This window comes from Pseudomonas sp. LBUM1661 (assembly GCF_059695925.1).
In genome coordinates this window covers 1,591,197-1,648,220 of record NZ_CP166794.1, presented here as the reverse complement: position 1 = coordinate 1,648,220, position 57,024 = coordinate 1,591,197, and the positions used below count along the sequence as shown (strand labels likewise).

The 57,024-nt window shown below is 60.3% G+C and carries 50 protein-coding genes (1 of these 50 cut by a window edge); 19 read left to right on the top strand and 31 right to left on the bottom strand.

Going from position 1 to position 57,024, the window contains the following annotated elements; all coding sequences use genetic code 11:
- Both ACA057_RS07465 and aqpZ read left to right on the top strand, forming a co-directional pair.
- Nucleotides 1-1,786, top strand: the 3' portion of a protein-coding gene (locus tag ACA057_RS07465; RefSeq protein WP_497347137.1) for an ABC transporter ATP-binding protein. 47 nt of this gene lie to the left of the window's left edge; 1,786 of the gene's 1,833 nt are visible here — the last part of the coding sequence; its start codon lies beyond the left edge, outside the window; its stop codon occupies nucleotides 1,784-1,786.
- A gap of 948 nt (nucleotides 1,787-2,734) precedes the next feature.
- On the top strand, nucleotides 2,735-3,430 hold the full coding sequence (gene aqpZ / locus ACA057_RS07460) for an aquaporin Z (RefSeq protein WP_497347135.1): 696 nt from the start codon (nucleotides 2,735-2,737) through the stop codon (nucleotides 3,428-3,430).
- 15 nt (nucleotides 3,431-3,445) lie between these two features.
- Here aqpZ and ACA057_RS07455 read toward each other — a convergent pair whose 3' ends face one another.
- On the bottom strand, nucleotides 3,446-4,570 hold the full coding sequence (locus ACA057_RS07455; protein ID WP_497347133.1) for a GNAT family N-acetyltransferase: 1,125 nt from the start codon (nucleotides 4,568-4,570) through the stop codon (nucleotides 3,446-3,448).
- 284 nt (nucleotides 4,571-4,854) lie between these two features.
- Here ACA057_RS07455 and ACA057_RS07450 point away from each other — a divergent pair, with 284 nt between their 5' ends.
- Complete coding sequence (locus ACA057_RS07450) at nucleotides 4,855-6,171, top strand: putative porin (protein WP_497347131.1); 1,317 nt, start codon at nucleotides 4,855-4,857, stop codon at nucleotides 6,169-6,171.
- Nucleotides 6,172-6,485: 314 nt separating this feature from the next.
- Here ACA057_RS07450 and ACA057_RS07445 read toward each other — a convergent pair whose 3' ends face one another.
- From ACA057_RS07445 to aceK, 3 genes are all read right to left on the bottom strand, one after another.
- A complete protein-coding gene (locus ACA057_RS07445) occupies nucleotides 6,486-7,607 on the bottom strand; it encodes a beta-ketoacyl-ACP synthase III (protein WP_497347129.1) in 1,122 nt (373 codons plus the stop codon).
- Nucleotides 7,608-7,950: 343 nt separating this feature from the next.
- Complete coding sequence (gene hrpA / locus ACA057_RS07440; RefSeq protein WP_497347127.1) at nucleotides 7,951-11,862, bottom strand: ATP-dependent RNA helicase HrpA; 3,912 nt, start codon at nucleotides 11,860-11,862, stop codon at nucleotides 7,951-7,953.
- 127 nt (nucleotides 11,863-11,989) lie between these two features.
- On the bottom strand, nucleotides 11,990-13,708 hold the full coding sequence (gene aceK, locus ACA057_RS07435) for a bifunctional isocitrate dehydrogenase kinase/phosphatase (protein ID WP_497347125.1): 1,719 nt from the start codon (nucleotides 13,706-13,708) through the stop codon (nucleotides 11,990-11,992).
- Nucleotides 13,709-13,885: 177 nt separating this feature from the next.
- On the opposite strand from aceK, the gene ACA057_RS07430 reads away from it, so the two are divergent.
- Nucleotides 13,886-14,794, top strand: a complete 909-nt coding sequence (locus ACA057_RS07430) for a DMT family transporter (RefSeq protein WP_497347123.1) — start codon at nucleotides 13,886-13,888, stop codon at nucleotides 14,792-14,794.
- Nucleotides 14,795-14,931: 137 nt separating this feature from the next.
- Here the strand turns inward: ACA057_RS07430 and ACA057_RS07425 are convergent, their stop codons facing one another.
- The 6 genes from ACA057_RS07425 to ACA057_RS07400 form a co-directional block, all read right to left on the bottom strand.
- Nucleotides 14,932-16,512 carry an aldehyde dehydrogenase (NADP(+)) gene (locus tag ACA057_RS07425; protein WP_497347121.1) on the bottom strand — a complete coding sequence of 527 codons (1,581 nt, stop codon included), beginning with the start codon at nucleotides 16,510-16,512 and terminating at the stop codon, nucleotides 14,932-14,934.
- Nucleotides 16,513-16,553: 41 nt separating this feature from the next.
- Nucleotides 16,554-17,549, bottom strand: a complete 996-nt coding sequence (gene araD1 / locus ACA057_RS07420) for an AraD1 family protein (protein WP_497347119.1) — start codon at nucleotides 17,547-17,549, stop codon at nucleotides 16,554-16,556.
- 52 nt (nucleotides 17,550-17,601) lie between these two features.
- On the bottom strand, nucleotides 17,602-18,777 hold the full coding sequence (locus ACA057_RS07415) for an L-rhamnonate dehydratase (RefSeq protein WP_007943924.1): 1,176 nt from the start codon (nucleotides 18,775-18,777) through the stop codon (nucleotides 17,602-17,604).
- Between the two features lie 331 nt (nucleotides 18,778-19,108).
- Nucleotides 19,109-20,113 carry a 4-hydroxythreonine-4-phosphate dehydrogenase PdxA gene (locus ACA057_RS07410; protein ID WP_497347116.1) on the bottom strand — a complete coding sequence of 335 codons (1,005 nt, stop codon included), beginning with the start codon at nucleotides 20,111-20,113 and terminating at the stop codon, nucleotides 19,109-19,111.
- Nucleotides 20,110-21,081: an amidohydrolase family protein gene (locus ACA057_RS07405; protein WP_497347114.1), complete on the bottom strand. Its 972-nt coding sequence runs from the start codon at nucleotides 21,079-21,081 to the stop codon at nucleotides 20,110-20,112. The genes ACA057_RS07410 and ACA057_RS07405 overlap by 4 nt, the downstream gene beginning before the upstream one ends.
- Nucleotides 21,074-22,417, bottom strand: a complete 1,344-nt coding sequence (locus tag ACA057_RS07400; protein ID WP_497347112.1) for an MFS transporter — start codon at nucleotides 22,415-22,417, stop codon at nucleotides 21,074-21,076. Before ACA057_RS07400 ends, ACA057_RS07405 begins: the two co-directional genes overlap by 8 nt.
- A gap of 335 nt (nucleotides 22,418-22,752) precedes the next feature.
- On the opposite strand from ACA057_RS07400, the gene ACA057_RS07395 reads away from it, so the two are divergent.
- The 4 genes from ACA057_RS07395 (at nucleotide 22,753) to ACA057_RS07380 (ending at nucleotide 26,890) form a co-directional block, all read left to right on the top strand.
- On the top strand, nucleotides 22,753-23,766 hold the full coding sequence (locus ACA057_RS07395) for a Bug family tripartite tricarboxylate transporter substrate binding protein (RefSeq protein WP_497347110.1): 1,014 nt from the start codon (nucleotides 22,753-22,755) through the stop codon (nucleotides 23,764-23,766).
- Nucleotides 23,767-23,819: 53 nt separating this feature from the next.
- Complete coding sequence (locus ACA057_RS07390) at nucleotides 23,820-24,353, top strand: tripartite tricarboxylate transporter TctB family protein (RefSeq protein WP_497347108.1); 534 nt, start codon at nucleotides 23,820-23,822, stop codon at nucleotides 24,351-24,353.
- A complete protein-coding gene (locus ACA057_RS07385; protein ID WP_497347106.1) occupies nucleotides 24,350-25,879 on the top strand; it encodes a tripartite tricarboxylate transporter permease in 1,530 nt (509 codons plus the stop codon). Before ACA057_RS07390 ends, ACA057_RS07385 begins: the two co-directional genes overlap by 4 nt.
- A gap of 69 nt (nucleotides 25,880-25,948) precedes the next feature.
- Nucleotides 25,949-26,890, top strand: coding sequence for a LysR family transcriptional regulator (locus ACA057_RS07380; RefSeq protein WP_401359983.1), 942 nt, complete (start codon nucleotides 25,949-25,951; stop codon nucleotides 26,888-26,890).
- A gap of 37 nt (nucleotides 26,891-26,927) precedes the next feature.
- Here ACA057_RS07380 and ACA057_RS07375 read toward each other — a convergent pair whose 3' ends face one another.
- The 3 genes from ACA057_RS07375 to cysK form a co-directional block, all read right to left on the bottom strand.
- Entirely contained in the window at nucleotides 26,928-27,791 is an 864-nt protein-coding gene (locus ACA057_RS07375; protein ID WP_497347104.1) for a DMT family transporter, read from the bottom strand.
- Nucleotides 27,792-28,439: 648 nt separating this feature from the next.
- Complete coding sequence (locus tag ACA057_RS07370) at nucleotides 28,440-29,378, bottom strand: aspartyl/asparaginyl beta-hydroxylase domain-containing protein (RefSeq protein ID WP_497347102.1); 939 nt, start codon at nucleotides 29,376-29,378, stop codon at nucleotides 28,440-28,442.
- A 255-nt stretch (nucleotides 29,379-29,633) separates the two neighbouring features.
- The gene (gene cysK / locus ACA057_RS07365; RefSeq protein ID WP_497347100.1) at nucleotides 29,634-30,608 is read right to left on the bottom strand and encodes a cysteine synthase A; all 975 of its coding nucleotides are present in this window, start codon (nucleotides 30,606-30,608) and stop codon (nucleotides 29,634-29,636) included.
- A 97-nt stretch (nucleotides 30,609-30,705) separates the two neighbouring features.
- On the opposite strand from cysK, the gene ACA057_RS07360 reads away from it, so the two are divergent.
- Nucleotides 30,706-31,812, top strand: coding sequence for a DUF748 domain-containing protein (locus ACA057_RS07360; RefSeq protein ID WP_497347098.1), 1,107 nt, complete (start codon nucleotides 30,706-30,708; stop codon nucleotides 31,810-31,812).
- Here the strand turns inward: ACA057_RS07360 and ACA057_RS07355 are convergent.
- Together ACA057_RS07355 and ACA057_RS07350 are read right to left on the bottom strand one after the other, a co-directional pair.
- Nucleotides 31,809-32,312 carry a DUF2442 domain-containing protein gene (locus tag ACA057_RS07355; RefSeq protein WP_497347096.1) on the bottom strand — a complete coding sequence of 168 codons (504 nt, stop codon included), beginning with the start codon at nucleotides 32,310-32,312 and terminating at the stop codon, nucleotides 31,809-31,811. The two genes, ACA057_RS07360 and ACA057_RS07355, sit on opposite strands and share 4 nt — an antisense overlap.
- Nucleotides 32,300-32,530 carry a DUF4160 domain-containing protein gene (locus ACA057_RS07350; RefSeq protein WP_497347094.1) on the bottom strand — a complete coding sequence of 77 codons (231 nt, stop codon included), beginning with the start codon at nucleotides 32,528-32,530 and terminating at the stop codon, nucleotides 32,300-32,302. Before ACA057_RS07350 ends, ACA057_RS07355 begins: the two co-directional genes overlap by 13 nt.
- A 203-nt stretch (nucleotides 32,531-32,733) precedes the next feature.
- On the opposite strand from ACA057_RS07350, the gene ACA057_RS07345 reads away from it, so the two are divergent.
- Nucleotides 32,734-33,579, top strand: a complete 846-nt coding sequence (locus tag ACA057_RS07345; RefSeq protein ID WP_497347092.1) for an AAA family ATPase — start codon at nucleotides 32,734-32,736, stop codon at nucleotides 33,577-33,579.
- Nucleotides 33,580-33,608: 29 nt separating this feature from the next.
- Nucleotides 33,609-34,787 carry a vWA domain-containing protein gene (locus ACA057_RS07340; RefSeq protein ID WP_497347090.1) on the top strand — a complete coding sequence of 393 codons (1,179 nt, stop codon included), beginning with the start codon at nucleotides 33,609-33,611 and terminating at the stop codon, nucleotides 34,785-34,787.
- 120 nt (nucleotides 34,788-34,907) lie between these two features.
- On the opposite strand, the gene ACA057_RS07335 is transcribed toward ACA057_RS07340, so the two are convergent.
- From ACA057_RS07335 to ACA057_RS07320, 4 genes are all read right to left on the bottom strand, one after another.
- Complete coding sequence (locus ACA057_RS07335) at nucleotides 34,908-35,834, bottom strand: 5-oxoprolinase subunit C family protein (protein ID WP_497347088.1); 927 nt, start codon at nucleotides 35,832-35,834, stop codon at nucleotides 34,908-34,910.
- Nucleotides 35,831-36,535 carry a 5-oxoprolinase subunit PxpB gene (pxpB, locus tag ACA057_RS07330; protein ID WP_497347086.1) on the bottom strand — a complete coding sequence of 235 codons (705 nt, stop codon included), beginning with the start codon at nucleotides 36,533-36,535 and terminating at the stop codon, nucleotides 35,831-35,833. The genes ACA057_RS07335 and pxpB overlap by 4 nt, the downstream gene beginning before the upstream one ends.
- The gene (locus ACA057_RS07325) at nucleotides 36,532-37,284 is read right to left on the bottom strand and encodes a 5-oxoprolinase subunit PxpA (RefSeq protein ID WP_497347084.1); all 753 of its coding nucleotides are present in this window, start codon (nucleotides 37,282-37,284) and stop codon (nucleotides 36,532-36,534) included. Before ACA057_RS07325 ends, pxpB begins: the two co-directional genes overlap by 4 nt.
- A 61-nt stretch (nucleotides 37,285-37,345) precedes the next feature.
- Nucleotides 37,346-38,632, bottom strand: a complete 1,287-nt coding sequence (locus ACA057_RS07320) for an MFS transporter (protein ID WP_401360011.1) — start codon at nucleotides 38,630-38,632, stop codon at nucleotides 37,346-37,348.
- Between the two features lie 147 nt (nucleotides 38,633-38,779).
- Between ACA057_RS07320 and ACA057_RS07315 the strand changes: the two genes are divergently transcribed.
- A complete protein-coding gene (locus ACA057_RS07315) occupies nucleotides 38,780-39,694 on the top strand; it encodes a LysR family transcriptional regulator (protein WP_497347081.1) in 915 nt (304 codons plus the stop codon).
- A 143-nt stretch (nucleotides 39,695-39,837) separates the two neighbouring features.
- Here ACA057_RS07315 and ACA057_RS07310 read toward each other — a convergent pair whose 3' ends face one another.
- The 3 genes from ACA057_RS07310 to ACA057_RS07300 are packed head-to-tail and all read right to left on the bottom strand — an operon-like array spanning nucleotide 39,838 to nucleotide 41,700.
- Nucleotides 39,838-40,380 carry a DUF2937 family protein gene (locus ACA057_RS07310; RefSeq protein ID WP_497347079.1) on the bottom strand — a complete coding sequence of 181 codons (543 nt, stop codon included), beginning with the start codon at nucleotides 40,378-40,380 and terminating at the stop codon, nucleotides 39,838-39,840.
- Between the two features lie 12 nt (nucleotides 40,381-40,392).
- Nucleotides 40,393-41,169 (bottom strand): class II glutamine amidotransferase, encoded by a 777-nt coding sequence (locus tag ACA057_RS07305; protein WP_497347078.1) that lies wholly within the window; start codon nucleotides 41,167-41,169, stop codon nucleotides 40,393-40,395.
- Between the two features lie 33 nt (nucleotides 41,170-41,202).
- Nucleotides 41,203-41,700, bottom strand: a complete 498-nt coding sequence (locus tag ACA057_RS07300) for an MFS transporter (RefSeq protein WP_497347076.1) — start codon at nucleotides 41,698-41,700, stop codon at nucleotides 41,203-41,205.
- A gap of 100 nt (nucleotides 41,701-41,800) precedes the next feature.
- Between ACA057_RS07300 and ACA057_RS07295 the strand changes: the two genes are divergently transcribed.
- Both ACA057_RS07295 and ACA057_RS07290 read left to right on the top strand, forming a co-directional pair.
- Nucleotides 41,801-43,855, top strand: a complete 2,055-nt coding sequence (locus ACA057_RS07295) for a S9 family peptidase (protein ID WP_497347074.1) — start codon at nucleotides 41,801-41,803, stop codon at nucleotides 43,853-43,855.
- Between the two features lie 149 nt (nucleotides 43,856-44,004).
- The gene (locus ACA057_RS07290) at nucleotides 44,005-44,478 is read left to right on the top strand and encodes a cyclic nucleotide-binding domain-containing protein (protein WP_497347072.1); all 474 of its coding nucleotides are present in this window, start codon (nucleotides 44,005-44,007) and stop codon (nucleotides 44,476-44,478) included.
- On the opposite strand, the gene ACA057_RS07285 is transcribed toward ACA057_RS07290, so the two are convergent.
- Complete coding sequence (locus tag ACA057_RS07285) at nucleotides 44,475-44,765, bottom strand: hypothetical protein (RefSeq protein ID WP_497347070.1); 291 nt, start codon at nucleotides 44,763-44,765, stop codon at nucleotides 44,475-44,477. The genes ACA057_RS07290 and ACA057_RS07285 overlap by 4 nt on opposite strands.
- Before the next feature lie 93 nt (nucleotides 44,766-44,858).
- On the opposite strand from ACA057_RS07285, the gene ACA057_RS07280 reads away from it, so the two are divergent.
- From ACA057_RS07280 to ACA057_RS07265, 4 genes are all read left to right on the top strand, one after another.
- A complete protein-coding gene (locus ACA057_RS07280; RefSeq protein ID WP_497347068.1) occupies nucleotides 44,859-45,545 on the top strand; it encodes a spermidine synthase in 687 nt (228 codons plus the stop codon).
- A 49-nt stretch (nucleotides 45,546-45,594) separates the two neighbouring features.
- On the top strand, nucleotides 45,595-45,969 hold the full coding sequence (locus ACA057_RS07275; protein ID WP_059406653.1) for a YajD family HNH nuclease: 375 nt from the start codon (nucleotides 45,595-45,597) through the stop codon (nucleotides 45,967-45,969).
- 197 nt (nucleotides 45,970-46,166) lie between these two features.
- Nucleotides 46,167-46,637 (top strand): RNA methyltransferase, encoded by a 471-nt coding sequence (locus ACA057_RS07270; protein ID WP_007944014.1) that lies wholly within the window; start codon nucleotides 46,167-46,169, stop codon nucleotides 46,635-46,637.
- A gap of 92 nt (nucleotides 46,638-46,729) precedes the next feature.
- Complete coding sequence (locus ACA057_RS07265) at nucleotides 46,730-47,107, top strand: YgaP family membrane protein (RefSeq protein ID WP_497347065.1); 378 nt, start codon at nucleotides 46,730-46,732, stop codon at nucleotides 47,105-47,107.
- Nucleotides 47,108-47,234: 127 nt separating this feature from the next.
- On the opposite strand, the gene ACA057_RS07260 is transcribed toward ACA057_RS07265, so the two are convergent.
- A complete protein-coding gene (locus tag ACA057_RS07260; protein WP_497347063.1) occupies nucleotides 47,235-48,461 on the bottom strand; it encodes a hypothetical protein in 1,227 nt (408 codons plus the stop codon).
- 36 nt (nucleotides 48,462-48,497) lie between these two features.
- Complete coding sequence (locus ACA057_RS07255; protein WP_497347061.1) at nucleotides 48,498-48,947, bottom strand: YcgN family cysteine cluster protein; 450 nt, start codon at nucleotides 48,945-48,947, stop codon at nucleotides 48,498-48,500.
- A 279-nt stretch (nucleotides 48,948-49,226) separates the two neighbouring features.
- On the opposite strand from ACA057_RS07255, the gene ACA057_RS07250 reads away from it, so the two are divergent.
- Complete coding sequence (locus ACA057_RS07250; protein ID WP_497347059.1) at nucleotides 49,227-49,820, top strand: nitroreductase family protein; 594 nt, start codon at nucleotides 49,227-49,229, stop codon at nucleotides 49,818-49,820.
- 169 nt (nucleotides 49,821-49,989) lie between these two features.
- Here the strand turns inward: ACA057_RS07250 and ACA057_RS07245 are convergent, their stop codons facing one another.
- The 6 genes from ACA057_RS07245 to ACA057_RS07220 all read right to left on the bottom strand — a co-directional run bounded on the left by ACA057_RS07245 (nucleotide 49,990) and on the right by ACA057_RS07220 (nucleotide 56,527).
- A complete protein-coding gene (locus tag ACA057_RS07245) occupies nucleotides 49,990-50,922 on the bottom strand; it encodes a D-2-hydroxyacid dehydrogenase (RefSeq protein WP_497347057.1) in 933 nt (310 codons plus the stop codon).
- Between the two features lie 121 nt (nucleotides 50,923-51,043).
- Nucleotides 51,044-51,337 carry a YcgL domain-containing protein gene (locus tag ACA057_RS07240; protein ID WP_401360047.1) on the bottom strand — a complete coding sequence of 98 codons (294 nt, stop codon included), beginning with the start codon at nucleotides 51,335-51,337 and terminating at the stop codon, nucleotides 51,044-51,046.
- On the bottom strand, nucleotides 51,334-52,467 hold the full coding sequence (rnd, locus tag ACA057_RS07235) for a ribonuclease D (protein ID WP_497347055.1): 1,134 nt from the start codon (nucleotides 52,465-52,467) through the stop codon (nucleotides 51,334-51,336). The genes ACA057_RS07240 and rnd overlap by 4 nt, the downstream gene beginning before the upstream one ends.
- 123 nt (nucleotides 52,468-52,590) lie before the next feature.
- Nucleotides 52,591-53,253: a class I SAM-dependent methyltransferase gene (locus ACA057_RS07230; RefSeq protein WP_497347053.1), complete on the bottom strand. Its 663-nt coding sequence runs from the start codon at nucleotides 53,251-53,253 to the stop codon at nucleotides 52,591-52,593.
- Between the two features lie 73 nt (nucleotides 53,254-53,326).
- On the bottom strand, nucleotides 53,327-54,976 hold the full coding sequence (locus ACA057_RS07225) for a phosphoethanolamine transferase (RefSeq protein WP_497347051.1): 1,650 nt from the start codon (nucleotides 54,974-54,976) through the stop codon (nucleotides 53,327-53,329).
- Nucleotides 54,977-55,144: 168 nt separating this feature from the next.
- Entirely contained in the window at nucleotides 55,145-56,527 is a 1,383-nt protein-coding gene (locus ACA057_RS07220; RefSeq protein ID WP_497347049.1) for a glutamine synthetase family protein, read from the bottom strand.
- Nucleotides 56,528-57,024: the final 497 nt, after the last annotated feature.

Here is a 57,024-nt window from a genome sequence, read left to right as displayed (position 1 = left end):
CCCGACGGCGGCTCCGCCGGATCGGGTTCTCCCCTTCTATACCTATTACTTGAAGCAGGTCTGGCCGAGTTTCGCTGTCCTGCTGATCGTCGGCCTGTTTGGCGCATTGATCGAAGTGGCACTGTTCAGCTACCTGAGCCGCATCATCGACCTGGCCCAAGGCACGCCGAACGTCAATTTCTTCAAGGAACACGGCATCGAACTGGCCTGGATGGCCGTGGTGGCGCTGATTCTGCGCCCGGTGTTCGTGGGCCTGCATGACCTGCTGGTGCACCAGACCCTGAGCCCCAGCATGACCAGCATGATCCGCTGGCAGAACCACAGTTACGTGCTCAAGCAGAGCCTGAATTTCTTCCAGAACGACTTCGCCGGGCGCATCGCCCAACGCATCATGCAGACCGGCAACTCGTTGCGCGATTCCGCCGTGCAAGCGGTTGATGCGTTGTGGCACGTGCTGATCTACGCGATCAGTTCGCTGGTGCTGTTCGCCGAGGCCGACTGGCGCCTGATGATCCCGCTGCTGACCTGGATCGTTGCGTTCATCAGCGCCCTCTACTACTTCGTGCCACGGGTCAAGGAGCGCTCGGTGGTGTCTTCCGATGCGCGCTCCAAACTGATGGGGCGGATCGTCGACGGCTACACCAACATCACCACGCTGAAGCTGTTCGCCCACACCAATTTCGAGCAGCAATACGCGCGCGAAGCGATCAAGGAACAAACCGAAAAAGCCCAACTGGCCGGCCGGGTGGTCACCAGCATGGACGTGGTGATTACCAGCATGAACGGCTTGCTGATCGTCGGCACCACCGGCCTGGCCCTGTGGTTGTGGACGCAGTCACTGATCACTGTGGGCGCCATTGCCCTGGCCACGGGGCTGGTGATTCGTATCGTCAACATGTCCGGCTGGATCATGTGGGTGGTCACGGGCATTTTCGAAAACATCGGTATGGTTCAGGACGGTTTGCAGACCATTTCGCAACCGGTCAGCGTGACTGATCGCGAGCAGGCCAAACCGCTGGCGGTCAGCCGTGGCGAAGTGCGTTTCGAGCACGTGGATTTCCACTACGGCAAGAAGAGCGGGATCATTGGCGACCTCAACCTGACGATCAAGCCTGGCGAGAAAATTGGCTTGATCGGGCCGTCCGGTGCCGGCAAATCGACCTTGGTGAATTTGCTGTTGCGGCTGTATGACGTGCAGGGCGGGCGCATTCTTATCGACGGCCAGAACATTGCCGAAGTCGGTCAGGAAAGCCTGCGTGAGCGCATTGGCATGATTACCCAGGACACTTCGCTGTTGCACCGTTCGATCCGCGACAATTTGTTGTACGGCAAACCTGACGCCACCGACATCGAACTCTGGGAAGCGGTGCACAAGGCTCGGGCCGACGAATTTATTCCGTTGTTGTCGGACGCTGAAGGCCGGACCGGTTTTGATGCTCACGTGGGTGAACGCGGGGTGAAACTTTCCGGGGGCCAGCGGCAGCGGATTGCCATCGCTCGTGTACTGCTCAAGGACGCGCCGATTCTGATTATGGACGAGGCGACATCGGCGCTGGATTCGGAGGTTGAAGCGGCTATTCAGGAGAGCCTTGAAACGTTGATGCAGGGTAAGACGGTGATCGCCATCGCGCACCGGCTTTCGACCATTGCCCGGATGGATCGGTTGGTGGTGTTGGAGAAAGGCAGGATTGCCGAGACGGGCAGCCATGCTGAATTGCTGGCGCATGGCGGGTTGTATGCGCGGTTGTGGCAGCACCAGACGGGGGGGTTTGTCGGGATTGATTGATTGTTGATTGTTGATTGTTGATTGTTGATTGGGGGTATATCCGTTTCTTCGGTAATGGCGACTATTGGTTTCGCCCTTACGGCGAGTCACTTGGAAAAGCCCCAAGTAACCAAGGGCTCTTGCCCCTTTCGTTCGGTGCCTCGCCTAGGCTCGGCATGCCCTCGCTCCGGTCCTGCTCCGTGGGCCCGCCGCCATCGGCCATCCATGGCCGGGGGCGGCTAACCCGGCATCCCTGCCGGGTTACCCACTGCGCAGAACCTCCACTCGGCCTCTCGAGGCGGCGGTGCATCAAGATCAAAAGCACGGCGGCCTACAGGCCGGCCTGATTGGGGAGTACGCATTCCCCTGTAGGAGCGAGCTTGCTCGCGAAGAACGTCAACGATGACGCGTTTTAACAGGATAAACGCGGTGCCTGTGTGTCCATCGCGAGCTCGCTCCTACAGGGAGGGGCGGTGATTTCGGACATTGCGTTCGCTTTTGATCTTGCCGTTGCTTCGGCTTTTGATCTTGATCTGTTGCCCCTTTCCCAGAGGCCGAACGCAGGCGTTGCGCAGGGGGTACCGCGGCAAGGATGCCGCGGTAGCCGCCCCCGGCCATGGATGGCCGATGGCGGCGGGCCCCCGGAGCAATGCCTTCGTTAAGGCATGCCGAGCCACAGCGAGGCACCGAATGGAGGGGCAAAGCCTTTTGCTTACTTTTCGGCGTCTGGAAAAGTGAGTCGCTGTAAGAGCGAAACCGCCAGCCGCCGTTACCACACAAACGGATATGCCCCCAATCCAAACCCCGCCAAACCCCACCAACCACAGCCCTCGCACCTCCCACTCCCACTGGAAATCCACAAAAACCCTGCTGTAATCACCCAAGGTTCTGGGAGATGAGCCTGTCGTAAATCTGCAGGATGCAAAACTCGATACAGTCTCGATAGGGAAGCCTATCAAGGACGCTCTCATGTCTCTGTTCAAACGTTCAGTCACTGAGTTGTTAGGCACGTTCTGGCTGGTATTGGGGGGTTGCGGCAGTGCGGTCCTGGCCGCGTCTTCTCCGCTGGGGATCGGGGTGCTTGGCGTGGCCCTCGCGTTCGGTCTGACGGTGTTGACCATGGCCTTTGCCATTGGCCATATCTCCGGCTGCCACCTCAACCCCGCCGTGTCCGTCGGTTTGTTTGTCGGCGGTCGATTCCCGGCCAGGGAACTGCCCGCCTACATCATCGCCCAGGTGATTGGCGGGGTTATCGCTGCCGCCTTGCTCTACTACATCGCCAGCGGCAAGGAAGGCTTCGATCTTTCCGCTGGCCTCGCCTCCAACGGCTACGGTGAACACTCCCCAGGGAAATACTCGATGGCCGCAGGCTTTGTCTGTGAGCTGGTGATGACCGCCATGTTCGTGCTGATCATCCTCGGCGCCACCGACAAGCGAGCGCCCGCCGGGCTGGCACCGATCGCCATCGGCCTGGCCTTGACGCTGATCCACCTGATCTCGATTCCCGTCACCAACACCTCGGTCAACCCGGCACGCAGTACCGGCCCGGCGCTGATCGTCGGCGGCTGGGCCATCGCGCAATTGTGGATGTTCTGGGTGGCGCCGCTGCTCGGTGCAGTGGTCGGCGGCGTGACGTATCGATGGCTGGGCAAGGAAGGCAATTGAAGCCTTGGCAGAGGATCAGTCTTGCCGATAAGGCAAGGCGGTCCTCGCTTCCTCGGCATACGCCAGTACCCCGACGCGCTCCTGCTGCAGAAAGTCCTTCACCGCCGACTTCAATCCCGGATGCCTCAGGTAATGCCAGGAATGCGTGATCACCGGTTCAAACCCGCGAATCAACTTGTGCTCACCCTGGGCGCCGGCGTCGAAACGCTGGAAGCCGTTGGCAATCGCGTAATCCATGCCCTGGTAGAAACAGGTCTCGAAGTGCAGCCGGTCGAACTCCGCCAGACAGCCCCAGTAGCGGCCGTAAAAACTGTCGCCACCCACCAGACTGAAGGCCATCGCCACCGGCCGTGAGCCTTGCTTGGCCAGCACCACACGAATCGATTCGGGCATGCGCTCGGCCAACAGGCTGAAAAATGCCCGCGTCAGATAGGGCCTTTGCCGACGCACCGCGTAGGTATTGGCGTAGCAGGCATAGACAAAATCCCACTGCGCCTCGTCGAGTTGCCGACCTTCCAGCCATTCGAAATCGATGCCCTGCCCCGCCACTTGTTCGCGCTCTTTACGCATCTGTTTACGCTTGCGCGAGCTGAGAACGTCGAGGAAATCCTGAAAATCCCGATAGCCACGATTCTGCCAGTGGTACTGACAGCCGATTCGCTGCAACCAGCCCGGCTGCTCTGCCAACGCGGCGTCAGTGAACGGGTCGGTGAAGTTGATGTGGGCGCTGGAAAGCTCTTCGATCTCAAGGTAGCCCGGCAGGCTTTTGAGCAGTTCGAAACCGTCTTCGACTGAGGACGCCAGTAACCGCGGCCCGCTGACCGGGCTGAACGGCACGGCGCTCAGCAACTTGGGGTAGTACTCGATTCCGGCACGCTCACAGGCATCCGCCCAGGCATGGTCGAACACGTACTCGCCGTAGGAATGCCACTTGCGGTAACTGGGCAGTGCGGCGATCAGGCGACCACCTTCGATGTGCAGCAAATGCTCGGGCTGCCAGCCGGAATGAGGGCCAACGCTGCCGCTGTCTTCTAGTGCGCCGAGAAAGGCGTGACGCAGAAATGGCTGATTCTCGGGCACCAGCGCGTCCCACGCTTGCGACGCAATGTCAGACAGGCTTTGCAAACGTTGCAACGGCATCAACTTCCTCTCCACTTCTTCGCGTTTAAAGCCTCGCGAGTATCGCTTATCGCTCTCCATTGCACACGATCAATTCGACGACAGCGCTCTGGATCAATAGTTCGCGACGACTCTGTATCGTCATCGAGATGCCATCACATTGCCACCGCTCTGTCATAAACGATCGCGATACTGGCGCCTGTTTTTAGAGCGTCGGGTTCTACCCCGGCCACTGTTTTCCGTCCATCAATGGTCGGTTGTGCCCTGGATGGCCCAGTCATCCACTCTCATCTTCGGAGATTGATATGCGTCTTGCTTCCACGAAAACCGCGGCAGCCCTGTGTGGTGGTCTGTTGCTGGCCATGAGTGTTCCGGCCAGCGCCGCAGTTGACGCCAAACTGCTCGATATGCTCAAGGCAAACGGCTCGATTACCAACGCGCAGTACAGCGAACTGCAAGCCGAGCTGGCCAGGGACCAAAAAGACCAGCAGATCGCCCGTCAGGCTCAACAAGAGACCAACGAGCAGATCGCCGCGACCGCGAAGAAAACCAACGAACTGAGCACCTTCGACCAGAAACTGGCGTGGGCTGCCAAGACCCAATTCAAGGGTGATGTGCGTTTCCGTCAGGAGACGGTCAAGAACGATGGCGTTTCCAACAATCGCGACCAGGATCGTCAGCGCGTTCGTGCCCGCCTGGGTGCCTACACCGAGATCAACCCGCAAGTCGACACCGGCATCCGTATCGCCACCGGCAACAACGACGACGCTCGCTCCACCAACCAGAGCCTGGACAACTACTTCGACAAGAAGTCGATCTGGCTGGACCAGGGCTACGTCGATTACCACCCCGGCTTCGCCAAGAACCTGCACATCGTTGGCGGCAAGATGCCACAGCAATGGGTGAGCATGGGTGACATCATCTGGGATAGCGACATCAGCCCCGAAGGCCTGGCGCTCACCTACAAGTACCCGCTGGGCGCCAGCACCGAGCTGTTCGGTAGCGCCGGCCACTACACCCTCAAGGACAACGTCGACGGCGACGGTGTGCAATTCAAGCACGACTTGCGCCTGTACGCCGGCCAGTTGGGCGCGCGATTCGCCCTCACCGACAACCTGAAACTGACCTTGGGTGGCAGCGTCTACGGCTACGACAACGACGACGACATCACCGCAGGCGGCACCAGCATTCCATCGGTACTGGCCACCAACGGCAACACCCCGAACGAGCAATTCAAGCTGTACGAAGGCTTTGGTCAGATCGACATCACCGGCCTGCCACTGCCGCTCTCGTTCTACGGTCAGTACGTCAACAACAAAGATGCCAGCAACGATCAGGACTCTGCCTGGCTCGCGGGTGTAAAAACCAAGTTCTACGGCTTCGCCGTGGACTACAACTATCGTGACGTACAGCGTAACGCGGTGGTCGGCGCCTTCACCGACTCCGACTTCGCCAACGGTTTCACTGGTTCGCGTGGCAGCAAGTTGAAAGTGAGTTACGAGCTGGACAAGAACTTCGCCCTGGGCGCGACGTACTACATGGCTAACTCTGACTACACCAACGCCAACCTCAAGGATTCGGACATCAACACCCTGCAACTGGATGCCGAAGCCAAGTTCTGATTCCCCGCCACACGACTCGGGCAAGGAAGCCTGAGCTCTTTTTACAGCCTCGCGTTGCTGCACCGGTCCCCATCATCCGTCCGGTGCAGCAACGCGAGGCTGCTTTCATTGTGGCGAGCTCATTGTGGCGAGCGAGCTTGCTCGCGCTGGGCCGCGAAGCGGCCCCCTGCAGTCCTCCAGACAGACCACACTCGCTGGTTTTGCGACTGCTCGCAGCCGATCGGGAGCAAGCTCCCTCGCCACAAAAGCCCTGCACAAAAAAAATCGCAGCGTGCGGCATGAAACTGCCGCAGGCTGCGATCTTTCAAGCGAACTCAGCGCTTGCGCAGGATCACGCTGCCAATCGAGTAACCGGCGCCAAACGAGCTGAGCACGGCCAGCGAACCGGCGGCCAGGTCATCCTGGTTCTTGTGAAACGCAATCACTGAACCGGCGGAGCTGGTGTTGGCGTAGGTGTCGAGAATCACCGGTGCTTCTTCTTCGGTGGCTTCGCGTCCCAGCAGTTTTTTGACGATCAGGTGGTTCATGCTGAGGTTGGCCTGGTGCAGCCAGAAGCGTTTCACGTCGCTGATGTTCAGCTGGTTTTCTTCCAGGTGCGTAGCAATCAGCTCGGCAACCATCGGGCAGACGTCGCGGAACACCTTGCGGCCTTCCTGCACGAACAGTTTGTCCTTGGCACCGATGCCCTCTTCCGCCGCGCGGTTGAGGAAGCCGAAGTTGTTGCGGATGTTGTTGGAGAACTTGGTCAGCAGTTTGGTGCTGACGACATCGAACTGATGCTTGGACGTCGCCAGGTCGGCACGCTCGATGATCACCGCGGTCGCGGCGTCGCCGAAGATGAAGTGGCTGTCGCGATCGCGGAAGTTCAGGTGACCGGTGCAGACTTCCGGGTTGACCATCAGGATCGCCCGGGCCTGGCCCAGTTGCACGCTGTTGGCGGCGGCCTGAATGCCGAAGGTCGCCGAGGAGCACGCGACGTTCATGTCGAAACCGAAGCCCTGAATCCCCAGTGCTTCCTGGACTTCGATGGCGATGGCCGGGTAGGCGCGTTGCAGGTTGGAGCAGGCGACGATCACGCCGTCGATGTCCGCGGCGGTCTTGCCGGCGCGTTGCAAGGCTTGTTCGGCGGCGCCGATGGCCATCTGGCAGAGCACCGACCACTCGTCATTCGAGCGCTCCGGCAAGCGTGGCGCCATGCGTTGCGGGTCGAGGATGCCGTCCTTGTCCATGACAAAACGGCTTTTGATGCCCGACGCTTTTTCGATGAACGCCGCGCTGGACTCGGTCAACGCTTCGATGTCGCCGCGCGCGATGGCGTCGGCGTTGTCGGCGTTGAATTGCGCGACGTAAGCGTTGAAAGACTGCACCAGCTCTTCGTTGGAGATGCTGTTGGCCGGGGTGTACAGGCCGGTGCCGCTGATGACGACGTTATGCATGGTCGTTTCTCTAATCTGGTCAGGCAGAAAGTGTTGGCACCGACGTACCAACACACAAAGGGTCTGTTCCCGTCACGGGAAGCACACCCGGCATCGCTTTATTCCGATCGCCCATTACCCGTGAAGGCTCAAAACCGCGGGGCCGGCGTTTATAGGCGCGAAGTTTGCCATAAACATTGGGTTTTGGCGCCTTTTTGCTGGATGACTCCCACCTACCAAGCAATACAAAAACCTGTGGGAGCGAGCCTGCTCGCGATGGGGGCATCACAGTCGACATAGATGTCGGATGTGATGGCCCATCGCGAGCAGGCTCGCTCCCACAGGTATTGCACAAGTCTCGGGTTCAGGGTTCGACCTGGGTCCATTGTTTGTTCAGGCGTTTGTCGGAGATCGGCACCTTGGTCCCCAATTGTTGCGCGAACAGCGAAACCCGGTATTCCTCCAGCCACCAACGATACAGCTCCAATTGCGGATCGCGCTTGCCTTCCTGGGCGTGTTTGTTGGCGCGAGTCTGGTATTGCGTCCAGAGGCCGGACAATTCGCCGCTCCAGACCCGATCCCGCTGCACCTGGGCACCGATTTTCTCGAAGCGCTGCTCGACCGCTTTCAGATAACGCGGCAATTCCTTGAGCCACTGCATCGGCGTTTCACGGACGAAGCCCGGATAAACCAGATGACTGAGCTGTTGCTTGATGTCGTTCAGGGCCACGGCTTGCGCCAGGTCGATCTTGCCCTTGAAGCGTTTTTGCAGGCCGTGCCAGAGCTTGAGAATCTCCAGCGTCAGCTTCGCCAGACGCTCGGCGTGCTCGGTCCAGCCACCGCGTTTGCGTTCGGCCAGTGACGCCAGTCCGGCACCATCACGCGGCAGCGGGTCTTCACCCTCGAGAATGCAGCTGTCGAGGCTGGCTAACAGAATGTCTTCGACCAGACTGTCGACTCGCCCCATGTCGCGGTACATCAGGCCCAACTCGGTCAGCCCCGGCAACTTGCCTCGCAGGAATTTTGCCGGTTCCGCCAGTTGCTGCATCAGCAAACGCTGCAACGCGCGGCGATGCTGGAACTCGGCTTCGGCCGGCGTGGAGAAGCGCCCTTCCTTGACCGTGCCACTCTCTTCCACCAGCGCCGGATACACCGTCATCGACAGCCCGGCAATCTTCTGCTGGGTTTTTTCGGCAACGGCGGCAAACACTTTCGGTTCCACCGGTTGCTGGTTTTTCGCGGTTTGCGGCACGGCCAATGCCGCTTGGCTGGCCTCGGCAAAGCGCGCCGTCAATTCAGCCAGATCACGCCCCTCACCCAGAAACTTACCCTGGCCATCGACGATTTCCAGGTTCATCCGCAGGTGACTGTCGACCTGCTGCGACGCTTCGGCCCAGGCCTCGTCGCTGACCCGCGCGCCGGTCATGCGCAGCAACTCACGGCCCAACGCCTGCGGTAACGAGCCCTCGGCGAAGGTGATGCGTTGCAACGCCGCTTTGACGAAGTCCGGCACCGGCACGAAATTCTTGCGCAGCGCCTTCGGCAGGTTGCGCACCAGCGCAATGCACTTGGCCTCGATGACGCCCGGCACCAGCCATTCCAGGCGTTCCGGCGGCAGCATCGGCAACAGCGGCGCCGGCACACGCAAGGTCACGCCATCGCGCGGATGGTTTGGTTCGAAGTGGTAACTGAGCGCCAACTCCAGATCCCCGATGTGCAGGGTGTCCGGGTAATGCGCGGCGGTGACTTCACTGGCCTCGCGGGCCAGCACGTCTTCTTCGCGCATGATCAGCAGCTGCGGGTCTTTCTGGCTGTTGATCCGGTACCAACTGTCGAAGGTCGCGGTCTGGTGAATCTCCGCCGGCAGCCGCGCGTCGTAGAAGGCGAACAGGGTTTCTTCGTCGGCCAGAATGTCGCGACGGCGAGCCTTGGCCTCCAGTTCGTCGAGCTGTTCGAGCAACTGCGCATTGGCCGACAAACATTTGGCTTTGGATTGAATCTCGCCGCGCACCAGGCCTTCGCGAATGAAAAACTCACGCGACACCACCGGATCAATCGGCCCGTAATGCACCGGCCGGCGACCGACCACGATCAGCCCGAACAGGGTGATCTGTTCGAACGCCACGACCTGTCCGCGCTTCTTCTCCCAATGGGGTTCGAAGTGGTTTTTCTTGATCAGGTGCCCGGCCAGCGGCTCGATCCAGTCAGCGTCGATCTTGGCGACCATCCGCGCGTAAAGCTTGGTGGTTTCCACCAGTTCGGCGGCCATCAGCCATTGCGGACGCTTCTTGCCGAGGCCCGATGACGGGTGAATCCAGAAGCGCCGCTGACGCGCGCCGAGGTAATCGCCGTCTTCGGTTTTCTGGCCGATCTGGCTGAGCAGGCCCGAGAGCACGGCTTTGTGCAGTTTCGGATAATCCGCCGGCTCTTTATTGAGGGTGAGCTGCATGTCGCGGCAGATCAGGCTCAACTGGCGATGAGAGTCGCGCCATTCGCGCAAGCGCAAATAGTTGAGGAAATTCTTGCGGCACCAGTTACGCAGCGGACTCGCCGTCAACGCCTGGCGTTGTTCTTCGAAACCACGCCACAGATTGACCAGCCCGGCGAAGTCCGAGTCGACGTCTTTCCACTGCGCGTGCGCTTGATCCGCCGCTTGTTGACGTTCCGGCGGACGCTCGCGCGGATCCTGGATCGACATGGCGCTGGCGACGATCAGCACTTCCTGCAAGCTGCCGAGTTTCGCCGCTTCCAGCAGCATGCGGCCCATGCGCGGGTCCACCGGCAAACGCGCCAGATTGCGGCCCAACGGCGTCAGCTGGCTGTTGCGATCCACCGCCGAGAGTTCTTGCAGCAGGTTGAAACCGTCGCTGATCGCCTTGCCATCCGGCGGCTCGATAAACGGGAAATCGGTGATCTCGCCGAGGCGCAGATGCAGCATCTGCAAAATCACCGCCGCGAGGTTGGTACGGAGGATTTCCGGGTCGGTGAATTCCGGGCGCCCGATGAAATCTTCTTCGCTGTACAGGCGGATGCAAATACCTGGTTCAACGCGTCCGCAACGACCTTTACGCTGGTTGGCGCTGGCCTGGGAAATCGCTTCGACGGGCAAACGCTGGACCTTGGCGCGGTAGCTGTAGCGGCTGATGCGCGCGGTGCCGCTGTCGATCACGTAACGGATGCCCGGCACGGTCAGCGAGGTTTCCGCGACGTTGGTCGCCAGCACCACGCGACGGCCCGGGTGCGACTGGAAAATCCGCTGCTGCTCGGCCGGCGACAACCGTGCGTACAGCGGCAGGATTTCCGTGTGTTTGAGCTGGGCCTTGCGCAGCATGTCCGCCGCGTCGCGAATCTCGCGCTCGCCGGGCAGGAACACCAGCACATCGCCGGGGCTCTTGCGCTCGCTGCGTTCGAACGCGGCGATTTCGTCGAGGGTGGCGAGGATCGCCTGATCCACGGTCAAATCGTCCTCGACGCGGTTGCCCTCTTCGTCCTGTTCCAGGGTCAGCGGGCGATACCAGGTTTCCACCGGGAAGGTCCGACCGGAGACTTCGACGATGGGCGCATCGTCGAAGTGCTTGGAGAAGCGCTCCAGGTCGATGGTCGCCGAGGTGATGATGACTTTCAGGTCCGGACGACGCGGCAGCAGGGTTTTCAGGTAACCGAGCAGGAAGTCGATGTTGAGGCTGCGTTCGTGGGCTTCGTCGACGATGATCGTGTCGTAGCGCTCGAGGTAGCGGTCGTTCTGGGTTTCCGCCAGCAGGATGCCGTCGGTCATCAACTTGATCAGGGTGTTGGAATCGCTCTGGTCCTCGAACCGCACCTGATAACCGACCAGCGCGCCCAAGGGTGTCGCCAGTTCTTCGGCGACCCGGCTGGCGACGCTGCGCGCAGCAATTCGACGCGGCTGGGTGTGGCCGATCAGGCCGTGCTGGCCGCGACCGATTTCCAGGCAGATCTTCGGCAACTGGGTGGTTTTACCCGAACCGGTCTCGCCGGCGATGATCAGCACCTGATGCTTGAGCAACGCGGCTTTGATTTCGTCGCGCTTGGCGGCGATCGGCAGGCTGTCGTCGTAACGAATCACTGGCAGGCTGGCCCGCCGCGCCAGCACCTGATCACAGGACGCTTGCAGGCGCGTTACCCACTGGGCCAGCTTGGCCTCGTCAGGTTTTTTGCGCAGCTCAAGCAACTGCCGCCGCAGCCGGTGGCGGTCGGCGAGCATGGCGTGATCGAGGTTTTTCAGCAGTTTGTCGATTGAAGGCGATTCGTCAGTCATCAGGTACGCAAAAGTCGTCTAGTGGCGCAGGGGGGCGATTGTGGCAGAAAAGCAGCTACAAGCGGCAAGCGGCAAGCTACAAGCCGCATTCATCTTGCGGCTTGTAGCTTGCCGCTTGTAGCTGCTCCTATTCCTTATCAAGGCCTCTACGCCGATACGGGAACACGTCGATGACCTTCCCGCCCCGAATAGCTTCCTGCAGGCTTTTCCAGTAATCGGCGTTGTACAACTCGCCATGCAATTGGTCGAACAACTTGCGTTGCCCCGAATCGGCAAACAGAAACGGCGGAAATTCCTCGGGAAACACGTCCAGCGGCCCGATCGAGTACCACGGCTCGGACGCCATCTCATCTTCAGGTGTGCGCGGTTGCGGGATGTGGCGGAAGTTGGCCTCGGTCAGGAAGCAAATCTCGTCGTAGTCATAAAACACCACCCGCCCGTGACGGGTCACGCCGAAGTTTTTCAGCAGCATGTCGCCGGGGAAGATGTTCGCTGCCGCCAGTTGCTTGATCGCCAGGCCGTAATCTTCCAGCGCTTCGCGCACCTGAGCGTCGTTGGCGTTTTCCAGGTACAGGTTCAACGGCGTCATCCGCCGTTCGGTCCAGCAGTGGCGGATCAGCACCGTGTCGTCTTCCACGGACACGGTGGACGCCGCAACCTCAAGCAGTTCTTCCAGGCACGCCGGATCGAACTTGCTCAGCGGAAAACGGAAGTCGGCGAACTCCTGGGTATCGGCCATGCGCCCGACGCGGTCGACGCTTTTCACCAAACGGTACTTCTCGATCACCGTGGCGCGGTCGACGTTTTTCGATGGCGAGAAACGGTCCTTGATGATTTTGAATACGGTGTTGAAACCCGGCAGGGTAAACACGCTCATGACCATGCCGCGCACACCGGGGGCCATGATGAACTGGTCGTCGGTGTTCGCCAGGTGGTTGATCAGTGCCCGGTAAAACTCCGATTTGCCGTGTTTGTAGAAACCGATCGAGGTGTACAGCTCGGCGATGTGCTTGCCCGGCAGGATACGCTTGAGAAAGCCGATGAACTCTGCCGGCACCGGCACGTCGACCATGAAATACGAGCGGGTGAACGAGAAGATGATCGACACGTCCGCTTCATCAGTGATCAACGCATCGATCTGAATCCCGCGACCTTCGCGGTGCAGCAGCGGAATCACCAGCGGCCATTGTTCGTCCTGGGTGTAGATGCGCCCCACCAGGTACGCGCCCTTGTTGCGGTAGAGCACCGAGGAAAACAGCTCAACGCTTAAATCCGGGTCCTTGCAGACCCAGTCCGGCAGGTTTTCGCGCAGTTGCGCTTCGAGGCGGCGCAGGTCGCCGGCCAGGTCGGCGTAGTCTTCGCTGAAACGGTAATCGGCAAAAATGCTCGCCAACATGCCGGACAACTGACCCTGAGGCTTGTACGTACGGGTTTGCGCAGCGCGGGCACGGCGCAGGCTCGGCCGGGTGGTGTGGATGAACATGCAGCCGTCGCTGATCAGGTCATGGCTGAACAGCCCGCAGAAGATCGAGTTGTACCAGGTCTCCGACAGTTCATCGTCAAAGCGCAGGTCGATCAGGGTGATGTACGCGCTTTTGACCAGTGGCCAGCAACTGACGTCCAGAGTTTCGGTGTCGAACGCGACGCGCAGGCGGTCGACCGTTTCGCTGACCTTCTCTTCATACAGATTGATCCGCGCGGCCGAGGCGATTTGCGTCTCCTGCCACTTGGCTTGCTCGAAGCGAGCCCGGGCACCGTCGGTGATCTGCCGGAAATGCTCACGGTAATCGTCAAAGCCATCGAGGATCAGTCGGGCGATATCGGCGGCTGGCCATTGCTGCGGCATGGTGAAACCTCGGCGGGAATGTCGGAAGCCTGAGCTTAGCCAGTGAACCGGGTGCAGGAGAAGCGTAATTTTGCGCCAGGCCCTGGAATGCGCCCGGCGAATTCGTTGCTCGTTTTTCGGTTGCCATCGATCAGGCGCTCGGCAACACTCTCGGCCCCATGAAGGAAGGAGTGCACCGTGAGCCCTGTCGATGTTGTTCGTATGCTGTCGCTGGCGGCTATCTGGGGTGCGAGCTTCTTGTTCATGCGCATCATCGCCCCCGTGATTGGCACAATCCCCACCGCGTTTTTTCGGGTGTCGATTGCGGCGGCCGGGTTGCTGGTGATCCTCGGGTTGATGCGCATCAGCTGGGATTTCAAAGGCAAACTGAAGACTGTGATGCTGCTCGGGGTAATCAACTCCGGAATTCCGGCGACGCTCTATTCCGTGGCCGCGCAAGTGCTGCCGGCCGGGTATTCGGCAATTTTCAACGCCACTACGCCGCTGATGGGCGTGTTGATCGGTGGGTTGTTCTTCAGTGAAAGACTCACCGCCGCCAAGCTCGGCGGGGTATTCCTCGGGCTGTTCGGCGTCGGCATTCTCACCCGGGCCGGTCCGGTGGCGTTTGACCTGCAATTGCTGATGGGCGCCCTCGCTTGCCTGCTCGCCACCACTTGCTACGGATTTGCCGGGTTCCTTGCGCGTCGCTGGCTCGACCAGGCCGGTGGGCTCGACAGCCGACTGTCGGCGCTGGGCAGCATGCTGGGGGCGACGTTGTTCCTGTTGCCGTTGTTCGGCTACAGCGTGATCAGCCAGCCACCGGCGAGCTGGGGCGGCTGGAATGTCTGGCTGTCGTTGCTGGGGCTGGGTTTGGGCTGCACGGCGCTGGCGTACATTATTTACTTCCGTTTGCTCACTTCGGTGGGGCCGGTGAAGTCGATGACCGTGACCTTCATGATCCCGCCGTTCGGGGTGTTGTGGGGGGCGCTGTTGCTGGATGAGCCGTTGTCGATGGCGCACCTGTATGGCGGGGTGTTGATTGCAGCGGCGTTGTGGATGGTGTTGAAGCCGACGGTGGTGAAGTCTGCCGAGGTGGCTGCCAGGTAGTTTTTCGGTGTGGCTGATGACGCCTTCGCGGGCAAGCCCGCTCCCACAGAGGCGGTGTCGAACACAGATTTTGAGTTCGACATCGATCACTGTGGGAGCGAGCCTGCTCGCGATGACGATGGTTCAGTCACCGACAATCACAAGGCTAGATCACTGAACCCGCCATCCACCAACCGCCGAATCCCCAGCGGATTAGCGTTCTGCAACGCCTCGGGCAACAACGCATCCGGATAATTCTGGAAGCACACCGGCCGCAGGAAACGATCAATCGCCAAGGTTCCAACTGAAGTCCCGCGCGAGTCCGACGTCGCCGGGTACGGCCCGCCATGCACCATCGCCTCGCACACCTCAACCCCGGTCGGGTAGCCATTGAGCAAAATCCGCCCGACCTTTTCCTGCAACGACTCAGCCAGCCAGCGGTACTCCAGCAACTCCTCGGGCTCGCCAATCAGCGTCGCCGTCAATTGCCCACGCAAGCCGTGCAACGCGGCCGCCAACTGCGCCCGATCCTCAACTTCAATGACGATGGTGGTCGGCCCGAACACTTCCTCCTGAAGCAGTTCATCGCCCTTGAGCAACAGGCTGACATCAGCCTTGAACACGTGCGGTTGCGCCTGATTGCCCTGTTGCGGTTTGCCCGCCAGGTGCGTCAGCCCCGGATGTTCGTGCAGTTCACCCAGACCTTTACTGTAATTGACCAACGCGCCGGCGTTGAGCATGGTTTGCGCCGGTTGCTGGTTCATGCTGGCGCAAAACGTTTCCACGAAGGTGCTGAACTGCGGCGAACGCAGACCGATGACCAGGCCCGGATTGGTGCAAAACTGACCGCAGCCGAGCGTCACCGATGCGGCCAGTTGCGCAGCAATTTGCTCACCCCGAACCTTGAGCGCTTCGGGCAGCAGGAACACCGGGTTGATGCTCGACATCTCGGCAAACACCGGGATCGGCTGTGGCCGCGTCGCCGCCATGTGGCACAGGGCATTACCGCCCTTGAGCGAGCCGGTGAAGCCCACTGCCTGAATCGCCGGGTGCTTGACCAGCCACTCACCGACACCCCCGCCGTAGATCATGTTGAACACCCCCGCGGGCATCTCGGTGCGCTCGGCGGCGCGGATGATCGCGTCCGCCACCCATTCGGCGGTTGCCATGTGCCCGCTGTGGGCTTTGAACACCACCGGGCAACCGGCGGCCAGCGCTGCAGCGGTGTCGCCACCGGCGGTGGAAAACGCCAACGGAAAGTTGCTGGCGCCAAACACGGCGACCGGGCCCAGGGCGATGCGGTACTGGCGCAGGTCCGGACGCGGCAACGGCTGGCGATCCGGCAAGGCGCGGTCGATGCGCGCACCGTAGAAATCACCGCGACGCAGGACCTTGGCAAACAAGCGCATCTGGCCGCTGGTGCGTGCGCGTTCGCCTTGAATGCGCGCGGCTGGCAAGGCGGTTTCGCGGCAGACGGTGGCGACGAAGTCATCACCCAACGCATCGATTTCATCGGCGATGGCCTCGAGAAACTGCGCACGTTTTTCGGCGCTCAGGTCGCGGTAAATCGGGTATGCAGCGGCCGCCGCTTTGGCCGCTGCCCCCACCTCGGCTTCGGACGCCTGGAAGAAGGTGCCTGGCAGCGGTTCACCAGTGGTGGCGTCGAGGCTTTGCAGTTGCAATGTACCGTTGGCGCTGCGACGGCCGCCGATGTAGTTGTGTCCGAGAAGCGTGGTCATAAGGGTTCCTTGACCGGCTGACAGCACCGGTGATTGAAGGCTTAAAGCGCCTGCACCTTGCCGATAGGAAACGGCTGGGCGCTTTCGCCGATGCCGTTTTCCAGCGGCGCACCGAACGCCTCAAGACTGATCTGAAAGCGATCCCCCGGCTGGGTTTTCACCCCGTCGGCAAACGACAGCGTGGCGGTGCCGAAGTAATGCACGTGGACATCGCCAGGACGCAAAAACTGCGCGTACTTGAAGTGATGGAATTCGAGGTTGGCGAGGCTGTGGCACATGTTGTCTTCGCCGCTGAGAAATTCCTTTTCCCAGAGCGTTTCGCCGTTGCGCGTGATGCGGCTGGTGCCCGCCAGGTGCCGGGGCAATTCACCGACGCGCAATTCCGGGCCATAGGCGCAGAAGCGCAGTTTCGAATGCGCGAGGTACAGGTAGTTGCGCCGCTCCATGACATGGTCGGAGAACTCGTTGCCCAGGGCATATCCGACGCGATACGGCTGGCCGTCGTCGCCGATCACATACAGGCCGGTCAGTTCCGGCTCTTCACCGGCGTCCTCGGCAAACGGCGGCACCGGGAAGTCCGCGCCGGGGCGCACGACGATGCTGCCGTCGCCCTTGTAGAACCATTCCGGTTGCGCGCCGACCTGACCGACCGCCGGTTTTCCACCCTCCAGGCCCCATTTGAAGATGCGCATGGTGTCGGTCATGCCGGCTTCGACCGCGCCATCCTGTTGGTGCATTTTGTCCCGTGCCGACGCGCTGCCAAGGTGAGTCAGGCCGGTGCCGCTGATCAGGCAATGGGCCGGGTCTTCGTGGTCCAGCGGTGGCAGGACCTTGCCCTGCTGCAACAGCTGCGCGTAATCCGGGCCAGGCTCGGTGCCGCGCTGCGCGGCTTCTTCTTGCAGGCTGCGTTTGGCGCGGATAGCCGCAAGTGCCAGTTCACGGGTGCTGCGGGTGTCTTTCAGCACCAGGACATGTGAGCCATCGACGACGCCGACCTGGCGCTCACCGGCAGTGTTTTCGAATTGAATCAGGCGCATGACGGCCTCCAGAAAGTCAGGGATGGCGCCACTCATGAGCGGCGCCTCAAGGTCACTCGATGATGTTGAAGTCACTCAAGTATTCATCGGAGATTTCCAGGCCCAGGCCCGGCGTGTTGTCGTCGAGCTGGATGTAGCCGTTGACCGGTTGTGGCTCGCCCTTGAACACGTAGTAGAAGAGTTCGTTGCCGACCTCGACGTCGAACACCGGGAAGAACTCGGCCATCGGCGAGGCGGTGGTGGACATGGTCAGGTGGTAGTTGTGCATCTGCCCGGCGTGCGGGATTACCGGCACTGACCAGGCTTCGGCCATGGCGTTGATCTTGCGCGCTGCGGTGATGCCGCCGACACGATTGGTGTCGTACTGGATCACGTCGACCGCGCGGCGTTCCAGCAGGTCTTTGAAGCCGTACGAGGTGAACTCGTGCTCGCCGCCGGAGATCGGCATGATCCCCATTTTTTTCAGCTCGATGTAGCCCTCGATGTCGTCGGCGATCACCGGTTCTTCGAGCCAGCGCGGTTCGAACTCGGCGAGTTTGGGCAACATGCGCCGAGCGTATTCGAGGGTCCAGCCCATGTAGCATTCGAGCATGATGTCGATGTCCGGGCCCGCCAGGTTACGCAAGGCGCGCACTTGCTCGATGTTTTTGCGCATGCCCGCCGGGCCGTCTTTCGGACCGTAGCCGAAACGCATTTTCAGCGCGGTGAAACCCTGGTTCAGATAGCCCTGGGCTTCTTCGAGGAACAAGTCGAGGTTGTCGTTGGCGTAGAGCTTGGAGGCGTAGGTCCAGATTTTTTCCTTGGTCCGCCCGCCGAGCAGTTTGAACACCGGCTTGTTCACCGCTTTGCCCATGATGTCCCAGATGGCGATGTCGATCGCCGAGATCGCCGCCATGCCGATGCCTTTGCGGCCCCAGGCGTGGCTCTGGCGGTACATTTTCTGCCAGATGTATTCGTTGTCGAACGGGTCTTCGCCAATCGCAATCGGCGCCAGGTAAGTGTCGATGATTTCCTTGGCCACACGCGGCGCCAGGGCGCAGTTACCGATGCCGACAAGACCGGTGTCGGTCTCGACTTCCACCACCAGCCAGCCGTGGAAACGGAACGAGCCCATGGCGTCGCCGCGCTCGAACAGGATGTCGCTGGCGTTGGTGCAGAAGTGCGCTTGAGGGGGAACGACTTTGCCTTTCCACTCGAAAACGCGGGTACGGATGGCTTTGATTTTCATGAATACAATTCCTTGCGCTGCCGGCTTTTTGTAGTTGTTGAGTCGCTGCGCAGAGCCGCTCGGCTGAACCGGTTCCGGGCATTCGATGGAGCGACTTTAGCCAGCGGCCAGGGGCTGCGGATAATCACTTATGCGTATCCGGCGATAACCTGGGGTGATCGCAAAAACTGCTTATCAGGCATGTCGGGTTATCGGATACAGCGCAAAAAAAAAATGTGGGAGCGAGCCTGCTCGCGATGGCGGCAGTTCAGACACTTATTCAGTGACTGAAGACCGCTATCGCGAGCAGGCTCGCTCCCACAGGGGATTTATGTTGATCCAGCGATGTAGATCAGTAGGTATTAGTGCCCATCCGGCAGGCGATTTCGAAGGCCTGGCGGATCGCCCCGACATTCGCCTTGCCCTGCCCCGCGATGTCGAACGCCGTGCCATGCGCCGGCGTGGTGATCGGAATCGGCAGCCCGCCCTGCACCGTCACGCCACGGGAGAAGCCCATCAGCTTGATCGCGATCTGTCCCTGGTCGTGATACATGGTCACCACCGCGTCAAAGGCACTGGCGTCGCCCTGGACCTTGAGGAAAATCGTGTCCCCCGGATACGGCCCTTCGGCCGCAATCCCCAGCGCCTGTGCCGAGCGAACCGCCGGGCTAATGATGTCCAGTTCTTCGCGACCGAACGAGCCGTTGTCGCCGTTGTGCGGGTTCAAACCACAGACGCCGATGCGCGGCTTTTCCAGGCCGTTGCGCTTGAGCGCGGTGTCGATCAACTGGATCGCTTCCACCACCCGCGCCTGACTGAGCATGCCCGGCACGTCTGCCAAGGCCACATGGGAAGTCACCCGCGACGTCCAGAGGTTGTCGAGCACGTTGAATTCGCAGAACGGCCCGTGGAAATCCAGCAATTCGGCGAACCAGTGCAACTCATCGCTGTGCGCCATGCCAGCCATGTGCAGCGACGTCTTGTTCAGCGGCCCGAACAACACGGCATCCGTGGTGCCGGCCTCGGTCAGGCGCAGGGCTTTTTCCAGGGTGTCGAGGCTATAGCGGCCGCCGATGACACTGGCTTCACTGCGAGGAAACTCGCCGAGGGTATCGCCGCGAAAGTCATAGAACAGCGGCGTGTCATCACGAAACTCCAACTGATCCAGCGACTCCACACGACGGTAAGGAAACTCCGTCCCGGCGATGCGCATGCCACGACGCATTTCCGCCTCGTCGGCGATCAGGATCACGTTAGCCTGACGGCGCACCTCAGGCTCGCCGAGCAGGCGTGCGATCAGTTCCGGGCCGATGCCTGCCGGGTCACCCAGGACCATGGCGATGGTGGTTTTTTTCATGCTTCACTCCTCAAGGGTTCAGGCCGTGTCCGCTCAATGGCGCAAGGCTCGCAGCGATAGACCCGCTGCGCGTTGCTGTAGAAAAGACGCTCCTGATCGGCCTGCGGCAGATCAGCAACGATGGATTTGAAACCGCTGTAAATGGCGTCGAACGAGCCGCACAGGCTGTCCACCGGAAAGTTGCTGGCGAACATCACCCGGGCGGCGCCGAACATGGCAATCACCTCGCGCACGATCCACGCGTTGTCCTTGGCACGCCACGCCTGGCCGGCCTGGCCAAGACCGGAAATCTTTACCTGCACGTTCGGCCAATCGGCCAGCCGCGCCATTGCCAAACGCCAACCCGCCAGACCTTCGGCGCTGCGGTCACTGGGCAATCCGGCGTGGTTGAGAATGAGTGTGGTGCCGGGAAAATCCCGGGCCAGCCTTTCGGCCTCGTGCAGGTTCCACCAGGGTGTCTGCAAATCGAAATGCAGACCCAAGCCTTCGAGCGCGGCGAAACTGCGGCGCCAATGCTCGTCGCTCATCAGGCTGCGCACATGACCAACTTGCGCGGGCGCGGTCGGGCCGCCAGGTTTGTGGCGAACGCTGCGCACGCACTTGAAACTTGCTTGCTCGGTGAGCACGGCGATGGCGTCCGGGTGATCGAGCCAGGCTTGCGCGACGACCGCATTCGGTACGCCGTAACGAGCGGCCAGTTGCTCGATGAAGCGGGTTTCGCCAATCGGGTCCTGCGGGTTCCATTCGGTCTCGACGTACACCGTTTGCACGACGTTATGAGCGCCGGCATCGGCGAAATAGTCCTCGGGAAAATAACGACGTTTGATCGCGCTGTAGTCACCGTAGCGAAACGGGATGTTGGCGTCGGGCGCCAACCACGGATGGTCGTTGATCGACGGGTCCCAGAAGTGATGATGAGCATCGATTATCGGTCCGGTCCATGCTGTATTGGATATGGGCTCAGCCATGGCGCACCTCGTCGAGACTGATGAACAAAGTCGCTAGAACAAACACCGCCGAACACACCGCAAAAAACCCCAGCACCGGGGCAAATCCACCGGTCATTTGCAGAATGATCCCCACCAGAATTGGCACCGCGATGCCGCCGGTGCTGCCGGCCATGTTCATCACGCCGCCGATCAGACCGACCCGCGCCGGGGCCGCCAGCAACGCCGGGAAGCTCCAGTAGAGACTGCCCCACATAAGAAAAAAGGCGGTCATGGCCAACAGCGCCACGGCCGCAAAAGGATCGTTCAGGGTTGGCAGCAACAGGAACGCGCCGAGGGCCACCAGACCGGAAAACGCCAGCAGGCTCTTGACCGCGACACCACGGCTGACACCCTTGCGGATCAACCCGTCGCAGAGAAAACCGCCCGTCAACGAACCCAGCGCGCCACAGACGAAGATCACGAACGTCGCAGCGCCGATGCCTTTGATATCAAAGCCACGCGCCTGTGCCAGATAACTCGGGCCCCAGGTCAGCAAGCCAAAATAAACCATCGCCCAACTGGCGCGACCGATCAGTAAACCGCTCAAGGATCGTGCCGCGATGCCCAGGCCTTTGACCGGCACGCGCGCGGCTTCGGCAGCAGGCGTGGCGCGCCCGGCGTTGATCTTGTCGAGTTCTTCGGCATTCACTTGCGGGTGGCTGGTCGGGTCGTCACGCAGATAACGCCGCGCCAGCCAGGCCAGTACCAGCGTTGCGATCCCGGCGATCACAAACGCCAGACGCCATGAATCCAGCGAAGCGATCAGGTAGGCAATGATCAACCCGCCCAGCGCCACGCCCAACGGGCTGCCGCTGTCCATCAGCACTGCGCCGCGACTGCGTTCGCTCGGCGCCAGCCACAGGGAAATCAGCTTGCCGCCCGAAGGAAACAACGGCGCCTCGGCAGCACCCAGTGCGACACGGGCGAACAGCAATGACAACCCGCCCGTGGCGAACGCGGCCAGCACCTGAAACGTGCCCCACAACCCGGTGGACCAACTGATGACCCGGTGCGGCCCGAAGCGATCGATCATCCAACCACCGGGAATCTGCAGCAGCGCGTACGCCCAGAAGAAACTGCTGAGGATCAGCCCTTGCAGGCTCGGCGACAGGGAAAATTCATGGGCGATGGTCGGCATCGCGATGGACAGCGAAACCCGGTCGATCAGGTTGACCATGGTCAACGCAAAGATGATCGCGAAAATCCGCCAGCGCACGTTGCTGGCTTTGACGGCGGAGCTCTGCGCGGGTGCCGCCACGGCCTGCGGCTGGATATCCGCGCCGGCCAGGTTCAGGGATGCACTGGAACGAGCCATGGTGCGTACCTCTTTTATTATTGTTGTGGAAACAGCAACGCCGCTTCCTGGCGACATGTGAGCACTATCGAAGGCTCACTGATAACCGTCTAATCAAAACTTGAAATCAGGCGATAGCCTCGGGTTATGTCATGCCCTGCTTTCAACGACCTTTCAACGTTGCCACGCATTCTTGTAGGAACGAGTAGTTTGCCGAGCTATAACCCCAGGCTATCGGTGTATGTATTGTTTTGACTAGACGCGGCGCCGGCGGCTTAACACACTCAGCCCAGGCTTGCAGCTTTTGAGCACCGACAAGTCACTCATAACAACTACAAAAACGAGGCCCTTCCATCATGCGAAATGCATTCGTCCGTCGCACATCCCGTCTGGTTCTTGGCTGCACGCTGATCGCCGCCGGCACCCTTCCCGCTTTCGCTGACGCCTGGCAACCTGACAAGAACGTCGAAATCGTCGTAGCCGGCGGCCCTGGTGGCGGCACCGACCAGCTCGGTCGACTTATCCAGTCGATCATCACCACGCACAAGTTCCTCGACGTTAATACCATCGTCCTCAACAAGGGCGGCGGCAACGGTGCCGAAGCCTTCCTCGACCTGAAAATGAACAAGGGCGATCCGGAAAAACTGGTGATCGGCACCAACAACATCTACCTGTTGCCGCTGGTGTCCAAGCTTGGCTACCAATGGCAGGAACTGACCCCTGTTGCGGCCGTGGCCGAGGATGACTTCATCCTCTGGAGCTACAAAGACGCGCCATGGAAGGACGCCAAAGGCTTCTATGAAGCAGCCAAGGCCGACCCGTCGAAACTGCGCATGGGCGGCAGCCAGTCCAAGGATGTCGACCAGACCCTGACCCTGCTGCTGAACCAGACCAACAACAGCAAACTGGTGTACATCCCCTTCAAGAGCGGCAGTGAAGCCGCAACGCAACTGGCCGGCAAACACATCGCCGCCAACGTCAACAACCCCAGCGAAAGCATCAGCCAATGGCGCGGCGACCAGGTCGAACCACTCTGCGTGTTCAGTAAAGAGCGCATGAGCTATACCGAGAAAGTGGCGGGTGATAAATCCTGGGCCGACGTTCCGACCTGCCACGAACAGGGTTTGGGCATCGATCAGTACCGCTTCCCTCGCACCGTGTTCATGCCCGGCGAGGTCACCGCCGAACAGCGCGCGTTCTATGTCGAGCTGATGCGCAAAGTCACCGAAACACCGGAGTTCAAGGCCTACGTCAAGCAGAACGCGCTGGTGCCGACCTTCCTCGAAGGCGAGCCGCTGACCGCCTACATTGAAAAGGATACCGCCCGCGTCACGCCGGTGTTCAAAGAAGCCGGCTGGCTGAAAAACTGAGTTGTCCACGGCCGTCCGCGTGCGCACGGCCGTCACCTGCTGGAGGTGTTTTCATGTCCCATTCTTCGGATTCACCGGCACTGGTCGGTACCCGCTGGGTCGAACTCGGCCTGGCCCTCTTCACCACGCTGATCGGCGCGGTGGTGATGTTCGGCAGTCTCGAACAGGGTATTGGCTGGGGCGATTCCGGCCCTGAGCCGGGTTACTTTCCCTTCTACATCGGCCTGATGCTGAGCGCCGCCAGCGTCGCCAACGGCGTGTTGACCCTGGTGCGTTGGCACGCGCTGGGCATTTCATTCGTCAGCCGCAGCGCGTTCAAGCAAGTGTTGTCAGTGTTCATTCCGATTGCACTGTTCGTTGGCGCGATGCCATTCACGGGGATCTACGTGGCTTCGGCCTGCTTCATCGCCTGGTTCATGTGGCGCGACAAGGTCCGCGCCAAGCCTTACGGCAAATGGATGATCGGCAGCGTATCCCTCGGCGCGGTGCTCGCCAGCTACCTGATTTTCGCGCTGTGGTTCAAGGTCCCGCTGGATGCCGGCCCGATGGGCGACTGGATTGCCCTGGCCGGGAGACATTTCAAATGAGCGAATTCGATTCCCTGCTGCAAGGCATGAACCTGATCCTGACCCCGGGCCATATCGGCCTGATGGTGATCGGCGTGCTGCTGGGCATTCTGGTCGGTGTATTGCCCGGCCTCGGCGCCCCCAATGGCGTGGCGTTGCTGCTGCCACTGACGTTCACCATGTCGCCGGTGTCGGCGATTATTTTGCTGTCGTGCATGTATTGGGGCGCGCTGTTCGGCGGCTCGATCACCTCGATTCTGTTCAACATCCCCGGCGAGCCCTCATCGGTGGCGACCACCTTCGACGGCTACCCGATGGCCCGCGAAGGCCGCGCCGCCGAAGCCTTGACCGCTGCGTTCAGCTCGGCGTTGATCGGCGCGTTGGCCGGGGTGTTGTTGCTGACGTTCCTGTCGACAAAGATCGCCGCGTTCGCCATGTCCTTCAGTTCGCCTGAGTTCTTTGCGGTGTACCTGTTGGCGTTCTGCACCTTCATCGGCATGAGCAAAAACCCGCCGCTGAAAACCGTGGTCGCGATGATGATCGGTTTCGCCATGGCCGCCGTCGGCATGGACACTGTGTCGGGCAACCTGCGCCTGACCTTCGATCAGCCAGCGCTGATGACCGGCATCAGCTTCGAAGTGGCGGTGATCGGCCTGTTCGGCATCGGCGAAATCCTCTGCACCGTTGAGGAAGGCCTGGTGTTCCGTGGCGAACATGCGCGCATCACGCCGATGGTGATCCTGCGTACCTGGGCCAAGTTGCCGCGCTACTGGTGGACGATTGTGCGCAGCACGCTGGTCGGTTGCTGGATGGGCATTACGCCCGGCGGTCCGACCGCTGCATCGTTCATGAGCTACAGCCTGGCGCGGCGTTTCTCCAAGCAGCGCGACAACTTCGGCAAGGGTGAACTCGAAGGCGTGATCGCCCCGGAAACCGCCGACCACGCGGCCGGCACCAGCGCCCTGCTGCCGATGCTGACCTTGGGCATTCCAGGCTCGGCGACCGCTGCGGTAATGCTCGGTGGCCTGATGATCTGGGGCCTGCACCCTGGCCCGACGTTGTTTGTCGAGCAGCATGATTTCGTCTGGGGCCTGATCGCCAGCATGTATCTCGGCAACGTGGTGAGTTTGATTGTGGTGTTGGCCACCGTGCCGCTGTTCGCCTCGATCCTGCGCATTCCGTTCTCGATCATCGCGCCGATCATCATCATGGTCTGCACCATCGGCGCCTACTCGGTGCACAACTCGTTCTTCGACGTGGTGTTGATGCTGGGCTTCGGCGCACTGGGTTATCTGTTCAAGAAACTCGGTTACCCGATCGCTCCGCTGGTGTTGGCGGCGGTGCTGGGGGACAAGGCTGAAGACGCGTTCCGGCAGTCGATGCTGTTCTCCGACGGGCACTTGGGGATTTTCTGGTCCAACCCCTTGGTCGGCAGCCTGACCACGGCAGCGCTGTTGATGCTGTTCTGGCCGTTGATTTCCAAGGCACTGCAAACCCTGATGGGCCTGCGCAAACCTCAAGTCGCCAAGGCAAAATCGGTGCTGTGACACAGCAATGCTGGCAACGCCTGACATTTGTTGTCAGGCTTGCCGCAGTCCCTTTTGCGAGCACGGCCCATGACCCGAATTCCTGCTGCCAATGTGATCCACAGTCGACTGCGTCTGCGCCAACTGCGGCTGATGCTGGCGTTACAGGAATTTGGCTCGTTGCGCCGCGCCGCCGACCACATTGGCATGACCCAACCGGCCGCGACCAAGATGCTGCATGAAGCCGAGGACTTGTTGGGCGTCGAGCTGTTCGAACGTCTGCCTCGGGGCATGCGCTCCACCCCGTTCGGGGAAACCGTCATCTACTACGCGCGCATGGTGTTTGCCGAACTCAGCGGCATGCGCGAAGAACTGGTAGCACTCGAATCCGGCAACCTCGGTCGAGTCGCGGTCGGGGCGATTCCGGCGCTGGCCTCAGGGCTGTTGACCCGGACCATCGCCACCTTGAAACAAAGCCATCCACGGTTGTCGATGAGCATCCAGGTCGATACCAGCGACGTGCTGGTGCAGGCCCTTTTGCAGGATCAACTGGATATCGTCCTGGGGCGGATTCCGGTCGGCGCGCGGGCCGAAGAATTGCTGTTCGACAGCCTCGGCGAAGAGGCCTTGTGCGTGATCGCCGGCGCGCAAAATCCACTGGCGCAAGAGAAACAATTGAGCTGGGCAGAACTGCAGCACATGACGTGGGTGCTGCAACAGCATCCAAGCCCGATGCGCGCGATCATCAATCAGGTGTTTCACAACGCGCGGGTCGACATCCCCAGCAGCATTGTCGAAACCACGTCGATCATGACCTTGCTCTCATTGATACAGCAGACCGACATGCTCGGTGTCACGCCGGTGTCGGTGGTCGAGGATTATCCCGGTCGGGATTTGCTGGCGGTGTTGCCGATCAAATTCGAAGCACGGCTGCCGCCGTATGGGCTGATCACCCGGCGTCATCGCATTCAATCCTCGGCGATGCAAGCGTTCATGAATTCGGTACGGGCCGAGCATGCGCTGGTCAAATAAAAAAGGCCCGGAGCGTATGCCCCGGGCCTTTTGGTTTTTACGCTGTTTTGCGGAACACGAAGATTAAACCGACGATGATCAGCAGCATGCCAAGCAAGCTCAAAGCCGCCAACCGGTTACCGAAAATCAGGTAGTCCATGACTGCCGTCACCGCCGGCACCAGGTAAAACAAACTGGTGACATTCACCAGATTGCCTCGCGCGATCAAGCGGTACAGCAACAAGGTCGCCAGCACCGACACCACCAATCCCATCCACAACACCGGCACGATGAAACCGCTGCTGTGTTCGAAGTGAAACGGCTGGAACGGCACGAAAACCCCGCACAGCAACAGCCCGGCAAGGTACTGCACCGGCAGCGTACCGAGGGGATTGTCGGTGATGCGTTTCTGCATGATCGAGCCGAACGTCATGCTCGCCAATGCCAGCAAACCGAACAGCATCCCGGCCAGTGACATGCCCGCCAGACCGATGCCCTGGTAGACCACCATGATCAACCCGGCCAGGCCAAGCGCCAGACCGAACATCCGGCTCCATGAACGCTGACGTTCCATCAGCACCACGGTGAGGATCGGTTGCACACCCATGATCGTGGCCATGACACCGGGCGTCACTTTCAGGTCGAGGGCCAGCAGATAAAAAATCTGATAAGCCCCCAGCAACACCACGCCCGTGGCCATCGCATACAACATCGGCTTGCCGCCCTTGGGCCGTTTCAACTTGAGCAACGGCACCAGCAGCACCAGGCCGCACAGCGCGATGGCGAATCGAAACAACAGAAAGGCAAAGGGTGACGCGTGGGCCAGGCCCCATTTGGAAAAGATCGCCCCGCTGCTCCACAGCAAAACGAACAGGCTCGTGGACGCCGCCGCGAGCGCGGACTTTTTTGAAAGGACAAACATGAAGACCACCTGTAGTCAGGCAAAAAGCCAACTCAGCCGAAGCTGAAATTCAGTAGTTTTTTGTGGCGGGCGCGGGGAACAGCCAAGAGCAGCTGATCAGCCCGAAACGCCAACGCCCGGCGGTGATACGACTGCGCACACCGGCGTGCTACTGACAGGTGGGGGGTAATGACTGATCTGCACAGGCTGCTGATTCCCGCACGGCACGACGCCAGCGTTGACCGCTGAATCGACTACCGCGTTGATGTGGGATACAGGCATTGGGCTGATCTTTTTTGATAGGTCGGGAGGTGAGCCATGAAACTCACCGAGCGCCGACTATAACCAGCGACTGACATGGATTGCAATGACTTGGTCAAAGGGCCAGTAACGACAGGTCGAACGTGAATGCCTAGGCTTGGGGGAACTGCAACGCCCGCTGAAGGGGATATGGAATGCAAGAGCTCGTATGCCAAGGGAACGGACGTATCTTCGGTATCAATTGTATAGGTCGAGGGCGAGAAAGCTTGCCAGTATCAAGACGACCCAATTGCAACATGCACTGGAGCTGATCGGCCCTACAGAAGTCGATTTATCGAACGTGGCTTCGAACCGATCAACGCACAGGCGTTGAGTGACTGGGAGCGGTGGGAGGTGGGGTGTCAGGGATTACCCAAACAACCAATACCCCAACAGCGTCAGCACCACCACCGCCAACACCGGCCGCAGTACGCGGTAGGCCTTGGGATTGCGACGTTTCCACTGCTTGACCACACCGCTGAGTTTGTCGCTGGAAGTCTTGCTCCAGGCGTAAACCTGGTTGATCCCTCCGACGCGTTCGTCGTCAAGGTTCTGCGGCGCAGTCGCGCGGCCCAGCCAGCCGCTGATCCAGCGGTTGATCCGAGTCATGACGCGGTTGCTCAGCGGGCGTTCAATGTCGCAGAACAGGATGACCCGGGTCTTGTCGGTTTCGTTCTTGACCCAATGCACGTAAGTTTCGTCGAACATCACGTCTTCGCCATCACGCCAGGCGTAGACCTGACCGTCGACAAAAATGCGGCAATCATCAGAGTTCGGCGTCGACAGGCCCAGGTGATAACGCAGGGAACCGGCAAACGGGTCGCGGTGCGGGTTGAGGTGACTGCCGCCCGGTAGCAGCGCGAACATGGCGCCTTTGACATTGGGAATGCTGCTGACCAGTGCCACGGTTTTCGGGCACAGGGCTGCGGCCGATGGCAGGGGTTTGTCGTACCACTTTAGGTAGAAGCGCTTCCAGCCTTTCTTGAAGAAGGAGCCGAAACCGGCGTCGTTGTTCTTTTCGGCGGCGCGGATGTAGCCTTCGTCGAACAGGTGCATCGCTTCGTCGCGGATGACCTCCCAGTTGTCCCTGAGCACGTCCAGTTCCGGGAACTTGCCGCGGTCCAGGTAGGGTTTGGACGGTACGCCGGAGAACAGGTACATCAACGCGTTGTAAGGCGCGAACAGTGCTGAATGGTTGACGAACTGACGCAGGACCGGCAAACGCGCCTTGCCACGCAAATGCACATAAAGAGTGCTGCCAAGAAACAGCAGCAATAGCGACGCCTTCGCGGCAAAGGAAAAGGTCATCCACAGCTCCTTGAGAATGAAACAACTCTGCACAACGCCATTTACCCGACGTGGCAGCCGGCCATGATAAACATTACCGGCTGCGGGAAAAACCCGCATATCTCGACATTCAGTGTTAAGAATTATGCAATAAAGCACTTCTTAACATAGGCCCCCTGAACAGGGGCTGACGTGAATCAACCCTTGCTACAAGATCAAAAAATCAATGGATCGCAGTTTTCGGCAGTGCCTGCAAAAGCCTGCGATCCGATGTTGTTACTGGTGGTTCTCCTGTTCCGTAAACAGATCACTGAACAACATGCTCGACAGGTAACGCTCACCGGAATCCGGCAGGATCACCACGATGGTCTTGCCCTGCATTTCCGGCGTTTCTGCCAGACGTACGGCCACCGCCATGGCAGCGCCGCAGGAAATACCGCATAAAATCCCTTCTTCCTGCATCAGACGCAGGGCCATGGTCTTGGATTCCTCATCGCTGACCAGTTCGACCCGATCGACCATCGACAGGTCCAGGTTCTTCGGCACGAAACCGGCACCGATGCCCTGGATCTTGTGGGGACTTGGCTTGATCTCTTCACCGGCCATTGCCTGGGTAATCACCGGCGACACTGCCGGTTCCACCGCCACCGAGATGATCGGTTTGCCCTGGGTATTCTTGATATACCGCGAAACCCCGGTAATGGTTCCGCCAGTTCCGACCCCAGCCACCAAAACATCGACAGCACCGTCGGTGTCGTTCCAGATTTCCGGTCCGGTGGTTTTTTCGTGAATGGCCGGGTTGGCCGGGTTTTCAAACTGCGACGGCATGAAGTAGACCGTCGGATCGCTGGCGACAATTTCAGCCGCTTTTTCGATCGCGCCTTTCATGCCTTTGGCCGGCTCGGTCAGTACCAGTTCGGCGCCAAGCGCCTTGAGCACCTTGCGTCGCTCGATGCTCATGGACGAAGGCATGGTCAACATCAGTTTGTAACCGCGGGCAGCGGCCACAAAGGCCAGGCCAATCCCGGTATTGCCGGAAGTCGGTTCGACGATGGTCATGCCAGGCTTGAGTTTACCGGTGCTTTCGGCATCCCAGATCATGCTCGCGCCAATCCGGCACTTGACTGAGTATCCGGGGTTACGCCCTTCGATCTTGGCCAGGATGGTGACGCCGCGCGGAGCGATGCGGTTGATCTGTACCAGCGGCGTATTGCCAATGGAATGGGCGTTGTCAGCGAAAATACGGCTCATGGCTGGGTCCTTATACAGCGTTGAATAAGGTCCCCAAGGTATGCCTGTTGCCCGTGGGCGTCCAGTCGGGTCGAACGTCCGCTGAGCGCCGCAGTCAATGGCTTTACATAGCCGGAGATCTGCCACCATGAAGCGTCGATACAGTTGGCCCCTGTGGACCCTCGCGGGCATCGTCGTGCTGCTGATTGCCCTGCACGTCGCCCTGCCCTACATGGTGCGCAACTACCTGAACGACAAACTGGCTGACATGGGCGACTACCGTGGCCAGATCACCGATGTCGACCTCGCGTTGTGGCGCGGCGCCTACAAAATCAACGGGCTGAAAATCGTCAAGGTCGACGGCAAGGTCCCGGTGCCCTTCGTCAATGCGCCGCTGATCGACCTCTCGGTCAGTTGGCACTCGCTCTGGTACGACCATGCGGTGGTGGCCGAGGTGCAGTTCATCAAGCCCGAGGTGAACTTCGTCGACGGCGGAGCCAACAAACAGAACTCCCAGACCGGTCGAGGCACCGACTGGCGAGCGCAACTGGGCAAGTTGCTGCCGATCACCCTCAACGAAGTACGCATTGACGACGGCAAGATCAGCTTTCGAAACTTCAACTCCAAACCACCCGTCAACATGAACGCCACCCAAGTCAACGCCAGTATTTTCAACCTGACTAACGTGGTCGACACCAAAGGCAAGCGTGACGCTCGCTTCGAAGGCAAGGCGCTGTTGCTGGGCCACGCGCCCTTGGAAACCACCGCGACCTTCGATCCGCTGAGCAATTTCGAAGACTTCGAATTCCGCCTGCGGGCCAAGGACATCGAGCTCAAGCGCATGAACGACTTCGCCTCGGCTTATGGCAAGTTCGACTTCAACGCCGGACACGGTGACGTGGTGATTGAGGCGCAGGCCAAAAAAGCTCAATTAACCGGCTACATCAAACCGCTGCTAAAGGACGTTGATGTGTTCAATTGGCAGCAGGACGTGGAAAACAAGGACAAAGGGCTGTTCCGCTCCATTTGGGAGGCCATCGTCGGTGGCGGCGAAACCGTGCTGAAAAACCAGAGTAAAAACCAGTTTGCAACCCGCGTTGAACTCAGCGGTAACGTGCATCAACAAGATATCAGCGCGTTCCAGGCGTTTTTGCAGATTTTACGCAATGGTTTCATCCAGGCGTTCAATGCCCGCTATGAGCGGCCAAAACCGGAGGCCGGTTAAGGTTTGCGCGTGACGGTGTAGCGACCGGTGTCTTCCGCCGCCCGTGCCGGGTTCGCTTGCTGCTGCAGGAAGTCCCAGCCCAGGCAGGCCAGCGCCAACGATCGGGGCACGGCTTCACGACCACTGCTGTAGCGCGTGATGCTCCGGGCACTGACACCCAACGCCTCGGCAGCCTGATTGAGCGGTAAGCCGGTGCGAGCACGCCAGTCGATGAAGATCCGGGTGTTTTCATCCGACGCGTTTTGCGCGAGCGCATCCAGATACAGGGTGTCGGCGCCAATCTGGATGTCCCGTTCAGGCCACTCGACGCTCCAGCCATCATCGCCCAGGGTTGCACTATTAAACGCGTGATCCACTAGCAAGGGTTGCAACCCTGGAAAGGCGTGCAAATCGCGACTCAAATCGAGCGTCAACTGCTGACCGTCGATAAAAGTCAGTGCGAGGCGGTAATCCGGCAATGCCTGCACGGCCGACAGCCGTGGGCGTTTCATGGGTAACATCGTTTCCAATCCTCCAGCAATTGCACTTGATGGGCCCTGACCCACTCCAGCGCTTCCTTGATAATCAGCGGCGGCGCCTTGCCCACCATCACTGTGACGGTTTCCAGGCTGAGCATCACATCCAGCCCGCCACCGGTCAGATGAACGTGGGGCGGTGGATGATCCTTCTCGCGCAACTGAATGCGATACGTATCTCGAAATCGATATTTAGTAGACATGCCCAGCAAGCTATCGCCAACATGGCGATAGCTCAATACTGGCCAGCCCCCGAGACTGAGTCAAGATGTGACGCCCCATTCAGAGACTGAATAAGCCGTCTGCGTTCACAGTCGACCGGGCACCGCGTTATAGTCGGGTACTACAACTTATTGCGCCCCGCCCTGCCCCGTTCAGGTCGGCGTTACCGTTCGAGGATTAGCAGATGAAGTTCGAAGGCACCCAGGCCTACGTCGCCACCGATGACCTGAAGCTGGCGGTCAACGCCGCCATCACTCTGGAACGTCCATTGCTGGTCAAGGGCGAACCGGGCACCGGCAAGACCATGCTCGCCGAGCAACTGGCCGAATCCTTTGGCGCGAAGCTGATCACCTGGCACATCAAGTCCACCACCAAGGCGCAGCAGGGCCTGTACGAGTACGACGCGGTCAGCCGCCTGCGCGACTCGCAACTGGGCACCGAAAAGGTCCACGACGTTCGCAATTACCTGAAAAAGGGCAAGCTCTGGGAAGCCTTCGAGTCCGAAGAGCGAGTCATCCTGCTGATCGACGAAATCGACAAGGCCGACATCGAGTTCCCGAACGACTTGCTGCAAGAACTCGACAAGATGGAGTTCTACGTTTACGAGATCGACGAGACCATCAAGGCCAAGAAACGCCCGATCATCATCATTACTTCCAACAACGAGAAAGAGCTGCCGGACGCCTTTCTGCGCCGTTGCTTCTTCCACTACATCGCCTTCCCGGACCGCGTGACGCTGCAGAAGATCGTCGACGTGCATTACCCGAACATCAAGAAAGACCTGGTCAGCGAAGCGCTGGACGTGTTCTTCGACGTGCGCAAGGTGCCGGGCCTGAAGAAGAAGCCATCGACCTCCGAACTGGTGGACTGGCTGAAACTGCTGATGGCCGACAACATCGGCGAAGCGGTGCTGCGCGAACGCGATCCGACCAAGGCCATTCCGCCACTCGCTGGCGCCCTGGTGAAGAACGAACAAGACGTGCAACTGCTTGAGCGCCTGGCGTTCATGAGCCGTCGCGGCACTCGCTGAGCCCTGATCAACAAGTCGAGGCTAACGCCATGCTGCTCAACCTGTTCAATGAAATGCGTGCCGCCAAGGTGCCGGTCTCGGTGCGCGAGCTGCTGGACCTGATCAACGCGCTGAAACAGCGCGTGACGTTCGCCGACATGGACGAGTTTTATTACTTGTCACGGGCGATTCTGGTGAAGGACGAAAAGCATTTCGACAAGTTCGACCGGGCCTTCGGTGCCTACTTCAATGGCCTGGAAAAGCTCGACGATCACCTCCAGGCGCTGATCCCGGAAGACTGGCTGCGCAAGGAATTCGAACGTTCCCTGACCGACGAAGAACGGGCAGCGATACAGTCCCTGGGCGGTCTGGACAAACTGATCGAAGAATTCAAGAAACGCCTTGAAGAGCAGAAAGAACGCCATGCCGGTGGCAACAAGTGGATCGGCACCGGCGGCACCAGCCCGTTCGGCTCCGGTGGCTTCAACCCGGAAGGCATTCGGGTTGGCGATGCCGGCAAGCGCCAGGGCAAAGCGGTCAAGGTCTGGGATCAACGCGAGTACAAGAACCTCGACGACTCGGTCGAGCTGGGCACGCGCAACATCAAGGTCGCCCTGCGTCGACTGCGCAAATTCGCCCGCCAGGGGGCGGCGGAAGAGCTGGACATCGACGGCACCATCGACCATACCGCCAAGGATGCCGGCCTGCTGAACATCCAGATGCGGCCGGAGCGGCGCAACACCGTCAAGCTGTTGCTGCTGTTCGACATCGGCGGCTCGATGGACGCCCATGTGAAAATCTGCGAGGAATTGTTCTCGGCCTGCAAGACCGAGTTCAAGCACCTGGAGTACTTCTATTTCCACAACTTTGTTTATGAATCGGTGTGGAAGAACAACATGCGCCGCACGTCGGAGCGCACGTCGACCCAGGACTTGCTGCACAAGTATGGCGCCGACTACAAAGTGATTTTCATCGGTGACGCCGCCATGGCGCCCTACGAAATCACCCAGGCCGGCGGCAGTGTCGAGCACTGGAACGAAGAAGCCGGTTACGTGTGGATGCAGCGTTTCAAGGAGAAATACAAGAAGCTCATCTGGATCAATCCGTACCCGAAAGATACGTGGGGCTATACGTCCTCGACCAATATCGTGCGGGATTTGATCGACGACCAGATGTACCCGCTGACGTTGCGGGGGCTGGAGGAAGGGATGCGGTTTCTTTCCAAATAGTCTCGGTTGTCTGTCCTGACGCTATCGCGAGCAGGCTCGCTCCCACAGTTGATCTCCAGCGAACACATTATTTGTGTACGACCAAAATCCAATGTGGGAGCGAGCCTGCTCGCGATGCTTTTAGCGGTTCAAAAATCGGCGTAGGTACTCGACGTGTTCGCGATGCGCCACCTCCTGCACCACCGGTTTCAAACGCACCGTAGCGCCCGGCAGACACTGCGCCAGCCGCGCCAACGCCAACGGCGTCAACGCCCCCAATCGCGGATAGCCGCCGATGGTCTGCCGATCATTGAGCAACACAATCGGCTGCCCATCCGGCGGCACCTGCACCGCGCCCAGCGGGATGCCTTCGGAAATCATCGGTTTGCCCTGGTATTGCAACGCCGTCCCCAGCAAACGAATGCCCATCCGGTCGGCACGGCTGTCGAGGGTCCAGACACTGTTGAACGCGTCGAACAAACTCTGGCCGCTGAACTCGCCGATCTGCGCACCGAGTACCAGGTCAAGCGGCGTATCCAGTTTGAAATTCGGTACATGCTCGTGCGGCAATTCCCGCAGCAACAACAACGCACTGCCCGAATAGCCCAACGACGCGCCTTTGGCCAGCGCCCGGCCCAGGCCATCCAGGCCACCGAGTTCCTCACGGACCACCGTCGCGCTGCTGCCCAACACCTTGGGCGCATCAAATCCACCCGGCGCGGCCAGGTAAGCCCGAGCCCCCAGCAACGGCTGAGTGAACTGCAATCGCTGGCCCTTGTTCAGCCTGAAACTGCGCCACGGCGCCAACGCTTCACCATCCACCTGCGCGCCAAGATCCGCCCCGGCCAGTGCCAGCACGCAATCGTCCTCGGCCACCACGGTGAACCCGCCGAGGGTGATTTCGATAACCGGCGCATCCAGCCCATTGCCCAGCAGCCAATTGGCCCAGGACATCGACCGCCAATCCAGCCCGCCGCCCTGAGTCACGCCCAGGTGCCGCACGCCAAAACGACCTGCGTCCTGCAACAGGCACAGCGGCGTACTGGCTTCAATCGATAGACGGCTCATGCCTGCGCCTCCAGTGGCGTGTCGTCACCACCCAGGTTGATGAACTCGGCGTGACTGACCGCTTCAAAACGCACCGTATCGCCCGGTTGCATCAGGCTATAGCCGTCGCGTTCGCGGTCGAACAGTTTGGCCGGTGTGCGGCCGATCAGGTTCCAGCCGCCGGGAGACACCACCGGATAAGCCGCCGTCTGGCGTTCGGCGATGCCGACACTGCCGGCAGCGACCTTCTTGCGTGGAGTATTCAAACGCGGCGCGGCGAGCACTTCCTCCACCAGCCCCATGAAAGCAAACCCCGGCGCAAAGCCCAACGCGAACACCTGATACTCCCGCTCGCTGTGACGGCGGATCACCTCCTCCACCGAAAGCCCGCTGCGCCTGGACAACAGGTTCAATTCCGGGCCAACACTCAAGTCGTACCAGACCGGCAGCACATGGCATCTGCCGCCAGTGCTGGCGTTCGGCGACAGATCGATCAAGGCTGCGGCGATCAATTCCCGAGCCTGGGACGGACTCAGCGCGTTCAGATCGTAATGCACCATTAACGTTGTATAGGACGGCACCAGATCGATCAGATGCCCGGCGAACGCCGCACGCAGACTTTCGCTGGCCGCGAGCATCCACGGCATGTTGGCCTCGGCAATCTCATCGAACAGACGCACCATCAGGCAATCCAGGGCGACCACTTCCACACGCAGTTTCATGGTGCGCTCTGCTGATTCAAGGCGTCACGGATACGGCGCACGGCGGCGACCGAACTGGCGTTGTCGCCATGTACGCACAGGGTATTGGCCTGCAAGTGCAAGGGGCTGCCATCGCTGGCAATGAGGTTGCCGCCACGGGCAATGGTCAGCGCCTGCTCAATGATTTTCTCGGGATCGTGATGCACCGCCCCCGGCAGTTGCCGTGAAACCAGCATGCCGGCGCTGTCGTAAGCGCGATCGGCAAAGGCTTCGAACCACAGGGTTACGCCATGTTCATCGCCCATTCGCTGGGCGGCGCTGTTGTCGCGAGTGGCCATCAGCATCAGCGGCAATTGCCGGTCGTAGGACGCCACGGCCTGCAGTACCGCGCGCAATTGCGCCGGGTTGGCCATCATGTCGTTGTACATCGCGCCATGGGGCTTGACGTAACTCAGGCTTCCGCCCTGGGCCCGGCAGATGCCGTCGAGGGCGCCGATCTGGTAATGCAGAATGTCTTGAAGTTCCTGGGCGGTATAGGCCATGGAACGACGGCCGAACCCCACCAGGTCCTGATAGGCCGGATGAGCACCGATCTGCACGCCATTGCTCAGGGCCAGGCTGACCGTCTTGCGCATGATGCTCGGGTCGCCGGCATGAAAGCCGCAGGCGATGTTGGCGCAATCGATGTAGGGCATGACTTCGGCGTCCAGACCCATGGTCCAGTTGCCAAAGCTCTCGCCGATGTCGCAGTTCAATAGCAGGCGGCTCATGCTGAACACTCCTGTAGGCATATTCTTTTTACTGCCGGGCAGATACCCCGCAGATTATCAGTTACTCGGCGTCCAGTTGCTTGCCACGGGTCTCTGGCAGGCTCAGCGCCGCGAGAATGACCACCCCGTAGGAAACCGCCGCGAAAGCGCCGATGCCCACGCTCAATGGCACTTTCTGGCTCAGCAAACCGATCAGCAGCGGGAACAACGCCGCCAGCGCCCGGCCAATGTTGTAGCAGAAGCCCTGGCCCGAGCCGCGAATCCGCGTTGGAAACAGCTCGGTCAAAAACGCGCCCATGCCACTGAAAATACCCGAAGCGAAGAAGCCCAGCGGAAAGCCCAGCCAGAGCATCACGGCGTTGCTGACCGGCAATTGGGTGTAGAGCAGAACGATGGTGAACGAGCCAACCGCGAACAGAATGAAGTTCTTCTTACGGCCGAGGATGTCAGTCAAATACGCGCTGATGACATAGCCGACGTAGGAACCGACGATCACCATCGCCAGATAACCGCCCGTGCCGAGTACGCTCAAGCCGCGTTCGTTCTTCAGAAAAGTCGGCAGCCACGATGTGATTGCGTAGTAACCGCCCAGTGCGCCGGTGGTCAGCACCGATGCGCGAATCGTGGTGAAGAGGATGCCGGGGGCGAAGATCTCGTAGAACTTCGCCGGGTTGCTCGGTTCCTGTTTGGCTTTGGCTTCGCGGTAGATTTCCGGGTCCTTGACCAGACGACGCACGAAGATCACGAAAATCGCTGGCACGATGCCGAGAATGAACAGAGCACGCCAGGCGTCTTCCGGCGGCATGATCGAAAACAGCAGCGCATACAGAATCGCCGTCAGCCCCCAACCCAGCGCCCAACCCGATTGCACCATGCCCACCGCTTTGCCACGGTCCTTGGCGCGAATCACCTCGCCCATCAGCACGGCGCCAGCGGTCCATTCACCGCCGAAACCGAAGCCCATCAAGGTGCGGCTGATCAGCAGTTGCTCGTAGTTCTGGGCGAAGCCACACAGAAACGTGAAGAAGGCGAACCACAGCACGGTGAGTTGCAAGGTACGTACGCGGCCGATGCGGTCGGAGAGAATCCCCGCCACCCAGCCGCCGATGGCCGAGGCAATCAGGGTGCTGGTGTGAATCAACCCGGCTTCACCGGTGGTGATGCCCCACATGGCAATCAGGGTCGGCACCACGAAGCTGAGCATCTGGGTGTCCATGCCGTCCAGGCCATAGCCGATCTTGCAGCTCCAGAACGTGCGGCGTTCCTGCTGATTGATGTTGCGATACCAGTCGAAAGGTCCCGGGCGAGCCGTGGCTTTCGGGATGGCTGTGGTGTCGGGCGCACTCATGGCAAATCTCCGCGCTGATTTTATTGGTATTGTTCTGAGCCCCGACGACGCCTATCGTGGGAACCGGATGGCCTGATTTTTGGGCGCCCGGTCCTTCCACGTCCAACTAATAAAACCCCGGCCCAGGCATAAGAAAAAGTTGATCGCATGAATCTGAAATTTCTCGAGACCTTCGTCTGGGTCGCTCGACTCAAGAGTTTTCGCCTCACCGCAGACAAACTCTTCACCACCCAGGCCTCGATTTCCAGCCGCATCGCGGTGCTCGAAAGCGAGCTCGGCGTGAAGCTGTTCCTGCGCGATTCACGCGGCGTGAGCCTGACACCCGAAGGCTTGAAAGTGCTCGATTACGCCGAGCAGATGATGGACACCATGCAAGCCCTCAAGCAGTCGATCGAGACCCGTTCGAGCAAGGTCGGGCGCGTGCGGATCGGCGTGATGGACACGGTGATTCACACCTGGCTGAGCCCATTGGTGGCGCAGATGATGGATCACTATCCGCTGGTGGAAATCGAGCTGGTGGCCGATACCTCGCTCAACCTCTGCGATCAACTGCAAAAAGGCTTTCTCGACCTGATCCTGCAAACCGACCTGCTGCGCCAGGAAAGCGTGCGCAGCCTGGAACTGGCCAGCCATCCCATGGGCTGGATCGTGGCCAGTAATTCAATCTACAACCGCGAATATTCGGGCATTGCCGACCTGGCTCGGGAACGGATCATTACGTACTCGAAAAACTCCCATCCGCATCAGGAAATTCTCGCCCTGATGCAGGCTGGTGGCGTCATGGCACCACGGTTGAATTGCGTGAATTCGGTGTCGGCGATTACCCGCCTGCTGCGGGACGGTTTCGGCATCGGCGCGTTGCCGCCGGTGCTGGTGGCCGAGGAACTGGCGCGGGGGGAATTGACCTTGCTGGCGATCGATCAGCGGCCACCGAATTTACAGGTGGTGGTGTCGTGGCGCACGGGGGTGGAGTGGGTCGAGGAGATTGTTGCGTTGTGCCAGCAAGTGCTGAAGGGGTATGCGCGCAAGGTGGGTGAAAACTACATCGTCCTCGCCAGTTGAGCATTTGTAACGTTCGGCTATGTAGGAGCTGGCTTGCCAGCGAAGGTCGTTAACGATGACGCGTTTCAGCAGGCTGACCGTTGCGCCTTCGAATCTTTCGCTGGCAAGCCAGCTCCTACAGGGTTGAACGCAAGTTCGGCTGGTTACAGGCCGCGCACGTCTCGATCTTCGATCGGCCGGCTCTGGCGCAGGCGTTTGCCGCCCAGCACCACCCAGTCGATCAATCGGAACAGGCACTCGATGCCGAACGACAGCAGCAACGCGCCGCTCATGCCCCAGATCATCGCCTCCGGCGTCAGCAGGATCTGGTAGCTGTAGCCATTCCAGGTTTCCTTGCGGATATCCGGGTCGGCGGCCAGCGCCACTTGCAGGAAGCGGATGTACCACGGGCCTTGCATGGCCTGGAATTGCTTGTCGAGGGCGACCTGACGGGTGAGCAAAGTGCTCAGGCTGTCGGCATCGCTGCGAAAAATCGGATCTTCGCTGGCGCGGTAATGGGCGACCAGCGCCTGCATGTCACCCTTGAAAAACTGATTGGCCGTGCCCTGAAAACCGCTCAATGAGGTCTGCGCTTCAATCAAATGCGCTTCGACCCGTTTGGCGTAATCGCTGATGAATCCCGGCACCTGGACACCGATCAACAGGCCCGCGGCGAACAACACCAGCCGTAGATAACTGAGCAACATGGGGCAGAGTCCTTATTCGGTCTTGCCCTGGCTGACGCATTCGCCGCGTCGCCAGAGGCTCCATTGGCCCGGTTCGTAGCGGGTCCAGGTTTCGTTTTCAGTCAGGGGTTCGGTGGCGATCACCGTGACCACATCATTGGGCGTGGTTTCGGCCTGGAAGTCGACGATCACATCGACATCCTTCAAGCGCGCCGGGCCGAACGGCGCGCGACGGGTAATCTGCGCCAATTTGGTCGAGCAATAGCAGAACAGCCAATCGCCATCGCTGAGCAGGCAGTTGAACACGCCTTTGCTGCGGTATTCGGCGCAGGCGGCCACCAGGCCCGGCAGCAGCGCTTCGATCTCTACCGGTTCGGGAAACTCGGCGCGTACCCGGTTGAGCAAATCGCAGAACGCCGCTTCGCTGTCGGTATCGCCGACGGGACGGTAGAAACTCATGATCGGTTGAAAATCCGCGAGCTGACCGTTATGGGCGAAACACCAGTTGCGCCCCCACAGTTCGCGCACGAACGGGTGAGTGTTGGACAGGCAGACCTTGCCGACGTTGGCCTGGCGAATGTGCCCGATCACCACTTCGCTCTTGATCGGGTAGCGCTGCACCAGGTTCGCCACTTCCGACTCGCTGCTTGCGGCCGGGTCCTGGAACAGCCGCAGGCCACGGCCTTCATAGAAAGCAATGCCCCAACCGTCACGGTGCGGCCCGGTGCGCCCACCTCGCTGCATCAGCCCCGTGAAGCTGAACACGATATCGGTCGGCACATTGGCGCTCATGCCCAACAATTCACACATGTTCGGACTCTCGATTCAAGGCAAGGGACAAGGTTACAACCGTGGTTCGACGCGCATACGCTGAGGGTTGCTCGGGACCGGTGGACGCCCGTAGCGGTCATCGCCGGCGCCACCGAAGGGTTGATCCTCTTCAGGTTCATCGGCTCGGGCCGCAGCCTTGGCGGCGGCCGCCTGTTCCTTGCGAGCCTTGGACTTGCGCTCGATCGGGAAACGGATCGCCACGAACACCAGGTAAATGCCGAAGGCGATCATGCCGTACATCAACAGGTCGGAAATCGCCCGCCAGGCGTTGTTGCCGACCTTGAAGGCAAGGTCCAGGGCCGTGATGGCGATGGCCGGGGCGACTTTTTCCTTCACCGGATCGATGATGGTCGGGCTGAACAGCAACACGGCCATCAGCAGCCGCAGCGGCTCACGCAGCCAACGCCACATCCAGCGGGTCAAGCGCATCCACACCAACAGGCAGCCCAAAGCGGCAAAGGCGTAGAGGCCCCAAGCGATCAGATAGTCGTTCTCGGTCATGGTGTCCATGGCAAGGCAGGCAAAGAGGCGCTTATAGTAACGACTTTTCGCACATCAGGCTTGCCCGCCGTCTGCGAACCCTATTTCGTACCACGTTCGAGAGCAATTCATGCCCCTATCCGCCAACGTTTCCGACGCGCCCATTGCCCACAAGGCTGAAGGTTCTGATCCGTATGCCTGGCTGCAGGAGCGCGACACCCCTGCGGTGCTCGACTACCTGAACGCTGAAAACCGCTACCAGGAGGCGCAAACCGCCGACCAGGCTGAATTGCGCGAGACCCTGTTCGAAGAGATCAAGGGCCGGATTCTCGAAACCGACCTGTCGCTGCCCTCCCCGTGGGGCCCGTACCTGTATTACACGCGCACCACCGCCGGTGACGAATACGCCCGTCACTACCGCTGCCCGCGTCCGGCCGACGACAGCCTGCAGCTCGACGAAAGCCAGGAACAACTGCTGCTGGACCCGAACGAGCTGGCCAAGGGCGGTTTTTTCTCCCTCGGCGCCTTCAGCATCAGCCCCGACCACCAGCGCCTGGCCTACAGCCTCGACACCACGGGCGATGAGATTTACACGCTGTTCGTGAAGGAATTGTCCAGCGGCCGTGTCAGCGAACTGGAATTCCAGGACTGCGACGGCAGCATGACGTGGGCCAATGACAGCCTGACGCTGTTCTTCGGCGAACTGGACGACACCCACCGCCCGCACAAACTGTTCCGCTATCGGCTGGACGGCACGGCGGCCGAAGAGGTGTTCCATGAGACCGACGGTCGCTTCTTCATGCATTGCTACCGCTCGAGTTCGGAGCAGCAATTGCTGCTGTCCGTGGGCAGCAAGACCACCAGCGAAGTCTGGGTCCTCGACGCGTTCCAGCCGCAACAGGCCTTTACCTGTATCGCGCCGAGGGTTGAAGACCATGAATACGACGTCGACCACGGCGCCCTCGATGGCGCATGGACCTGGTTCATTCGCACCAACCGCGACGGCATCAACTTCGCCCTGTACACGGCGGTCGACACCGGCGCAGCCCCAACCGAAGCTGATTGGCAGAACCTGATCCCGCACAGCGCCACAACGATGATCGAAGGCATGAGCCTGAACACCGGGGCCATGACCCTGAGCCTGCGTGAAGGCGGCTTGCCGATCATCGAGGTCTACCCGCAAGACCTGCGGAGCTACCGTGTGCAGCTACCAGATGCGGCGTACAGCCTGCACGTGCAGAACAGCCTGGAATTCGTCAGCGACAAGATCCGCCTGCGTTATGAGGCGTTGAACCGTCCGGCGCAAATCCGTCAGCTTGAGCTGGGTAGCGGCGAGCAAAAAGTCCTCAAGGAAACCCCGGTGCTCGGCCCGTTCGATGCCGATGCCTACGTCAGCCAGCGCCTGTGGGCTACCGCGCCGGACGGTACGCAAGTGCCGATCAGCCTGGTGGTCAAACGTGAAGCCCTCGGAAAACCGACACCGCTTTATCTGTACGGCTACGGCGCTTACGGCGAAAGCCTCGACCCCTGGTTCTCCCACGCCCGCCTCAGCTTGCTCGATCGCGGCGTGGCGTTTGCCATTGCGCACGTGCGTGGCGGTGGTGAACTCGGCGAAGCCTGGTACCGCGCCGGCAAGCAGGAACACAAGCACAACACCTTCAGTGACTTCATTGCCTGCGCCGAACACCTGATCGCCAAGGGTTTCACCACCTCGAAGCAACTGGCGATCAGCGGCGGCAGCGCCGGTGGATTGTTGATCGGTGCGGTGCTCAATCAGCGTCCGGAGCTGTTCGCGGCGGCGATTGCCGAAGTGCCGTTTGTCGATGTGCTCAACACCATGCTCGACCCGGACCTGCCGCTGACCGTCACCGAATACGACGAATGGGGCAATCCTGAAGAGCCGGACGTCTATGAGCGGATCAAGGCCTACGCCCCGTACGAAAACGTCACCGCGCAGGCGTATCCGGCCACCCTGGTGATTGCCGGCTACAACGACAGTCGCGTGCAGTATTGGGAAGCGGCGAAGTGGGTAGCCAAATTGCGCGCGACAAAAACCGACAACAATCCGCTGCTGCTCAAGACCGAACTGGGCGCCGGGCACGGCGGGATGAGCGGTCGATATCAGGGATTACGTGACGTAGCACTCGAATATGCATTTGTTTTCAAGGTTCTGGGCATCGCCTGAGGAACTTGGCCCGGCGTGTCGGTCTTAACTCCTGACACCGGGCCAGATCCAGCACAATTCCAATGTGGGAGCGGGCTTGCTCGCTCCCACATTGGATTGGGGACATCCCGAACAACCGGAACCAGACACAACAATAAAGACCGCACGACATGTCAGAACCGACCCTACTGAACAACGAAATTCGCGACTGGCTGATGGACTGCGGCCTGTTCGATCAACTGCTGCCCGCCGACTTCGCCGCCGCGTCCGGCTACTTCAGCATCAGCACCATTGCCCAGGGCGAAGAGATCTTTCACGAGGGCGATGCCGGCAGCTTCATGTGCATCATCCACACCGGCCAGGTGGCGGTGCAGAAAACCAACAGTGACGGGCAATTGGTCACCATGGCGACCCTGCGCAGCGGCCGCGCGTTCGGCGAAATGGCCGTGCTCGACGGCGAACGACGCTCGGCCAGTTGCGTGGCCGCCAGCCACTGTCAACTGCTGAACCTGGGCAAGGACTCACTGGAAAAGATGCTCAACGAAGCGCCGAAAATCGCCGCCAAGATCATCCGCGCCCTTGCCGTTTCCCTCTCCAAGCGCCTGCGCATGGCCGATGGGCAACTGCTCTTGCAACAAGTCTAACCACCAGGCGATTTGATTTTCGTGCTGTTCGGCTCAAGGCCCGGCACGGGCTGGTCCTTGGTCGGCGGGCTGGGCATTTCGATCGGCACCAACGGCGGGCCGCCACTGCCGGCGCCGGCTTTGGGCAATGGCGCGGGGCTGATTTGTGGGTACGGGGTGGGTGTCGCGGTGCCGGGTGAACCGGGCATCGGCTGGGGACTGGTCGGTATGGTTTGCAGCTCCTGGGCCTGCACTGCAGTTATCGAGAGCGCGGCCATGGCAATGACCGTTAGAATGGTGCGCTTCATCAATGGCTCCGTTAGCCTTGTTGTCTGTTTGCAGGCTACTCCCAACTGCCTCCATTTGCCTTCCCTTATGCCCATTCTTCTCAAGAGAGCTCCATGAAACGTTTCGTTCTGCTCGACACCGCTCCCATTCCAGAAAACGGCGGTGCCCTGTGCCTGTTCGAATACGGCGATGATTTCGTCATCAAGATCCAGGGCGGCGACGGCGGGCAGTTGATGAACACCCGCATGCACGGCTCCGAAGATGCCCTGGCCGAGATCCCGTGCCGCAAGGTCGCCGGTCGGCCAAACTCACGGGTGCTGATCGGAGGCTTGGGCATGGGCTTCACCCTCGCCTCGGCGCTCAAACATTTGGGCAAGACCGCTGAAGTGGTGGTCGCCGAACTGGTGCCCGGCGTGGTGGAGTGGAACCGTGGGCCGCTGGGCGAAAAAGCCGGGAACCCGTTGCTCGACAAGCGCACGGTGATCCGCATGGAAGACGTGGCCAACGTCCTGCAAGCCGAGCCGCAAGGGTTCGATGCGATCATGCTTGACGTCGACAACGGCCCCGAAGGCCTGACCCAGAAAGCCAACAGCTGGCTCTACTCCGCCGGCGGCCTGAGCGCCTGCGCCAAAGCCCTGCGACCCAAAGGCGTGCTGGCGGTCTGGTCGGCCAGCGCTGACCGGCAGTTTTCCGACAAACTGAAAAAGGCCGGCTTCAAGGCTGAGGAAGTCCAGGTCTTCGCCCACGGCAACAAGGGCACCCGCCACACCATCTGGATTGCCGAGAAGCTCAAGGGCTGAGCTAAACTCTGTTCATAACCGTCATTAGTCTTTTTACAAAGGTGAACCCATGAGTTCGTCAACGCCCCCGACCAACACGTCGAAACTGGACCGCATCCTCGCCGACAATCAGCGCGACAAGGAAATGGGTTACCGCGACAAGGCCCTGAAGATGTACCCGCACGTGTGCGGCCGCTGCGCCCGTGAATTCTCCGGCAAGCGCCTGAGCGAGCTGACCGTGCACCACCGCGACCACAACCACGACAACAACCCGCAGGACGGCTCGAACTGGGAATTGTTGTGCCTGTATTGCCACGACAACGAACACTCTCGGTACACCGACCAGCAGTATTTTGACGAGGGTTCGCTGAGCAGCCCGAAAATCGCCAAGGCGACGCATAACCCGTTTGCGGCGTTGGCGGGGTTGATGAAGAAGGACGACTGAAGCTCTTCATTGCCTGAGCTGGCCCCATCGCCAGCAGGCTGGCTCCCACAGTGATCGAGGTGACCAGACTGGCGCAGATCAGTGTGGGAGCCAGCCTGCTGGCGATGGCGGCCGCACCTGCACCGTCAATCTCCGATCTGACCGCAGCTCCCCAATCCCCGTATAATCGCCGTTTTTTCCCCGAAGGCACCCCGCTCGTGGCAGATAAACGGTACAGCTGCATTGGTTTGTATAACCCCAAATCACCGGAAAACGTCGGTTCGGTGATGCGCGCCGCTGGCTGTTATGGCGTGGCGTCGGTGTTCTACACCGGCAAGCGTTATGAACGCGCCGCCGACTTCGTCACCGACACCAAGCGTGTCCACTACGACATTCCGCTGATCGGCATCGATGACCTGAAGAAAATCCTGCCCCTGGGTTGCGTTCCGGTCGCCGTGGAACTGGTCGATGGCGCCCGCTCGCTGCCGGAATACACCCACCCGGATCGCGCGTTGTACATCTTCGGCCCGGAAGACGGTTCGCTGGATAAAGAGATCCGCGACTGGTGCGAAGACGTGGTCTACATCCCGACCACCGGCTGCATGAACCTGGCCGCCACCGTCAACGTCGTGCTCTACGACCGCATGTCCAAAGGACTCAACACCCGTTCTGGCGCGAAATTCCGCTGAAACGCTGCACATTCGATGGAACAAGCCGCCCACCTCGGCAGTCAGCTTAATTATCTATTCTTGAAGCAGCCCTTCCCGTCAGGAGACAGATCATGAGCGAACTCAAACGCGTAGAACGCATCGAATCCACCCCGTTCCAGACGAATCCCGACCAGAACGTTCACGGTTGGGAGCGCATCGGCTCCCTCGCTGGTGGCGTGGTCATGGTCGGCAAAGGCCTGCGTCGTGGCGGTGTGTTCGGCTTGATTCAAGTGGCGATCGGCGGTGTGGCACTGGCGCGCGGTATTACCGGGCACAGCTCAGCCAAGAGCCTGTTGGAGAAAAGCCGTCAGGACATGAACAACGTGCGGGCGAAGATTCAGCGGGCGGGGGAAGAGTTGAACAAGTTGAAGGCAAATGCCGAGGCGGCGACCAATACGGCTACCGTGACGGGCAATGATTCTTTGACGTCGCCAAAAACCGGGATTTGATCCGGGATTTGTACTGAGGCTTACGGCCGCATCGCGGGCAAGCCCGCTCCCACAGGATTACGCGGCGTACACAACATTTGTGATCATCGCCATCACTGTGGGAGCTGGCTTGCCAGCGAAAGCGGTGTTACTGAAGCAACTCGGTATCAAGGACTTTGGAAGACTCGCCAATAACGCTGTCAGCGAGCTGCACGAATTCCTTGGTATCGATACTTCCCAAATGCATCGCCCCGCGCAACACATCATCCAGCGAGCGCTTGTTGCGGGTCTTCAGGCGAATCTCGCGATCCAGTTCCTGTAGCAACACCACCGCTTTCGCCACCTGCGCCGGGCTGATCTGTTCGCCGCGCAACGTCGTGACTTTCTGGCTGTCCTTGACCAGCTTGCCGTGCAGGGTTTCATAGCGCTCATCACTCATGCCGCCCGCGCGGCGCAGCAGTTCGATGGCGTAATACTCGGCAAACCCTTCGCTGATCCAGTCGCTGCGCTGCTGGTCGTTGATCCGCCCGAACACCTGGGCCAATTCGCGCACCAATACACTGGTGCCGCTTTCACTGACCAACGGCAAACGCGTGTTCAGATAGATCGATTCGCGCGCCGCCAGGCTGCCACGCCACATCGGGTCGTTGGCGCCGACAATCAGCAGTTTGGCCGGATGACGGGGGAACACCTCTTGCACGTGCGGCCAGACAAACGTCAGCAGCGTCAGCACATCCATGCGCCGCATGCCCTGGCCCTGAGGCGAGGCGACGGTGACCTCGGTTTCCCCGAGTCGCGTGCGTCGGGTGCCGAGGTGGCCGGCGAGCATCCAGCCGGTGGGCCGGTCGAACAGTCGCGAAACGTTGTCGATGCGGAACTTGTTCTTGCCGATCCGTGGCCAAGCGGTCTCGACGCTTTTCCAGCCGCTGGGCAATTCGAATTCAAGGCGTGATACCAGCTCGATGCCGTCCTGCTGATCGAGTTTGGCGGCCGGCACCAGATCGTCGCCGCGCATCAACGCCCAGGTCGGGGTCATGCGCGTGTCGAAGCTGCCGCTCTTGCGCCCATGGCTGATGCGCACGCGGTAGGTCAGGCTGGCCTTGTCGGCGGCCGGACGCCAGACGCCTCGGGCCGCTTTGCCCGGCGTGAGCCGCCATTCTCCGTCGGCCTTGAAATCACTGTAGTGGCTGCCGTCGCCGAGGTCGAAATCCAGGCTGCGCACCGCCGAGCCCTGGGCCAGGGTCAGACGCACTTCCGCCTGATCGCTTTGCGGCAACAGGCGCACGTGGTAATCCAGATCGACTTTCTTCGCCGCCCACACGGGCGAGCTCAGGGCCAATAATCCGGCCAACGCCAGCCGCAATCCCACAGCCATACACACTCCTTCGTGAAACGTTAAATCGTCAGGCGTTTAACCCGCCCGGAAAATCAGATGCTCTTCCCAATCGTCTTCCGGCACGCTGCCTTCGGCGAGCATGCGCCCGGACTGGGAAATACGTTCGTGATGCACCGCATCGCGATCGCCGCACACCAGATGGTGCCAGAGTGGCAAGTCCTTGCCTTCGCTGACCAGTCGATAACCGCAGGTCGGCGGCAGCCATTTGAACTCATCGGCCTTGCCCGGCGTGAGCTGGATGCAGTCCGGCACGAAGTCACGACGGTTGGGGTAATCGCTGCACTGGCAGGTATTCAGGTCCAGCAGTTTGCAGGCGATACGCGTGTAATAGACGCTGTTGTCGTCTTCATCTTCGAGCTTTTGCAGGCAGCACAGGCCACAGCCGTCGCACAGCGATTCCCATTCCTCTGGATCGAGCTGATCGAGGGTTTTGCTTATCCAGAACGGTTCGACTTTGGCGGCCATGGTTCAACATCGACATCAGGTGGTGAAAAGGCCGCCAGTCTAGTGCCCGCAGCCCCGTGGGCCAAGCATTGGCGACTGCCGGTAGAACGGCACTTGTCAGTTCTTGCGCCGCCAAGTAGCTTTGCCAGTCGCAAGGAGCCAAGCCTGGGTGCCATTAACGCTCAACCGCGTTGCATTCAGGTGAATTGCCACGGCTCTCGAAAAACCTCATCGCTCAGCTCAACTGCGCCCGCAGGTTTCAAACGCCCTTCCCTTTCAAACGTAGCAAGGAATCGATTGATGAGTGCTAATCCACGCGTTGCCGACTATGCCATCCACCCACAATTCACCGATCGCTGGTCGCCCCGCGCCTTCACCGGCGAAACCATTCCCGAGGAAACCCTGCTGAGCTTCTTCGAAGCCGCACGCTGGGCGCCATCGGCCTACAACTCGCAGCCTTGGCGGTTTCTCTACGCGCGTCGCGACACGCCGAACTGGGAGCGCTACCTGGGCCTGTTGAACGAATTCAACCGCAGTTGGGCGCAACACGCCTCGGCGCTGGTGATTGTGGTATCGAAAACCACGTTCGCGGTGCCTGGCGCCACTGAAGAAACCCCGGCCCTGTGGCACACCTTCGACACCGGTTCGGCCTGGGGCCATCTGGCGCTGCAAGCGAGCATCAGCGGCTGGCACACCCACGGCATGGCCGGTTTCGATCAGGAACTGACCCGCAAGGAGCTGAACATTCCTGAAGGCTACGCGCTGCACGCAGCAGTGGCGATCGGCAAACTGGGCGACAAGTCGACGCTGGCGGATTACCTGCAAGCGCGTGAAGAGCCAAGCCCGCGTCGTCCGTTGAGCGAGTTGGCGGCTGAAGGCGATTTCACCCTTTAAGCCCCACCAAAAAACCAATGTGGGAGCGGGCTTGCTCGCGAAGGCGATGTGTCAGTCGATACTAATGGTGACTGACATTCCGCCTTCGCGAGCAAGCCCGCTCCCACATTTAATCTGTGGTGTTCACAAATAATGTGTTTACCGCAGATTCAATTTGATTGCGGTGGGCTCAGTAGCCGCGATTGAAATCCACTTCTCCGCGCAACGCCTCACCCGCCTGATACGCCCGCAGGTTCTCGACAAACAGTTTCACCATCATCGTTGGCGAAGTCGGTGCCGAGCTGTGGCCGGTCAGCAGCAAGCCCCAGGCGGTCCAGAACGGATGACGTTGCGGCAGCGGCTCCTGACGGCAGACGTCGATCACGGCGCCCGCCAGATGCCCTTCTTTCAAGGCCTCCACCAGGTCCGCATCAACCACCGCCACGCCGCGTCCGACGTTGATGAACAACCCGGTCGGCTTGAACTGCTTGAACAGCGCCGCGTCGTACAGGTCATGGGTATTCGGCGTATTGGGCAGCAGATTGATCACGTAATCCACTTCACCGACCAAACGCGGCAGGTCGGCCAATGCGCCGACTTCGACAAACGGTGCCTGCTCGCGGGTTTCGCTGGCGATGCCGTACAACTCGACGCCAAACGGCACCAGGAATTGCGCCACGGTCTGGCCGATGTCGCCGGTGCCAACGATCAATACTTTGCGACCGGCCAGGCTTTGGCCCTGGCGGCTGTCCCACTTGCGCTCGACCTGGCTGACCAGGCGTGGCAACACTTCGCGCTCGTGGCCGAGCATGTAGGTCAGCACGTATTCGGCCATGACCTGACCGAAAATCCCCACCGCCCGGGTCAGGCGATAGTGGCGAGGCAAGCCGTCGGCCAGCAGCGGCGTGATGCCGGCCCAGGTCGATTGCAGCCATTGCGGCTCGTGGCCCTGACGCAGCAGGGTCGCCAGCAGGTCCGGCTGGCCGAGCCAGATCGGACAATCAGCCGCCTGGCTGGCCAGTTCGGCGGAATTACCACTGGTCAGCACTTCCAGCTCAGGCGCGGCCTGACGCAACAGTTGGGCGTACACAGGGTGGTCGTGTTCAGCAATGAGAACGCGCATGGCTCAAACCTTTCAAAAGCAGTGCAGACGGTCACCGACGGAGTACTGCTCCATCGTCGCGACCGTCGCCAAATATCATTCCAGTGTTTCACAAAGGCTCTGAACAGAACCTGACTAGCGATCACATCGGGTCGTTGCGGCGCAGCAATTCTTCCGGCAAGTGCTCGATGTACTCGTCTTCGGCCGGCGGCATTTGCAAGTGGTAACCCTGCTTTTCAAGGTTTTCCAGGACCACGGTGATGTCCTCGCGCGACAGTTTGCGCTCGGGGGTCAACACCAGGTCGAAAGCGTGATGAGGTTTGCCGAAGGCCGCCATCAGACTGTCCGGGACGCGCTCCAGTGCATCGCTTTTGAGCACATAGAGGTACATCTCGTTTTTCTTCAGGCTTCGGTAGATGGAGCAAATACGTTTCAAGGCTGTTCTCCGGCGGTGGCCAGGCTGTCGAGCAGCGCCTGGCCCATCAATTCGCGGCGCCAGCCACGCAGCGAATCAGGCAATTGGTAAGGACCATTGGGGTAGCCGCTCTTGAGCAGCGCTTCCAGGGTTTTCTTGCGCAGCATCAGCTCCGGCGCGATGTTCAGGCGCTCGGCTTCGGCCTGGCCGATCGCGCGCAGTTGCTTGACCAGCGTGGCGGCATCGACCGGCAATGGCTCCGGCACGGCTGGCGGCCATTGATCTGGCGACACACTGCCAGAGCGCTTGATCAGATCAAGCAGAAATTCGCCGTCCTGACGCACGGTACGCGGGTGCATGTCTTCGATTTTCGCCAACGCGCCGAGGTTGTCCGGCTGCGTCCGCGCCAGCGGCCACAGGGAATGCTCACGGACGATGCGATTGCGCGGCAGATCGCGGGCACGGGCCTCGCGCTCGCGCCAGGCACAGAGTTCGCGCAGCACGGCGAGTTGAGCGCGGGACAGCTTCCAGGCCAGTTTGGCGTCGCGATAGACCTCGTACGGGTCGACCTCGCGGCGCAGGTTGGCCACCAGTTCGGCGCCGTCTTCCAGGACCCAGGCGTATTTGTCGTCAGACAGCTTCGGACGCAGCTGTACGAAAACTTCCGCCAGGTGCAAGGCATCTTCGGCGGCGTAGCTGATCTGGGTGTCGGACAGCGGACGTTGCAGCCAGTCGGAACGGGTCTCGCCCTTGGGCAGGTCGATGCCGAGCACTTCCTGCACCAGCCGCGAATACCCCATCGAGAAACCGAGGTTCAGGTAAGCGGCGGCCAGTTGGGTGTCGAACAGCGGTGCCGGCAGGCTGCCGGTCAGGCGCAGCAAGACTTCGAGGTCTTCGCTGCACGCGTGCAAAACTTTGACCACGGCCGGGTTTTCCAGCAACTCGGACAACGGCTGCCAGTTATCGATGGTCAGCGGATCAATCAGGTAAGCGCGTACGCCATCGCCGATCTGCAGCAAACCTGCTATCGGATAAAAGGTGTCGACCCGCATGAATTCGGTGTCGAGGGCAACGTAGGGCAGCTGCTGCCACTCGGCGCAAAACTGACCGAGGCTATCGTTGTCGCGAATCCAGTGAATATCGATGGCCACACGGCTCTCCCTTGAAGAATGGCGCGCAGTATATATCGCCCCCGGCGATTTCCGCGCCTCCACTGAACAAGAGCTTTAGCGAAAACACCGGCCGGATAGCAAGAAATGTCTGACAAAGGGAGGTTAGCTGGCCTTACGGAGCACGTAGACGCGCATCCGTGCGCAACCCGGCAGGAAATCCTGATAGCTGATCACACGCAAGCCCGCCTGCTTGAACTCGGCTTCCACTTCGGCCTTGCTGACCAACTGGCGGGGCGCAGCGCCGTCTGCGTGGGTGCGCCGCCGCTTGAAATGAGCATCGACCCGTGCCGCGACAATCACCGTATCGCGACTGACCCGACGGAATTCGCCCAGCATCGCCAGACGATGCTCGGGGCTGGCGATGTGTTGAAACAGTTGCATGCAAAAAATGCAGTCCACGGCATTGGCGGACAAGCCGATGGTGAATGCGGAGCTCTGAAAGGTCTTGACTCGCTGCAACAGGTTCTGCGGATGGTGGGTCTGGGCGTGATTGAGCATGTCCTGGGACGGGTCGGCCGCGAGGATCACCCGGTTTGCATGCTCGGCCAGCACTGGCCAGAAGCGCCCGACACCGCACGCGACATCGAGAATCAGCCCCGGCTCGCCGGCCGCCTTGAGCGCGTTGCGCACCAGTTGCTCGTCACGCCAGAACGTCAGGCGCCCAGCCAGGCCACGCGGTTGCGGCTGCAGACAGACGCGGGCGTGTTCCTGATCGTAGCGCCGGGCGAACTCAAGTTCGATGGCGGATGGGGGCTGAGCGGACATGTGCAAGGGCTCTTGGTGGAAACATTACCGGCCGCAGGTTAGCGGCCGGTGCGTGAAAAAAAGGTCGAAGCATTCACTCTTTGGCCAACACGCCGTCGATCACGGCACCACGGCACCCGGCGAACATATCCAGGTCCTGGTTGTAGACCTTGCTGTTGACCTCCAGCAAACCGAGCATCGAATGGAACAGGTTGTCCTGGCTCAAGGGCTTGTCACGACTCAGTTGCAGGCAATGCGTGTCCACCGAGAAGGACTTTTGATAACTGTCGGAAAACCACGCCAGCATCGCCACGTGTTTTTGTTGTTCCGGCGCCAGCATGTAAGGCGTGCCGTGGAGGAACAAGTTGTACTCGCCCAGGGATTCGCCGTGGTCCGACAGATAGAGCATCGCGGTATCGACTTTGTCCTGGTTGCTGCGCAACAGATCGATCAGGGTCGACAGCACGTGGTCGGTGTACACCAAGGTGTTGTCGTAACCGTTGACGATACTTTCGCGAGTGCAATTGTTCAGCGCATTACTTTCGCAGACCGGGGTAAAGCGTTCGTACTCTTTCGGGTAGCGCTTGAAGTACTCCGGACCGTGACTGCCCATTTGGTGCAACACCAGCACCGTGTCTTTATCCAGGGTGTCGATGAAGTGCTGCAAACCTTGCAGGAGAATTTCGTCGCGGCATTCGCTTTTGGCGCACAACACCGGGTCCTTCAGATTACTGACGTCGTCGAGGGTCACCCGATCGCAAGTACCTTTGCAGCCCGACTGGTTGTCACGCCAGATCACCTCAAGACCGGCGCGCTTGAGCACATCGAGCAAGCCTTCTTCGTTCTTTGCCGTGCTGGCGTTGTAATCCTTGCGCCCCATATTGGAGAACATGCACGGCACCGAGACCGCCGTTTCGGTGCCGCAGGAATGCACATCGGTAAACGCGATCAGGCCGGCTTCTTTATCCAGTTTTGGCGTGGTATCGCGGTCATAACCGAGGATGCCGAAGTTCTCGGCCCGCGCACTTTCGCCGACGACCAATACCGTCAAGGATTTGCGACCGTGGGTTTGCCAGGCGGGATTTCGCTGGGCATCGACGCCAATGGCGACAAAGGGTTGCCGCGCCGAGACGATCTGTTCACGCAGATAGCCGACTGACGCGCCGATGTAGTTGCTCGGCACCACCATCAGGCGCAACTCATGGTGGTTGCGAAACAACGAAGACAAGCCTTGGTAGTTAACCAGTGCGACACCACCGATCACCGCAACTGACGCACTAGTCACGAGCGCTTTACTGAGTAGTTCACGGTGCCAACGACGGTAACTAACCGGTGTTTTCCACAACAACCAGGACGGTATAACACCGAGCACAAGAATATAGACAAGCAACTTGACCGAGAGTAAGTCGCGCACTTCCGTCGCATTGGTTTGTGCGAAGTTACGCAACATGCCGGTGTCCATCAAAACACCGTACTGACTCATGAAGTACGCCACGCCGGCGCTGACCATAAAGATCAATGTCAGGACCGGTTTCATCACCGGCCTGAAAGCCAGCAAGGTCAGGACGATATTGAAGGCCGCCAGGATCATCACCCCGAACGCCACGCGCATGACCAGGCCTTTGCCGTCAGACGCGGTGATTTCAAACAGGTGCTGCCAGAGCACGAAATTGAAACCCACTAATAAAAAGGCGCTGGCCATCAGTGCCACCCACTCGGGGCGCACAGCTTTAATATTCAACATGATGAGCGACTGTTCCTGAAAAGAAGTGCCGTCAATAAATGTGAAAATTTCATTTACCGCGACAGCACTAACTTTAGGCAGCCACCCATCAATTTTTTGTGAAAAAGAAGCCAACGATTAGTTGGCTCATGGCATTAAGCCAAAACTTCCAATGTATTTGAGAATGGTTCAGGCCTGGTTCAGGTACCAACGCCAATCCTGCTCACCCACCTCGCCCATGAACTGTCGGTACTCGGCACGTTTCACCGCCAAGTACACGCCAAGGAATTCACCGCCGAATGCCTCCCGCGCCCAACTCGAACCTTCCAGCGCACGCAATGTAGTCAACCAGTCCGTCGGCAACAATTCCGTGGCCTGGGCGTAACCATTGCCCTCCACGGGCTCGCCGGGGTCGAGTTGTTCGCGAATTCCGCGATGAATCCCGGCCAGGATCGCCGCAGCCGCCAGATACGGGTTGGCGTCGGCACCACAGATACGATGTTCGATATGCCGGGAGAACGCCGGCCCGCCGGGCACGCGCAAACTCACGGTGCGGTTGTCGACCCCCCAGGTGGCCGCCAACGGCGCATAGCTGTTGGTCTGGAAGCGGCGGTACGAGTTGGCATTCGGACAGAACAGCAGCAACGAATCGAGCAAGGTGCTGAGCAAACCGCCGACCGCCTGGCGGAGCAGTGGCGTGCCGTCCGCGGCTTCGCTGGCAAACAGATTGTTGCCGTCCTTGTCCGCCAGGCTGACGTGCATGTGCATCCCGGTGCCCGCCAGGTCGTCGAAGGGTTTGGCCATGAAGCACGCAGTCATCCCGTGCTTATGCGCAACGCCCTTGACCAGCCGCTTGTAGCGCACCGCTTCGTCCATCGCCTGTAGGGCATCGGTGCGGTGTTCGAGGGTAATTTCCACTTGCCCCGGCGCGTATTCGGAAATCGCCGTGCGCGCCGGAATGCCCTGGAGCTTGCAGGCGCTGTAGAGATCGGCCAGGAACGGTTCGATCTGCTCCAGTTCACGCAAGCCGTAGACCTGAGTGCCTCGCGGTCGCCCACCGTCGACATCCCGTGCCGGTTGCGGCCGACCGTTGCTGTCGCGCTGCTGATCCAGCAAGTAAAACTCCAGCTCCGCCGCCATGACCGGGTAGTAGCCGTCGGCCTGCAAGCCTTCAACGACTTTCGCCAGCAGATGCCGTGGATCGGCGATGGTCGCCGGCATGCCTTCCTTGGGGTGCATGCTGACTTGCACCGCCGCTGTAGGAATCAAGCGCCAAGGCATGCGCGTCAGACTGCCGCTGATCGGGTAGGCCCGGCAGTCGATATCACCGACGTCCCAGACCAGCCCGGAATTTTCCACGTCATCGCCATTGATGGTCAGGCCCAGAATCGTGCTCGGCAATGGCCGCCCGCTTTCGTACACCGCCAGCAACTCATCGCGATGCAGCAACTTGCCCCGAGGCACGCCGTTGTTGTCGAGGATGAACAACTCGAACATCTCGATATCCGGGTTCTGTTCAAGAAAGGTCAGGGCTTCTTGCTTCGTGGCGAAGGAGGTCGTGGCAAAACTCATGGGCATTCTCTTATTTCCGCGTCAGGCAAGCGCATAGGCGCCGCCGCTTTGATCCCACGCGCAGCGCGGGACCTGTAGGAATTATCAACGGGAAATGCAGGCATCCGGTGGGCGCGCGTGACGGCAGTGCCACAGCGCCCAAAAGGCTAATTCGGAGGGGAGTGCGACTGGACAATCGTCCATAGAGAAGACCGCAGCAAACAGATGAGCAGCAGCGTCACACGGGTGGTTAAGTCGTTAAATCGGGATTTGAAGAACTTTGGGTGTGAGTTGGCTAAACATTAGCTGACCGCTTAAATCTACCAAACACCGCCTCCCCCTGTGGGAGCGGGCTTGCCCGCGATAGCGTACTGACAGTCGACATAGTTGCTGATTGTGAAACCGTCATCGCGGGCAAGCCCGCTCCCACAGGTTTTTTTGTGTGGCCGCAGTGGTATTTAATTTCTAAATACAACCCTGGACTTTCTGGTTTGCGGCCCTGCCGGCCTCGCGCGCCT

Bases quoted from the DNA above. Each gene is read 5' to 3' on its own strand.
- ACA057_RS07350 (WP_497347094.1), bottom strand. From the start codon at position 32,530: ATGTCTACTAAATATCGATTTCGAGATACGTATCGCATTCAGTTGCGC.
- ACA057_RS07390 (WP_497347108.1), top strand. From the start codon at position 23,820: ATGTCCCATTCTTCGGATTCACCGGCACTGGTCGGTACCCGCTGGGTC.
- ACA057_RS07425 (WP_497347121.1), bottom strand. From the start codon at position 16,512: ATGACCACGCTTCTCGGACACAACTACATCGGCGGCCGTCGCAGCGCC.
- ACA057_RS07450 (WP_497347131.1), top strand. From the start codon at position 4,855: ATGCGTCTTGCTTCCACGAAAACCGCGGCAGCCCTGTGTGGTGGTCTG.
- ACA057_RS07445 (WP_497347129.1), bottom strand. From the start codon at position 7,607: ATGCATAACGTCGTCATCAGCGGCACCGGCCTGTACACCCCGGCCAAC.
- ACA057_RS07290 (WP_497347072.1), top strand. From the start codon at position 44,005: ATGTCAGAACCGACCCTACTGAACAACGAAATTCGCGACTGGCTGATG.
- ACA057_RS07400 (WP_497347112.1), bottom strand. From the start codon at position 22,417: ATGGCTCGTTCCAGTGCATCCCTGAACCTGGCCGGCGCGGATATCCAG.
- ACA057_RS07265 (WP_497347065.1), top strand. From the start codon at position 46,730: ATGAGCGAACTCAAACGCGTAGAACGCATCGAATCCACCCCGTTCCAG.
- ACA057_RS07340 (WP_497347090.1), top strand. From the start codon at position 33,609: ATGCTGCTCAACCTGTTCAATGAAATGCGTGCCGCCAAGGTGCCGGTC.
- ACA057_RS07335 (WP_497347088.1), bottom strand. From the start codon at position 35,834: ATGAGCCGTCTATCGATTGAAGCCAGTACGCCGCTGTGCCTGTTGCAG.
- ACA057_RS07325 (WP_497347084.1), bottom strand. From the start codon at position 37,284: ATGAGCCGCCTGCTATTGAACTGCGACATCGGCGAGAGCTTTGGCAAC.
- ACA057_RS07310 (WP_497347079.1), bottom strand. From the start codon at position 40,380: ATGTTGCTCAGTTATCTACGGCTGGTGTTGTTCGCCGCGGGCCTGTTG.
- hrpA (WP_497347127.1), bottom strand. From the start codon at position 11,862: ATGACTGACGAATCGCCTTCAATCGACAAACTGCTGAAAAACCTCGAT.
- pxpB (WP_497347086.1), bottom strand. From the start codon at position 36,535: ATGAAACTGCGTGTGGAAGTGGTCGCCCTGGATTGCCTGATGGTGCGT.
- ACA057_RS07250 (WP_497347059.1), top strand. From the start codon at position 49,227: ATGAGTGCTAATCCACGCGTTGCCGACTATGCCATCCACCCACAATTC.
- ACA057_RS07245 (WP_497347057.1), bottom strand. From the start codon at position 50,922: ATGCGCGTTCTCATTGCTGAACACGACCACCCTGTGTACGCCCAACTG.
- ACA057_RS07285 (WP_497347070.1), bottom strand. From the start codon at position 44,765: ATGAAGCGCACCATTCTAACGGTCATTGCCATGGCCGCGCTCTCGATA.
- ACA057_RS07380 (WP_401359983.1), top strand. From the start codon at position 25,949: ATGACCCGAATTCCTGCTGCCAATGTGATCCACAGTCGACTGCGTCTG.
- aceK (WP_497347125.1), bottom strand. From the start codon at position 13,708: ATGCCGCAGCAATGGCCAGCCGCCGATATCGCCCGACTGATCCTCGAT.
- araD1 (WP_497347119.1), bottom strand. From the start codon at position 17,549: ATGCGCCTGATTCAATTCGAAAACACTGCCGGTGAGCGCCAGGTCGGC.
- ACA057_RS07280 (WP_497347068.1), top strand. From the start codon at position 44,859: ATGAAACGTTTCGTTCTGCTCGACACCGCTCCCATTCCAGAAAACGGC.
- ACA057_RS07305 (WP_497347078.1), bottom strand. From the start codon at position 41,169: ATGTGTGAATTGTTGGGCATGAGCGCCAATGTGCCGACCGATATCGTG.
- ACA057_RS07220 (WP_497347049.1), bottom strand. From the start codon at position 56,527: ATGAGTTTTGCCACGACCTCCTTCGCCACGAAGCAAGAAGCCCTGACC.
- aqpZ (WP_497347135.1), top strand. From the start codon at position 2,735: ATGTCTCTGTTCAAACGTTCAGTCACTGAGTTGTTAGGCACGTTCTGG.
- ACA057_RS07385 (WP_497347106.1), top strand. From the start codon at position 24,350: ATGAGCGAATTCGATTCCCTGCTGCAAGGCATGAACCTGATCCTGACC.
- ACA057_RS07320 (WP_401360011.1), bottom strand. From the start codon at position 38,632: ATGAGTGCGCCCGACACCACAGCCATCCCGAAAGCCACGGCTCGCCCG.
- ACA057_RS07355 (WP_497347096.1), bottom strand. From the start codon at position 32,312: ATGTTACCCATGAAACGCCCACGGCTGTCGGCCGTGCAGGCATTGCCG.
- ACA057_RS07255 (WP_497347061.1), bottom strand. From the start codon at position 48,947: ATGGCCGCCAAAGTCGAACCGTTCTGGATAAGCAAAACCCTCGATCAG.
- ACA057_RS07275 (WP_059406653.1), top strand. From the start codon at position 45,595: ATGAGTTCGTCAACGCCCCCGACCAACACGTCGAAACTGGACCGCATC.
- ACA057_RS07370 (WP_497347102.1), bottom strand. From the start codon at position 29,378: ATGACCTTTTCCTTTGCCGCGAAGGCGTCGCTATTGCTGCTGTTTCTT.
- ACA057_RS07395 (WP_497347110.1), top strand. From the start codon at position 22,753: ATGCGAAATGCATTCGTCCGTCGCACATCCCGTCTGGTTCTTGGCTGC.
- ACA057_RS07315 (WP_497347081.1), top strand. From the start codon at position 38,780: ATGAATCTGAAATTTCTCGAGACCTTCGTCTGGGTCGCTCGACTCAAG.
- ACA057_RS07295 (WP_497347074.1), top strand. From the start codon at position 41,801: ATGCCCCTATCCGCCAACGTTTCCGACGCGCCCATTGCCCACAAGGCT.
- ACA057_RS07415 (WP_007943924.1), bottom strand. From the start codon at position 18,777: ATGAAAATCAAAGCCATCCGTACCCGCGTTTTCGAGTGGAAAGGCAAA.
- ACA057_RS07230 (WP_497347053.1), bottom strand. From the start codon at position 53,253: ATGTCCGCTCAGCCCCCATCCGCCATCGAACTTGAGTTCGCCCGGCGC.
- ACA057_RS07260 (WP_497347063.1), bottom strand. From the start codon at position 48,461: ATGGCTGTGGGATTGCGGCTGGCGTTGGCCGGATTATTGGCCCTGAGC.
- ACA057_RS07375 (WP_497347104.1), bottom strand. From the start codon at position 27,791: ATGTTTGTCCTTTCAAAAAAGTCCGCGCTCGCGGCGGCGTCCACGAGC.
- ACA057_RS07360 (WP_497347098.1), top strand. From the start codon at position 30,706: ATGGCTTTACATAGCCGGAGATCTGCCACCATGAAGCGTCGATACAGT.
- cysK (WP_497347100.1), bottom strand. From the start codon at position 30,608: ATGAGCCGTATTTTCGCTGACAACGCCCATTCCATTGGCAATACGCCG.
- ACA057_RS07300 (WP_497347076.1), bottom strand. From the start codon at position 41,700: ATGGACACCATGACCGAGAACGACTATCTGATCGCTTGGGGCCTCTAC.
- ACA057_RS07225 (WP_497347051.1), bottom strand. From the start codon at position 54,976: ATGTTGAATATTAAAGCTGTGCGCCCCGAGTGGGTGGCACTGATGGCC.
- ACA057_RS07455 (WP_497347133.1), bottom strand. From the start codon at position 4,570: ATGCCGTTGCAACGTTTGCAAAGCCTGTCTGACATTGCGTCGCAAGCG.
- ACA057_RS07345 (WP_497347092.1), top strand. From the start codon at position 32,734: ATGAAGTTCGAAGGCACCCAGGCCTACGTCGCCACCGATGACCTGAAG.
- ACA057_RS07405 (WP_497347114.1), bottom strand. From the start codon at position 21,081: ATGGCTGAGCCCATATCCAATACAGCATGGACCGGACCGATAATCGAT.
- ACA057_RS07410 (WP_497347116.1), bottom strand. From the start codon at position 20,113: ATGAAAAAAACCACCATCGCCATGGTCCTGGGTGACCCGGCAGGCATC.